This window comes from Roseovarius sp. A46, from assembly GCF_004126395.1.
Taxonomy (GTDB): Bacteria; Pseudomonadota; Alphaproteobacteria; order Rhodobacterales; family Rhodobacteraceae; genus Roseovarius; species Roseovarius nitratireducens.
Genome location: NZ_PVWS01000001.1, coordinates 56,565 through 112,352, shown reverse-complemented (window position 1 = coordinate 112,352; position 55,788 = coordinate 56,565). Strand labels below are relative to the sequence as shown.

The following is a 55,788-nucleotide window of genomic DNA, read 5'->3' as shown; positions in this document are numbered from 1 at the left end:
GGCGGCGGGTCGAGACGGGCGTGGCGATCCTCAGCCAATCCTCCAACATCGCGATCAACCTCACCATGCAGGCGCGCGGCCTGCCCATCGCCTATGTCGCCTGCCTCGGCAATGCCGCACAGGTGGGGCTGAGCGACCTCGCCCTCGCCATGCTCGACGACCCGCGCGTGACCGCGCTCGGCCTTTATATCGAGGGGGTGGGCGACGCCCCGGGTTTTGCCGCGATGGCCGAACGGGCACGCGCGGCAGGCAAGCCCATCATCGCTCTGAAATCCGGCAAGACCCCATCCGCGCAAGACGCTGCCGCGAGCCACACCGCCGCGCTCGCCGGCGAAGGCGCCGCTTCGGGCGCATTCCTGCGCCAATGCGGCGTGGCCGAGGTGGCAAGCCTCGACGCGCTGCTGGAAACGCTCAAGATCGTGCATGTTCACGGGGGGCTTTCCGGCACCCGGTTCTGCTCGGTGTCGAGCTCGGGCGGCGAGGCAGGGCTCGTGGCCGATCTCGCGCCGCGCCACGGCCTGCATTTCGAACCGCCCGCACCTGCGACGGCGACACGCCTTTCCGAGTCGCTCGGGCCGCTGGTGCGCGTGGCGAATCCGCTCGACTACCACACCTTCATCTGGGGCGACGTGGCCCGCACCACCGACGTCTTTGCCACCATGCTCGGCGACTACGACGCCGGGCTTTTCATCATCGACCCGCCGCGCCCCGACCGCTGCGACCCGGCGAGCTTTCAGCCCGCGCTCGACGCCATCGAGGCGGCGCAGGCGGCGACCGGCCTGCCCGCCTTCCCCGTGGCCTCGCTGCCCGAGAATTTCGACGAGCCGCGCGCCATCGCCATGCTGGGGCGCGGGGTGGTGCCGCTGATGGGGCTCGATACCGCGCTCGCGGCGCTTTCGGCGGCGTGCCTTCCATCCGTGCGCCCGGGCTGGCGGCCTTGGCCGGTGCGCTCGGGGGCGGAGCCGCGCCTGCTCGACGAGGCGGCGGCCAAGGCGCGACTCTCGGCGGCAGGAGTGGCGGCGCCACGCGGCATCACCGCGCCTTCACTCGCGGCACTCGATCCAGGCGGTGCAAGGCTCGCGCCGCCCTTCGCGCTCAAGGGCCTGGGCCTTGCCCACAAGACCGAGGTCGGGGCCGTACGGCTCGGCGTGACCGATCCGGCGCGCGAGGTCGATATGCCGGGCGTCACCGGCTACCTGCTCGAAGAGATGGTGACCGGCGGCGTGGCCGAGATGCTGGTGGGCCTGCGCCGCGACCCGGTCTATGGCGCGACGCTGACGCTGGGCTTGGGCGGCGTGGCGGCCGAGCTTCTGGCCGACACCGTGACGCTCGTCTGCCCGGTCACCGCCGGGGACATCGCCGCCGCGCTGCGTGGCCTGCGGCTCTGGCCACTGCTCGACGGCTGGCGCGGGGGGCCGCGCGCCGATACCGTCGCGGCGGGGGCCGTGGCACTGGCGCTTCAGGACATGATGGAGAGCGACCCAAACATCGCCGAAATCGAAGTCAACCCGCTGATCCTGTGCAGCAAAGGCGCGGTGGCGGCGGACGCATTCATCCGGGAGGAGACATGATGGACATGCTGACCGAAGGGCCGATCCGGACGCGGATCGAAGGGGCGGTGCTCGAGGTGACGCTCGACCGACCGAACGCCAACGCCATCGACCTGGCGACAAGCCGCATCATGGGCGAAGTGTTCCGCGCCTTCCGGGACGATGACGCCCTGCGCGTGGCGATCCTGCGCGCGGCGGGCGAGAAATTCTTCTGCCCCGGCTGGGATCTCAAGGCCGCCGCCGGGGGCGACGCGGTAGACGGCGATTACGGTGTCGGCGGGTTCGGCGGATTGCAGGAATTGCCGCACCTTAACAAGCCGGTGATCTGCGCGGTGAACGGCATCTGCTGCGGCGGCGGGCTGGAACTGGCGCTGTCCTGCGATTTGATCCTCGCCGCCGACACCGCGCGCTTTGCCCTGCCCGAAATCCGCTCTGGCACGGTAGCCGATGCCGCCTCGATCAAGCTGCCCAAGCGCATCCCCTACCACGTCGCGATGGACCTGCTGCTGACCGGGCGCTGGTTCGACGCCGAGGAAGCCCTGCACTGGGGCCTGCTGCGCGAGGTCTGCGCGCCCCACGACCTGCTGGAGCGGACATGGGAACTGGCGCGGCACCTCGAAAGCGGCCCGCCGCTCGTCTACGCCGCCATCAAGGAGATCGTGCGCGAGGCCGAGGCGATGCGCTTTCAGGATGCGCTAAACCGGGTAACGCGGCGCCAATTCGCCACCGTGGACAGGCTCTATGGAAGCGAGGACCTGCTCGAGGGTCAGAATGCCTTTGCCGAGAAGCGCGACCCGGTCTGGAAGGGGCGGTAAGGCTCAGCCCCCTTCGCCCTCCGACACGAGGCTCGACAAATCCGCCGCTGCCTCGCGCATCGACGGCAGATACTCCAGCGCCCGCGCGATATCAAAGCGTTGCGTGGGCGCGTGAAAGGCCAGAGTCGCCATCAGCCGGTCGTTGACGTCGAGGATCGGCACGGCGAGCGCGATCATGTCGCGCATGAATTCCTCGCGGTCGAGCGAATAGCCCTGCGCCCGGACTTGGCTGATCTCAGCCATCAGCGCATCTGGATCGGTCAAGGTGTTGGGCGTGCGCGCCTCCAGATCGGTCGCCGAGAGGTATTTCATCAGGTGCGGTCGCGCCAGCGACGACAGGTACATCTTGCCGCTCGCCGTGCAGTAGAATGGCACCCGCGTCCCGATGGGCAACTGGATGCGCAACGGCCATTGCGTTTCGACCCGTTCGAGATAGATCATTGCGTCGCGGTCCGGCAGGGCGATGTTGCAGGTCTCGCCAATCTCGCTGCTCACCCGCTTCAGGATCGCCTGCCGCGCCGTGCGGATGCGCAGCGATGACAGGATACCGCCTGCCAGCTTGCGCAGACGCGGGCCCGGCGAATAGGTCCGCCCGTCCATGTCGCGTTGCAGGAATCCCTCCTCCTCCAGCGTGGCAAACAGGCGGTGGATGGTGGGCTTGGGCAGGCCGATGGCGGCGTTGACCTCGGTGGGTGTGACCGGCACGCCCGCCCGGGCGATCTCTTCGATCACCAGGAGCAGGCGCAGGTTGGTCGGGATCGTTCCCGTGCTGTCCCCGTCCATGCAAACCCCACCGTTATCGGTTCGGCAAGAGCGCCGTCGAAAGCGGCGGCACCAGTGCGACGATGAACCAGACCGCCAGCAGTGCCACAAGATACGGCACCGTGTAACGCAAAAGCCGGAAATAGGGAACGCCAGTCACACCAGATGCGACATAGAGGTTGAGCCCGTAGGGCGGCGTGATGAAACCGATAGAGGCCCCCACGAGGAAGATCACCGCGAATTGCACCGGCTCCACGCCCACCTCATGCGCGATGGGCGCAAGGATCGGGGCGAGGATGATCGTCACCGGCAGGCTTTCCAGCACCATGCCGCAGACGAAAACGATTGCCATAGAGGTGAACAACACCGCGTAATAACCGCCCATCGACGTCACGAAACCGCCAATCACCTCCTGCGCGCCCAGCACTGACATGATCTGCTGCATCACCACCGACACGGCGATGAGCGGCGCGAGAATGCCGGTGATCTGCGCTGACCGCATGGTGATCGACGGCAGTTCCAGCGGGCTGAACCCCTCGACCACGAGCATCTCCGAGACGCGCTTCTCGTTTACGTCACGCCCCTTGGCACCACCCATGATCCGGTAGAGCGGCAGGCTGACAAAGCCCACGATCACGCAGAATCCCACTGTTACCCCCGCCGCCTCGGTGGGCGAGAACTTGCCAGTGTAGATACCCCAGAGCACCAGCCCGATGGCAAAGAACCCGAGCCACGCACCGATGGCTGTCTTGATCACCCGCATCGGGCTCAGCGGAATGAGAAACCCCCACTTGTTGCTCCAGCAGATCAGGAACGCGGCAAACATCATCGCGCCCACCATCAACGCGCCGGGCAGGATGCCGGCGACAAACAGCTCCGAGATGGGCAAGTTTAGCAGGAAGCCATAGACGATAAAGATGATCGAGGGCGGGATGATGATCCCCACCGTGCCGCCCGCCGCCGCTGTCGCCGCCGAGAACCGCTCGTCATAGCCGCCCTTGACCATCTCGGGATGCAGCATCGAACCGATCGTCGCCGTCGTGGCCGAGTTGGAGCCCGAAATCGCGGCAAAGAGTCCGCAGGCCCCCAAGCTCGCCATCGACAGCCCGCCGCGTATCCAGCCCAGGCAGGCATAGGCAAAATCACTGAGCCTGCGCGCGATCCCCGAGCGGTTGATCAGGTCTCCCGTCAGGATGAACAGCGGCATCGCCAGCAGGGCAAAACCGTCGGTGAACACATCCGCCAGCGCCCCGCCGATATTCTGCAACGGCATGCCAAGGACGAAGGACACGCCGATTACCCAGTAGCCGATCACCAGAAAGACCGGCACGCCCAGCATGAACAGTAGCGTCACCCCGATGGAGATGAGCGTGACAAGCGTCGATGGGTCGGTCATGTCAGTCGCCTCCGATCACGGCCTGGGTGATGAGCGTGTCACCCTGGCGGAAATTGGCGATGTCACTGAGCAGGTTCTCGATCACCCGCGCCACCAGCGTGGTGAACGCCAGCGGCACCGATAGCAGGAACCACCACTGCATCACGTTGTCCGTGCCCAGCATGATCTGGAAATTCGCGGCGGAATTGGCGGCCACCTTGGTCGAGGTGACAACCACGACCCAGGAAAACCCGATCCACAACAGCGCATCCAGCACCAGGCACGCCATCTGTCCGGCGCGCGGCATGGCCATGCGGAACTCGGCGAATGCCAGATGCGTGCGCAGCTTGACGTTAAAGCTGCACCCGAACCACGTCATGATGAGAAACAGGAAGGGCGGCAGCGTGGTGGACCACGGCGCCTGCTGTGATAGCACGAAGCGGCGGAACACTTCGACAAAGATGATCCCGCCGATGGCAAGGTAGGAGACAACCATCAGCGACTGTTCGAGGTTACGCTCGGTCCACGGCACAACGCGGTAAAGGACGAGAAACGCCAGCGCCAGCGCCAGCATCGCCATCAACCCCAGCGGCCAGACCGCCGGGGCGCGCATCGCTTCGCTCAACATCCATGAATCGCCCGAGGCGAGGGCACTCAGGATTTCTCCCATGCCCTGAAACCAGCCGGTCATGCCCACTCCTCCCCTTGGGTTGCCGTATGTCGTGGCCGCACGTATCGGCGGCTTGGGGTGCCGGGCCGCGCGTGCGGCCCGGCACGATGCTAGGCGATCACGCCGCGCGCCACCAGCGGCGCGGCTCGACATTCTCGGGCAGCGTATCCCTGGGGATCTCGCGCGCCACGTCATAAATCTCCTGGTAGGTGTCGATGCCACCCGCCCAGCCGTTGAGCCGCTCGCGCCACTGCGCCCACGGCTCGGGGTTGAACTCGGGCGAGCACATCTCCTCGGCCATCTTGATCTGATCGTCGGCGAGGAAGGCGGGCCGCACGCCGTGCTCGGCAAAGATCGTGCCGGGAAGCTGCGGGTCCGAGAAACCGACGGTCTTGACCAGCGCCGCCTCGTTCGCCGCCTGCACATGCACCTGCGCAAGGTAGGCCGATTCCATGATCGCCTCTTGCAGATGCGGCTCCATCGCGTCGAAGACGCGCGCCGACATCGACGTATGCTCGGTCCCGCAGAAGAACTTGAGATCGACCGACTGGCTCACCACCGGTGACATGTTGGCATAGGCCACCGCCGATGCCCATGTCTCGGCCCCGTCGATGAGGCCCTGCTTGAGCCCGTCAAGCGTCTCTTCCCAGGCCACCGGCACCGGGTTGAGGTTGAGAAGCTGCATGGCGATGCGGCCAAGCTGCGTACCGGTGACGCGGTTCTTGGTGCCGAACAGTTCTTCGAGCTTGGTCACCGTGGGCTTCTCGGCAAAGTTGTTGCCAAGCTGGATACCGCGCAACTCGCAATGCGAGAACAGGAATTTCAGCCCGTGCCGCTTTTCCAGCGGCTCGCGCAGGATGCGCTGCGATTCGGGACTGTAGAGGAAATGATACTGCGAGGCCCGGCTCGGAAACATGTAGGCATAATCGAGCACGTTGAGATACGGCGCGCCACCGGCCGAGTTCTGCGTAGAGGCGGCATACATGTCGATCACGCCGGTCTGCGTCTTCTCCACGCAGTTGAGCTGTCCGCAGATCTGGTTGTCACCGATGAACTCCACCCGGATCTCGCCCTCGGTCCGCTCCTCAAGGTCGCGGGCGAATTCCAGAACGCCGGCGCGCTCGATCAGCAGGTTGCGCGCGTTGAAGCCTGCGGCGCCCAGCTTCAGCGTGTGCTTTGGCTCCTTCGCGAAACGCTTGTCATAGGTGCTCTCTGCGGCCCGCGCGAGCGAGGGCAGGCTGACCGCCCCGGTCAGCGCGCCCGCGCCCATCACCACGGATGACAGGCCAAACTGGCCGGTCAGGCGAAACAGATCTCGGCGGGAAATCCCGCTGAGCGCTTTCGATACTTTCATGACGTCCTCCCTGATTTTGCAATAATGATACTTGCAGTCTCAATATTGATAGACATATGCTCGTTCTGGCAAGGAAAATCTTTTCCGCACATAATTTGTGCAAAGGTCGGTCGAAAATGTCGGAATTATCAGCGGATTACGTGATCGTCGGGGCAGGGTCTGCCGGGTGCGTGCTAGCGAATCGGCTTTCCGCCGACCCGAAGATCAAGGTCATCCTGATGGAGGCGGGCGGGCGCGACTGGAACCCGTGGATCCACATTCCGGTTGGCTATTTCAAGACCATGCACAACCCCTCGGTCGACTGGTGCTACCGGACCGAGCCCGACCCGGGGCTGAACGGGCGCGCCCTCGACTGGCCGCGCGGCAAGGTGCTTGGCGGCTCCTCCTCGCTCAACGGGTTGCTCTACGTGCGCGGCCAGCCGCAGGATTACGACCGCTGGGCGCAGATGGGAAATCCCGGATGGGGTTGGGACGACGTGCTGCCGCTGTTCAAGCGCTCAGAGCGGCAGGAACGCGGCGCCGACGATTATCACGGCGACCAGGGGTCGCTCTCGGTGTCCAACATGCGCCTGCAACGGCCCATCTGCGACGCATGGGTGGCCGCCGCCCAGGAGGCGGGCTATCCCTTCAATCCCGATTACAACGGCGCTCGCCAAGAGGGCGTGGGATACTTCCAGCTCACCGCGCGCAAAGGGCGGCGCTGCTCCGCCGCTGTGGCGTTCCTAAACCCTGTGCGCAAACGCGAGAACCTGACCATCCTGACCCGCGCGCAGGCCAGCCGCATCACCTTCGACGGCACCCGCGCCACCGGCGTGGTCTACCGCGACCGCGCAGGGGTGGAGCATGTGGTCAGGGCAGGACGGGAGGTGATCCTGTCGTCAGGTGCCATCGGCTCACCGCACCTGATGATGCTCTCGGGTCTGGGCGAGGCGGCGCACCTGCAAGAACACGGCATCGAGGTGCTGCGCAATATGCCCGGCGTCGGCCGCAACATGCAGGATCACCTGCAGGCGCGGCTGGTGTTCAAGTGCAACGAACCCACCCTCAACGACGAGGTGCGCAGCCTATGGAACCAGGCGCGGATCGCATTGAAATACGCGATGTTCCGCGCCGGGCCGATGGCCATGGCCGCCAGCCTTGCCACCGGCTTCATGCGCACCGGCGACCATGTGGAAACACCCGATATCCAGTTCCACGTGCAGCCCTGGTCCGCCGACAGCCCCGGCGAGGGGCCGCATCCCTTCTCCGCCTTCACCATGTCGGTCTGCCAGCTGCGGCCAGAGAGCCGGGGCGAGATCCGCCTCGCCTCTGCCGACCCGGCCACCTACCCGAAAATCCACCCCAACTACCTCTCGACCGAAACCGACTGCCGGACCATCGTCGAGGGCGTCAAGATCGCCCGCCGTATCGCCCGCCACGCGCCGCTCAACTCCAAGATATCCGAGGAGTTCCGCCCCGACGCCGCGCTCGATCTGGACGATTACGAGGGCACGCTCGATTGGGCGCGCAACTATTCCACCACGATTTACCACCCCACCGGCACCTGCAAGATGGGGTCGGGTGGCGACGCGGTGGTCGATGCCCGGCTGCGTGTGCACGGCATCACCGGGCTGCGCGTCGCCGATTGCTCGATCATGCCCGAGATCGTCTCGGGCAACACCAACGCCCCCGCCATCATGATCGGCGAAAAGGCCTCCGACATGATCCTTGAGGACCGCACCGGCTGAGCGGGTTCAGGCCGCAGTCTTGCGCAGAGCTGCCTCCCACTCAAGCCCGGGCCGGTAACGCGCGGCCACCCGGCCCTCCTCCAGTGCCAACAGGTGCAGCCAGCCGTTGTCAAACAGCGCCCGCACCTCCGCGTGCCGCGTCAGCACATCCGCGATCGCCTCGCGCGGGGCCTCTATCATCACCGACAGGCGCAGCGGCTCGTGTACCGCGCGCTCGCCGTCATGGACGGCCTGCCACGGCAGGCCGGGGCGCAGGATGCCGCCATTTCCCTGCACCACACCGATCCCGCCCACCACGTTGTGGATGCGCTTGTTGCCGCCGCCAAAGACCACCGGCGCCACGGTCGAGCCGTAATATTGCAGGCTGATCCAGCTTGCCACCACCACCGGCGCAGTGAGGATCAGCTCCAGCGTGCCAAAACCCGCATCCGCCCGCCAGTCATAGCTGTGGAGGAAGGCGCGCCCGCCCAGATCGGCCCCGGCGGTCACCCCGCGCGGCGCGGCGACAAAGGCGGCGCAGCCCGCCAGGCCCCATTCCGGGCGCAACTCGGCCCAGTCCAGCGCACGCCGCGCCACCGTGTCGGCCCGCGCGCCGGGTAGACGGCCCGCCCGCTCCGCCCGCGCCACGCCCCCCGCCGCATTGAGCCACGCCCGCGCCTGCGCAATGTCGGCTTCATGGTCCGGGACGGGGGCGTCCTCGTAGAGCGTGACCCTGTCGGTGGTGGTGTCGTGTAGCCCGGCCATGAACAACGTGTCACGTGGCAGGTCGATGCCGTGCTCGGGCAGGCCCGCCCGCGTCTCGGGATCGTTGAGCAACGCGGCCAGGAGCCGCGCCGAGACCTCGCCGGTCTGCCCCCCGCAGGCGCCGCAATGATAGGCGCTCTCGTGCGGGTTGTTGGTCACCTGTGCCCCGTGACCGAGGAGCAGCACCAGCCGCGCGTGCCCCGTGGTCAGGCTCATCGCGCGCAGCACCATTGCCGCCGTCCCGGCCTTCTGAGCGGCGCCCAGGCCGCCCTCGATCCGTGGGGCGGGGTCGGGTGCGGGGCGCTCCGCCCCCAAGCCCAGTGCATCGCGCACCAGCTTCCAGCCATAGGCCGGGCCTGCCGCCTCGACAAAGGCAAAGGACGACACCGCCGCCTGCCGGAACCGGCCCCAGGCCCGCACCGCGCGGGCTGCGATGCGCGCCGCCTGCTCGACCTCGTCGCCGTCGTGGCTGCACGAGGTCAGCGCCGGTTTGAGCAGCACCGGCAGATGCGCCTGCGCCATGTCGGTGCCCTGCGGTTTGTGCGCCACCGGCAGGCCGAAGAACCCGGCAAACCCGATGGTCTCGATCCCGCCGCTCTGCGCCTCGAGCGCGCGGCGGAACACCTCCGAGCGCACATCGATGCAGAACGCAGCCTGCAGCGCCGGGCGTGCATCCTGCACCGTGGCCCCGGTCAGGGCCGCCGACAGGTGGCGCTGATAGGCGCGCTCGGCGGCGTCCTGAAGGATCGCGTCAATCGCTTGATCGGGCGTCACGGTCACCGGTTCGGCATGGGTGGCCACCACGTCCTGCCAGTCGCCTTCGACCTGCGGCGCATGGTCGATGAGTGCCTCCTCCCAGATCATGCGGATCGCCAGCAAGTCGGTGATGGTGGTGTCGCTCTCGCCCGCCATCTCGGCCTGCCACAGCAACCAGCGCGCGTGCTGCGCCCAACCGCCCAGATCCATCAACAGCCGGTGAAAGGCCGTCCCGGCCGCCGCTTCCGTCAGGCCCAGCCGCTCGGCGGCGCGCAGGATCGCCCGCTCCGCCGTGTCCGGCGCGGCGGCGACATGCGCGCAAAAGCCGGTGAGGCCCGCGATCTCCGGTGTCAGGTCATGGGTCGCCCATTCGCGCCACGCGGCAAAGGCCCCGCGCCCCGGCGCGGGCGTCCACAGCGCCTGCCCCCGGTCGAAATGCCCCGCCGCCCACAGCCCGAAGCTGCGTGCGATCACGGCGGGCCAGTCGGTGCCGGTGGCCTGTGCCGCCAGCTCCGCCACCGTGGGCAGGGCCTGCGGCTCGGGGCTTTCCGTGGCAAGCTTCGCCTTCAACAACGCCAGATCGGCGGGTTTAAGCGGTGACGAATTTGCAAAGAGCGCGGCGGCGAGGTCGTCATCGGTGATCTCGCCCGCCTCCACTTTCGCGGCATACTCGGCGCGCGGGCGGGAGAGGCGCACCCCCGCCACCCGCGCCAGCCGTGCGGATGCGGTGGCAAGGTCTTCCTGCGCCTGCCCGAGGAACGGGTTGACCGCCACGGTCGCGTCCAGCGGGAATGCGGGCGGGATGGCCTTTGCCGCGGCCTCGGCGCTTGTCAGCAGGCCCGAGACCCGGTCGGCGGCGATCTGTGTATGCTTGAGGAACATCTGTCTCTACTCCTGCCCTGTCAGTTGGATTTCACGGTTTTCAGCCCGCCAATCAGGCGATCGAGAACGGCGTTGAGGTAAAGCCCGTTGGCCAGGTGCACCCGCAGCCCGGCGGTCGAGGGGTGGTGCGCCCAGAGCGGGAACAGCGCCTGTGCCACCGCCACCAGCCCGAACGAGCCCAGCGCCAGCACGATGAGGCCCCACTCCAGCGGCCCCGGCGGGGGCGGCACGGGCAGATGCGTGCCCCAGAGCACCCCCGACAGGACGTGAAAGCCGAAATAGGCCACCGCCGCCGCCAGCGAGGCGCGCGCCGTGTGCCATGTCAGCGCTCGCGGTGCGGCATCGGCCAGGCCTTGCGCCACCAGATAGGCCACCCCGAAGATCAGTATCGCCCCCAGCGCCAGCGCCTGCGCCGATTTCGGCCCCGCGATGAGGCCAAAGCCGGTGGCCACCACCGCGTAGAGCACCAGTGCCAGCGCGAAGGACCGTGCCACCGCCGACAGCCCCGGCACCGCCACCGGCCCCGGACGCCGCACCGACAGCACCGCCCGCACCGCCCCGCCCGAGGCGAGGAACGCGTGCGCCTTGTAGAGCGAGTGCGCCACGATATGCAGCATCGCCAGCGCCCACAGGCCAAGCCCGCATTGCAGCAGCATGAAGCCCATCTGCGCCACCGTGGACCACGCCAGCGCGGTCTTGACCGCCGATTGGGTCAGCATCACCGCCGCGCCGAAAATCGCGGTGAAGCCACCCAGCATCACCAGCGCGGCCATCGCGCCGGGGCTTGCCTGCACCACCTCGGCCAACCGGATGAGCAGCAGCCCGCCGCCGTTGATGATGCCCGCGTGCAAGAGCGCCGAGACCGGAGTTGGGGCCTCCATCACCTCGGTGAGCCAGCCGTGCAGCGGAAAGGCCGCGGTCTTGAGCGCCGCCGCAATCACCAGCAACGCCACCGCGAGCTTGGCGGCGAGCGGCAGGCCCGCGCCCGCCGCCTGCGCAATCTCCGCGATCCCGATGGTGCCAAAGGCTTGCCACAGGAGGGCTGCGGCGAGGATCAGCGCCGCATCGCCCGCGCCCCACACGAGGGTGAACTTGGCCGCCGCGCGCCGCGCCTCGGCGCGCTCGGGGTAGAACAGCAAAAGCTGCCGGATGGCCAGGCCAGTGGCCGTGAAACCGGCGGCCAGAACCGCGAGGTTCGCGGCCTGAACCTGCAAGTTCACCGCCGCCAACGCGGCCAGCAGCAGCCCGTGAAACGCCCCCTCGCGCGCCTCACCGTCGAGGTAGCTGCGCGTGTAGCGCACCACCACCCAGCCGACGAACGAGACCAGCACCACCATCGTCGCGCTCACCGCGTCGAGCCGCACAAGGCCCGCCAGCGTGACCGGACCGGCAATCACGAGTTGCGCCAGCCCCGCAACGCCAACGACCAACGCGGCCAGCGCGGCCCCCTCCGCCAGCCGCGGCAGGGCCCGCGGACGGCGACCGGGCCGGGCGATGGCAAGCGCCGAAACGGCCAGCAAAATAAGGGGTGTGAAGAGGCTCAGAGGGGGCAGGTCCATATCTTGCGTCTCCTGTTCCAGAGGTTTGCAGGAGGAGATACGGCTTGCGCGTCTTCTAGAAAATTACATATTATGGTCATTAATGTTAGATAAAATAGAACAATGGCCCAACTGAACCTTCATCATCTCCGCCTGTTCCGCGCCGTCGCCCGCGACGGCACGCTGACCGGCGCCGCGCGCGGCCTCAACCTGTCGCAATCCGCGCTGTCCACGCAGTTGCGCACGCTCGAGGCGGCGCTCGGGCACGACCTGTTCGAGCGCCGCGGGCGCGGCCTCGTCCTTACCGAGGCGGGCCGCATCGCGCTCGATCATGCCGAGGCGATCTTTCGCACCGCCGACGACCTGACCGCTACGCTGGCGCAGGCCCCCGGCTCGCGCCGGGTGCTGCGGGTGGGGGCACTGTCGACCCTGTCGCGCAATTTCCAGATCGGTTTTGTCGGTCCGCTGATCGGGCGAGCCGATGTCGAGGTGGTGCTGCGCTCGGGCGCGCAGGGCGACCTTTTGCGCGGTCTGGAGGCGCTGACGCTGGACATCGTGCTCACCAACCTCGTGCCCGCGCGGGACGCGGGCAGCCCCTATCTCGTACATGCGATCTCGGAACAGCCCGTCAGCCTCGTCGGCACGCCCCCCGGTGCGGACGCGGCGCAGGATGTGGCCGGGATGCTGGCAAGCGAGCCGTTGATCCTGCCCACGCCCGAATCGGCGCTGCGGGCGGCGTTTGACGCGCTGTTGGACCGGCTGGGCGTGGTGCCCCGCATCGCCGCCGAGGCAGACGACATGGCGATGCTGCGCCTGTTGGCGCGCAGCGGTACCAGCCTTGCCGTGATCCCGCCCATTGTGGTGCAGGACGAGCTGGCCTCGGGGATGCTGGTGGAGCGCGCACGGCTGGAAGGGATCACCGAGCGGTTTCTCGCAGTGACGCTGCGCCGCCGATTCCCCAATCCGCTGGTGGCCGAGGTGCTGGACACGGCGTCGGTGTGATACGGCCCTCTTGTCGATTATGGGTCGCCAGCGCCCGGCACCAAGGTGCCGAGCACCGGCGGGAACCCCTCACATCCCCTTGGCGATCTGGCGCAACTCGAATTTCTGTATCTTGCCGGTCGAGGTCTTGGGCAGTTCCTGAAAGATCACCGCCTTGGGCGTCTTGAACCCGGCCAGCCGCTCGCGGGAGAACGCGATGAGGTCAGCCTCGCCAACTTCGGCCCCGTCCTTCAGCTCGACAAAGGCGCAGGGCACCTCGCCCCACTTGTCGTCGGGTTTCGCCACCACGGCACACAGCAGCACTGCCGGGTGCCGCATCAGCACGCCCTCCACCTCGACGGAGCTGATATTCTCGCCGCCCGAGATGATGATGTCCTTGGCGCGGTCGGCGATCTTGAGATAGCCGTCGGGATGCTGGAACGCGATGTCGCCGGAATGAAAATACCCGCCCGCAAACGCCTTCTCGGTGGCCTCGGGGTTCTTCAGGTACCCTTTCATCACGCTGTTGCCGCGAATCATGATCTCGCCGAGGCTCTCGCCGTCCATCGGGATCTGCTCCATCGTCTCGGGGTCCATCGCCGTGATGTCCTCCATCATCGGCATGAGGATGCCGGTGCGCGCCTTGATGGCATAGCGCTCCTCGTCGGACAGACCGTCCCAGCCGTGCTGCCACAGGCACTCGGTGACATGGCCATAAGTCTCGGTCAGGCCATAGACCTGCGTCACGGTAAAGCCCAGCGGCTCTATCGCCGCCAGTGTCGCGGCGGGCGGCGGGGCACCGGCGGTGAACACGTCCACCACGTGGTCGAAGTCACGCCGCTCGTCGTCGCGGGCGTTGACGATCATGTTGAGCACGATGGGCGCGCCGCCGAAATGCGTCACCCCCTCGTCGGCGATGGCGTCATAGATGGCTCGGGCGTTGATGTCGCGGCAGCACACCACGGTGCCGCCCAGCATCGGCATCAGCCAGACATGGTTCCAGTTGTTGCAGTGAAACAGCGGCACGATGGTCAGGTACTTGGGATAGCGCGGCAATTGCCAGCTCACCACCGTGCCCATCGTCATCAGATAGGCGCCACGATGGTGACAGACCACGCCCTTTGGCCGCCCGGTGGTCCCCGAGGTATAGTTGAGCGCGAGGCTCTCCCACTCGTCCTCGGGCATGATCCAGGAAAACTCCGGGTCGCCGGTGGCGAGAAATTCCTCGTAGCTCATGTAATCGGAATGCGCGTGCACCCCCGCGCCGTCATCGGGCACCTCGATGATCGCGGGGGCGGGCCGTTCCATGATCTCGATCGCCGCACTGAGGGTCGGCAGGAACTGCGTGTCGCACAGCACCACCCGCGCCTCGCCGTGATCGAGGATATAGGCGATGGTGTCGGCTTCGAGCCGCGTGTTGATCGCGTTGAGCACCGCCCCCGCCGCTGGCACGCCGAAATGCGCCTCGCAATGGGCGGGGATGTTGGGCAGGATGCTGGCGACCACATCGCCCGGCTCGACCCCGATATTCACCAGCGCCGAGGCAAGCTGCGAGACGCGCGCGTGATACTCGGCATAGGTCTTGCGGTGACCGTGATAGACCACCGCCTCGCGGTCGGGAAAGACATGGGCGGCCCGCTTCAGGTGCGACAACGGTGTGAGCGGCACGAAATTCGCCGCCGTCCGCCCCAGCCCGGTCTCGTCCTTCATCCAGCCCATCGCACGCCTCCCTTACTTGCGTCACACGCCTTTAGGCGATTAGCAGGAAGCATCGCTCTGAGGTCAAGAGCGCGTTGGCCAAGCGGCCCCGGATTGTTCCCATTCAGCCTGAAAGCCCGGCCATGCCGCAGACGATCCGCCATTCCTCGGCCGTCACCGGCTGCACCGAGAGGCGCGAGTTGCGCACCAGAACCATCTCGGACAGGCGCGGATCGGCCTTGATCATATCGAGCGTCACCGGCTCTCGCGCACTCTCCAGCGCCTTGATGTCCACACACTCCCACCGCGGATCGTCGGTGGTGCTGTCGGGATGCGCCCCGGCGACCACCTCTACGGTGCCGACGACCGCCTTTTCCTTTTGTGAATGGTAGAAAAACCCGCGATCGCCCACCGCCATCTCGCGCATGAAATTGCGCGCCTGGTAATTGCGCACGCCGTCCCATTCCTCGCCCGCGTCGCCCTTGGCAAGCTGATCCTGCCATGACCAGGTGGACGGCTCGGACTTGAACAGCCAGTAGCGCATCAGATCACCTTCTTCCACGGGATCAGCTCGACGCCGGAAAACAGCTCGGCCTTGGCATAGGGGTCGTTGTTGGCCCAGTCCTGCGCCGCCTTCATGTCCTCGACATCGAGGATGACCAGCGAGCCCACCATTTCGCCCTCGTCATTCAGCAGCGGCCCGGCCTGAGACACCACGCCGGTCTCCTTGAGATAGGCGACATGGGCGTCACGGTTGTCTAGACGGGTTTGCAGGGCGCCGGGCTTGTCGCGGGCGATAAGGGCTATCAGCATCATTCTTCCTTCAGTGGCCTGGACAGCAGCATATCCACCGCCTGCGCCACGCGCAATTCACCTGCGACCAGCGCGGCCACCGCCGCCGTCACCGGCATGTCGAGGCCCAGCGCGCGCGCGCGGCCCAGCACCGCCCGCGCCGTCGCCGCCCCCTCCACGGTGATCGCCGGGTCAAAGGCATCGCCCCGCCCCAGGCTCTCGCCGTAGCGATAGTTGCGCGACTGAGCGCTCGTACAGGTTAGCGCCAGGTCGCCGAACCCCGACAGCCCTGCCAGCGTCTCAGGGCCCGCGCCCAAGGCATGGGCCAGCCGGTTCATCTCGGAGAAACCGCGCGTCATCAGCGCGGCGCGCGCACTCTCGCCCAGGCCCGCGCCCATCACCGCGCCGCAACCGATGGCGATCACGTTCTTGAGCGCACCGCCCAGTTCCGCGCCGATGGTGTCGGTGGTGCGGTAGAGGCGCAGGGTGGGCGTGGTGAGCGTGGCTTGCAGCGCCTCTCCGGCCGCCGCATCGGCACAGGCCAGCGTTAGCGCCGTGGGCAGACCAAGGGCGATGTCGCGCGCGAAACTGGGGCCGGTGAGGATCGCCGGGGTGGCCTGCGCGCAGGTCTGCGCGATGAGGCCGGTGGGGCCGAGGCCGGTGGCGAGGTCCATCCCCTTGCAGCAGGCGACGAGGGGTCGCGACCCGAGCGCGTCCTGATGATCGCGGAGAAAACCCCCCAGCGTCTGCATCGGCATCGCCAGCAGGCAGGGGGTATCGCCGCCGGGCACCTCGCCCGAGACCACGGTGATGGCCTCGGGCAGGGCGATATCGGGCAGGCGGCGATCGTTGCGGCCCGTTGCGCGCATCTCGGCGGCATGGGCCGCGTCGCGCGCCCAGAGCGTGACGGGGCCGTTTTGCGCCAGTGTCACCGCCAGGGCCGTGCCGAACGCCCCCGCGCCGCAAACCAGGATCATGCCTTAGCCCCCTTCTTGCCGCTGCCCAGCATCGCCGGACTTGCCGCGTCGAGCGGCCATCGCGGGCGCGCGGCGAGGCGCATGTCATCGCGATGGCCCAACCGGTAGAGCGCGCCGCCGGCATAGGCGATCATCGCCGCGTTGTCGGTGCATAACTCAAGCGGCGGCGCGAGGAAGCGCGCGCCCGCCTGCGCCGCCACGTCTTTCAGGGCCGCACGAACGGGGCCGTTGGCCGCAACGCCGCCCGCCACCGCGATGAGCGGCGCGGGCGGCGCCTCCTCCATGTAGAGCGCCAGCGCGCGCCGGGTCTTTTCCGCCAGCACGTCGCAGACCGCCGCCTGGAACCCGGCGCAAAGATCGGCCCTGTCCTGCCGCGTCAGCCCGCCCTTTTCCGCCACGACCGCATCGCGCGCGCGCAGCACCGCCGTCTTGAGCCCGGAAAAGGACAGATCGCACCCCGCCCGGTCCAGAAGCGGGCGCGGGAACCGGAACCGGCCCGCGTCGCCTACCGCGGAGGCGCGCTCCACCTCGGGGCCGCCGGGCTGCGGCAGGCCCAGAAGCCGCGCCACCTTGTCGAACGCCTCGCCCGGCGCGTCGTCGATGGTGCCGCCAAGGCGGCTGAAATCATCCGGCCCGCGCACGATGAGGAACTGGCAATGCCCGCCCGAGACCAGCAGCATGAGATAGGGAAAACCCGCTTTGTCGGTAAGCCGGGGTGTCAGCGCATGGCCGGCGAGGTGGTTGACCCCAACGAGCGGCAGGCCAGCGCCTGCGGCGATCCCCTTGGCGCACATCACCCCGGCGAGCACCCCGCCGATCAGGCCCGGCCCGGCGGTAACCGCCACCACGTCCACAGTGGCAAGCGTAAGGCCAGCGCGCGCCATAGCCTCGCGCACCGCAAGATCGAGCTTTTCGGCATGGGCGCGGGCCGCGATCTCTGGCACCACGCCGCCGAAATCCGCGTGCAGCGCCGTCTGCCCGTGCACCACGGAGGACAACACTTGCGCAGAGTCGCCGTCGAGCCGCACCAACGCGGCGGCGGTATCGTCGCAACTGCTCTCGATCCCGAGTATGGTCAGCGGCGTGCTCATCCCGGCCCTGCTGCATTGCCCCGCGCGTCTGCGGCAGGTAACACCTTATCAGGAGGCTAACAACTGCGGAGCGATCATGCCCCTGCGCCTGCTCATCACCCGGCCCGAACCCGCCGCGACCCGCTTCGCCAGGGAATTGCGGGCAGAGTTTCCGGGGGCAGAGGTGCTCGTCTCGCCACTCATGCACATCACTTATGACGGCACTCTTCCCACGCTTGCCCCCGGCGAGGTGCTCATCTTTACCTCGCGGCACGGGGTCGAGGGATTCTGCCGCCTGTCGCCCCGGCGCGACCTGCCCGCCTGCGTCGTGGGCGAGGCCACGGCAGAGGAGGCGAGGCAGCGAGGCTTTTCCGTGATCGCGGTGGCCGAGGATGCCGAGGCCCTGCTCGACCTTCTCGCCGACGAAGGGGTGGCGGGGCCGTTCCTGCACGCACGCGGCGCGCATGTAGCTGCCGATATCGTCGGCGCACTGCGAGAGGCGGGACGCGCCGCGCGTGAGGCGGTGGTCTACGACCAACAGGCGCTACCGCTGAGCGACGCCGCCCGCACCATGCTGGAAGGCGACGCTCCCGTGATCCTTCCCCTGATGTCCCCGCGCAGCGCCGTGCTCTTCTTTGACGTGGCGGGCACCCCGCGCGCACCGCTCTTCGTCGCGGCGATCAGCCGCAACGTGGCCGCACGCATCCCCGACGGCGTTGCACATCGCGTGGCAGTGGCCCGCACGCCGGATGCCCGTGCACTGGGCATCGTGCTGAACGATCTGGCGAAACACGCCAAGCGGGTTGAGAGCCACAAGGGGGCACAGTAAGGTCAGGTTGACAGTCGAGCGTGACAAGATTCGAGAAGGTGGCGTGCCGTGGCAAGAAAGAAGAAGTCCGAGACGGACAAACCCGACGCGCCCGAAGGCGCAGCCGAGGATGTGACCGCCCCCTCCGCCGCGGCGCAAGACACGCCCGAGACCACCGAAACGCAAGCGCCTGACACTGCATCGGATGCCGCCCTCTCCAAGGCGGGCGAGGACACGGTCAAGGATACCTCGGCCCCTGACGCGCCTGAGCAGGACTCCCCCGAAGCTGAAGAGGCACAGGAAACGGAAAGCGAGGCGGCCGAGGGCGGAGCCACACCTGACGCAGAGCCCGCAGACGACGCCGCGACGCCGGAGGGCGAGGCCTCCACGTCCCCATCGGACGAAACGGGTGAAACCCCGCAAGGCGAGGACGGAGAACACCCGGCAGAAGAGACCGGCCCACCGTCCCCTGAGCATAATGAAGAGCCCACACCCGTGGTGCGTACCGAGCAGGTCACGGTGCGGCAGGGCGGGTTTTGGTCGATGTTGATCGGCGGGGTCGCGGCAGCGGGGATCGGCGTGGCGGCGGCCCCTTATATCTACCCTCACCTGCCGGTCGGGCAGGAGGCCGCACCCGCACCCACGCCCGCCGATGAGGGGATCGAGACGCGGCTCGACGAGCAGGCGCAGCGGATTTCCGATCTCGGGGCACGGATCGACGGGTTGCCGGAGCCGGCAGATCCCTCCGACGAACTGTCCGGGCTGAGCGAGACCGTGACATCCTTGGCCGAACGGGTCGCGAACCTGGAGGTTCAGCTCTCGAACCTCGAGATTCCGCAGGTGCCCGAGGCTCTGGATACCACCGCCACCGACGCGGCGCTCGACGAACTGCGCGACAGCCTCGCCGCGCAAAGCGCCGAGATCGAGGACTTGCGGGCGACGCTAGAGGCCGAGGAGCAGGCGGCCCGCGACAGTGCCCGCGCGACACTGCAGCGTGCGGCGCTCACTCGGGTGATGACTGCGCTTGACACCGGCGACGCCTTCGACACCGCGCTCACCGATCTGCGCGACACGGGGGCCACGGTGCCCGATGCACTCGCGGAGGTGGCCGAAACCGGCGTGCCGACCCGGGCGCAGCTTGTCGAGAGCTTCCCCGAGGCTGCGCGCGCGGCGCTGGCGGCGGCGCGCGCCTCGGATACCGGCGACGGCGCGTCGGTCGGCGATTTCCTGCGCGCGCAGCTCGGTATCCGGTCGCTCAAGCCGCGCGAGGGCGATGGGCCGGACGCCATCCTGTCGCGCGCCGAAGCCGCGCTGGCAGAGGGGCGGACCGGCGATGCGCTGGCCGAGATCGAGACCTTGCCGAAGGACGCGCGCGCCGCCATGTCCGGCTGGGCTGCCAATGCCACCACGCGACGCGACGCACTGGCCGCCGCCGAGGCGCTGTCGGCGGAACTGAATTGAGTTTGAAAGGGCGGGTCTGATGCTTTGGTCCATCGTGAAGGTTGCAGTGTTCATCGCCCTTGTCGGGGCCATCACCTTCGGGGCGTCCTACCTGCTCGAACTCGAAGGCGGCGTGCGCATCGTCATGGCGGGGATCGAGGTCAACCTCACGCCCATCAAGGCGGTGATCGCGCTGGGCATCCTGGTGCTTGCGATCTGGCTGCTGATGAAGCTGGCAGGGATGCTGGTGGCGGTGCTGCGCTTCATCAACGGCGACGAGACAGCCCTGTCGCGCTATTTCGATCGCAACCGTCAGGAAAAGGGCTATCGCGCATTGGGCGAGGGCGTGCTGGCGCTTGCCTCGGGCGAGGGTGACAAGGCCGTCCTGCAGGCAGCCAAGGCAGAGAAATTTCTGCACAAACCCGCGCTCACCGATCTCATCACCGCTCAGGGCGCGGAGATGGCGGGCGACAAGGCAAAGGCCGAAGCGGCGTTCAAACGCCTGCTCACCAACGAGAAAACCCGCTTCGTTGGGGTGCGCGGCATCCTGCGGCAAAAGCTGGAGGCAGGTGAGACCGACGCCGCGCTCAAGCTGGCCAAGACCGCGTTCGCGCTCAAGCCCCGGCAGGTCGAAATACAGGACACGCTGTTGCAGCTTCAGGCCGACAAGAGCGACTGGAAGGGCGCGCGCGCCACGCTGGGTGCCAAGCTCAAATACGGCGCACTGCCGCGCGACGTGCACAAGCGGCGCGATGCCGTTCTGGCGCTGTCGGAGGCACGCGACGTGCTGGACGAAGGCAAGACAATCGAGGCGCGCGAGGCGGCGATAGAGGCCAACCGGATGTCACCCGACCTCGTCCCGGCTGCCGTACTGGCCGCGCGCGGCTATGTCGAGGCGGGCAAGAAGCGCGCCGCCGTGCGCGTCATCAACAAGGCCTGGCTGATGCGGCCGCATCCCGACCTCGCCGCCGCCTTCGCGTCGATCGAGCCGGACGAGACGCCGCAGGCGCGGCTCAAGCGCTTCGCCAAGCTGCTCAAGGTGCATCCTGACGACCGCGAGACGCGGCTTCTGGAGGCGGAACTGTGCCTCGCGGCAGAGGATTTCCCGGCGGCGCGGCGCGCGCTCGGCGACCTCGCGGAGGTGGAGCCGGACGCCCGCGTGCTGACGATCATGGCGGCGATCGAGCGCGGCGAGGGTGCGTCGGATGCCGTGGTCAAGGGCTGGCTGGCGCGGGCGCTGGGCGCGCCGCGCGGCCCGCAATGGTGCTGCGACAACTGCCAGCACATCCATGCTGAGTGGCAGCCCGTCTGCGAGAACTGTCATTCATTCGATACGCTGAGCTGGCGTGCGCCGCCCGATACGGCGGTGAGCACGCCCACCGGGCTTGAGATGCTGCCGCTGCTGATCGGTCCGGTCGAAGAGCCGGCGGAAGAGGACACCGCCACCGAGGACACCGCCGAAGAGGACGAGACGGTGCCCGATGCCGAGATCGTCGAGGACGCCCCCGGGACGGATGAAGCGGAACCGGCCGGGGAGCGGCGGTGACGGCTTCGCGATGCGCCTGACACTCCGGGCTCTGGTCGTTCTGACGGCACTGGGCGTCATTCTTGGCGTATTTCTGATCTCGCTGGGCTTCTTCCGCTCGGAAGAACAGGCCAAGGCGGAGGGCCGCCTGTCGCTCTATCGCAGCATGGTGATATCGGAGATCGAGCGGTTTTCGCACCTGACCTATGTGTTGGCGCGGGACCGGCACGTGATGGACACCGCCGCCGGGCGCGCAACGGATGTGCTTGACCGCAGGCTTGCGGCCTTTGCCGCGGAATCGGGGCTCGACGCGATCTATCTCATGCGCCCCGACGGCGTGACCATCGCCGCCTCTAATGCCGGGACACCGGAAAGCTTTGTGGGGCAGGATTACGGATTCCGGCCCTATTTCCAGACCGCGCTCGCCGGTGGACAGGGACGGTTCTACGGGATCGGGGCGACGACCGGCCTGCCGGGTTATTTCATTGCAGATCCGGTACGCGGACCCGGCGGAGAGACTCTGGGCGTGATCGCGATCAAGCTCGACCTCACCGATCTGGAGGAGACGTGGCGCGCGGCGGGAGAGCAGGTATTGCTCGCCAACCGCGACGGCGTGGTTCTGTTGTCCTCCGATCCCGGCTGGCGGTATCGCGCGCTCGGCACGCTGGATAAGGAACAGCGCGCACGGATTGCGCGGGACCGGCAATTTCCGGGGCAGGCGCTCGCACCGCTCGACTGGCGGCCCGCAGACAATGGGCGCGCCGTGATCGGAGGGGCGGAGCGGCTGCACCTCTCCGGCATGTTGACCCCGCATGGATGGGTTCTGCACTACTTTGCCGATGACAGCGCCGCTGTCACGCGAAGCTGGCTTCTGGCCGGAATCGTGACGACACTGGCCGGAGGTGGGCTGCTTGCCTCGCAGGTGCGGCGCACGCGGCGGATCGGGGCGGCACTGCGCCGGTCCGAGGCGGAGGAGGCACAGCTTCGCGAGGCCAACGAACGGCTGGCAGTCGAGATTGAGGAACGCCGGGCAGCCGAACGGCGACTGGCACGGACGCAAGACGAGCTTGAGCGCGCAAGCCGTCTGGCAGCGCTGGGACAGTTGGCCGCCTCTGTCACGCATGAGCTTGGGCAGCCGATTGCGGCAATGCGCAATCACCTAACGGCGGCGGAGATCGGCGGGCAGAGCGAGGGGCGGCTCGCGCCGCGGATCGCCGCTATCGTTGACCGGATGGAAGGGATTACCCGGCAGCTCAAGTTCTTTGCCCGCAATGACCGCGAGGAATTCGGCCCGGTCGACCTGTTCGCCGCGGTGCAAGCGGCGCTGGCGCTGGTGGAACCCAATATCTCACGGGTCGCGGCCACGGTATCGGTAAGCGCCCCTGATAAACCGGTGACTGTGCGCGGCAATCAACTTCGGATCGAACAGGTGCTGACCAACGTGCTGCGTAACGCTATCGACGCGGTCGAAGATCGCGACGTGCGAAGGATCGAGGTGCGGGTCGCGCTGTGCGACGGCGCGGGACGGGTCGAGGTGCGCGATACCGGCCACGGGCTGGGACAGGCGCGGCTCGAGGACTTGCAGGAGCCGTTTGTCACGACCCGCGAAAGCGGGCGCGGCATGGGGCTCGGGCTTGCCATCTCGGCCAATATTGTTCGCGCGCATGAGGGGCGGATCAGCGCCCGCGACGCCGAAGGCGGCGGCGCGGTGTTCTGCATCGACATCCCGCAGGAACGCGACGACGCCGGAGCGAGCGCGGCGTGAGCGGCCCGGCGATCCCCCGCATCCTCGTTGTCGAGGATGACCGCGCAATGCGCCTGTCGCTGGTCGACCTGCTCGATGCGTCGGGCTGGCAGGTGGAGGCACTGCCGCGTGCCGAGCGTCTGATCGAGCGGCTGGCGGAGTTTCAACCGGATGTGATCCTGTCGGATGTGCGGATGCCGGGCATGTCGGGGCTCGAGCTTCTGGACAGTCTAGACCGCGATCTCGCACCGCCGCTGGTGCTGATTTCGGCGCATGGCGATATCGCGATGGCCGTCGATGCGATGCAGCGCGGCGCCTATAGTTTCGTCGAAAAGCCCTATGAGCCGCGCCGCTTGCTCAACATCCTGCGCCATGCCGCCGATCAGCACGCGATGCGCCGCACCAATGCGCGGCTCAAGACGCGGCTGATGCAACTATCGGGGCTGGACCGGGTGCTGCTCGGGCAGACGCCCGAGACCGTTGCCCTGCGCGAGGATGTTCTGGACCTGTCGCAAAGCGGCGCGGCGGTGATGTTGCAGGGCGAGACCGGCACCGGCAAGGAACTGGTGGCGCGGGCGCTGCATGACCTGGGCACGCAGGCCGAAGGGCCGTTCGTGGCGCTCAACTGCGCCGCGCTCGCGATCGAGGGCTTCGAGGCCGAGATGTTCGGCACCGGGGGCGGAGCCAAGGGGCGGTTGCAGGGTGCGGATGGCGGCACGCTGTTCCTGGATGAAATCTGCACCTGCCCGATGCCGGTGCAGGCCAAGCTGTTGCGGGTTATCGAGGACAAGCAGGTTCTGCCGCTGGGGGCGGAGACGCCGGTGCCGCTGTCGTTCCGGGTGATCTCGGCAACCAACGAGGACGCCGAAGAGGCGGAGCGCGAAGGGCGGCTGCGTGCCGATCTGCTCTATCGGCTCAATACCACGGTGATCACCCTGCCCACGCTGCGGCAGCGGCGGGATGACGTGATGCTTCTGGCGGCGCGGTTCCTTGACGAGTTTGCCCGCGTCTACGAGACCCGCGTGCCCGACCTGACGCCCGAGGACAGTGCCGCGCTGCTGGCCCATGACTGGCCGGGCAATGTGCGCGAACTGCGCAATGTCTGCGAGCGCCGGGTGCTCATGGCGCGGCGCGGCGGAGGTTCGGTTGCGCAGGCACTGCGGCGCGATTCGGTGAGCGACGATGTGCCTGACACGCTGCGCGCCGCCGTCGCGGCGTTCGAGCGCGAGTTGATCGCCAAGGCGATCACCGCACACGAGGGTCGTATGGACGCGGTGGCGGAAACGCTCGGCATCGGGCGACGCACCCTCAACGAGAAGATCGTCAAGCTGGGACTGGACAAGGAGGCGCTGCTGTAGTCACCTTGCGGATATCCGCAGGGCGGCTGCCGGGGCATGCGCGGTTTTCTTCATAGCCATCGGGACGGGCATGTCCCAAGGTAGCGGCCATCATGACGCATGAAATCTGGGAGGAAAACCATGCAGAAATATCTTAGCTATACCGCCGTGGCCGCAATCAGCCTTGCCTTTGCCGGTGAAGCGATGGCAACCGAGTGGAACGTTTCGCTCTGGGGCAAGCGCCGTGCATTCACCGAGCATGTCGAGAAGCTGGCCGAGCTTGTAAGCGACAAGACCAACGGCGATTTCACCCTCAACATCAGCTATGGCGGCCTCAGCAACAACCGCGAGAACCTCGACGGTATCTCCATCGGGGCGTTCGAGATGGCGCAGTTCTGTGCCGGGTATCACCGCGACAAGAACCCGTCTATCACCGTGCTGGAGCTGCCTTTCCTGGGCGTCGAGACGCTGGAGCAGGAGCGCAAGCTGTCGATGGCGCTCTATGATCACCCGGCAGTCGAGGCCGATCTCGCGCGCTGGAACGCGACGCTGCTGATGCCTTCGCCGATGCCGCAATATAACCTCGTGGGCATGGGCGACGCCCCCCGCAGCCTTGATGATTTCGAGGGGCTGAGCGTGCGCGCCACCGGCGGGATCGGTGCGGCGATGGAGGCCGTAGGCGCGGTGCCCACCTCGATGACCGCAACCGAGGTGCGGCAGGCGATGGACAGTGGCGTGGTCAAGGCCGTGGCCTTTGCCCCGCACGCGCACATGGCCTTCGGCACCATCGAGAACGGCGACTGGTGGACCGCGAACCTCAACCCCGGCACGGTTAATTGCCCGGTCGTGGCCAATACCGATGCGCTCGAAGGTTTGTCTGACGAGCATCGCGAGGCGCTGTTGGGCTCGATCGACGAAGCGCTCGACCACTATGTCGACAACTACACGAACAACACGATGGAAGCCTGGGGCCCGGCGCTCGAAGAGCGCGGGATCGAGGTCATCAGCTTCGACGAGGCGTCACTCAAGGCGTTCGAAGAGGCCGTGGCCGGCCCCGCCGCGGCTGCGTGGATCGAGGACATGGGAAACCGCGGCCTGCCCGCGCAGGATCTCTATGACTTCGCCACCGACAAGCTGGCCGAGCTGAAGGGTGGCTCCTGAGCCTGACCTCTCTGGCCCGCTGCGCAAGAACCGCAGCGGGCCGATTCATGCAGGGATAGCGGGGGAGACGAGCGATGGCGGGTGTGGCCTCTGTGCTGTCGGACGACAGCACGCTAAGCAGGCTTGATCTTGGACTCTACCGGGTCGAGCGGCAACTCGCTCTGCTGAGCGGGATCGCGGTGTTCTCGCTCATGGTGCTGGCGGTGGTGTCCGTGGGGGGGCGCAATTTCTTCAATCAACCTCTGCCCGGCTACGTGGACTGGATCGAACAGATCATGCCGCTCATCGCCTTTATGGGCGTGGCCTACACGCAGCGCGACGGCGGCCATATCCGCATGGATATCTTCGTCGGTCTGTTTCAGGGCCGTGCGCTATGGCTGATCGAGTTGATCACGACGCTGGCGGTCCTGCTGCTGATGCTGCTGCTGGTCTGGGGAAGCTGGGCGCATTTCGAGCGCAGTTTCGACTGGAACGCGCCATTGTGGAGCCGCGACAGCACGATCGACATCGCCCTGCCGATCTGGCCCGCCAAGATTCTCGCGCCGATTGCCTTTGGCGTTCTGTCGCTGCGGCTGGCACTTCAGGTCTGGGGGTTCGCGCGCGCGCTCGTCACCGGAGCGGAGCGCCCGGTCGCCGTACCGCTGATCGAGGACGTGGCGACACAGGCCGCGCGCGAGGCCGCGCATGTCAGCGGCCATGACGAATAAGGAACCCGCCTGATGGAGCCCATCGAGATCGGACTTGCCGTGACCGGCCTGATGCTGGTCGTCGTCATCCTCGGCATGCGCGTAGCATTTGCCGCCGCGCTGGCCGGGATGCTGGGGCTAATCTGGATATTCTGGTCCAAGAAGGGCTATGCTGGCGACGAATTCATCTGGGCGCTGACAGTCGCGGTCAAGACCGCGGGTCAGGTGCCGCATTCCAAGGTGTCCAGCCAGGCGCTGAGCCTTATCCCGACCTTCATCCTGATCGGATACCTTGCCTATTACGCGGGGCTGACCAAGGCGCTCTTCGAGGCAGCGAAGCGCTGGATCGCCTGGGTGCCGGGGGGCCTCGCGGTCTCGACCGTGTTCGCCACCGCGGGGTTTGCCGCCGTGTCCGGCGCGAGCGTGGCGACGGCGGCGGTGTTTGCCCGGATCGCCATTCCCGAGATGCTCAAGATCGGCTATGACAAGCGCTTTGCCGCTGGCGTCGTGGCGGCCGGCGGAACCCTGGCGAGCCTCATACCGCCATCAGCGCTCCTGGTGATCTACGCGATCATCGTCGAGCAGGACGTGGGCAAGCTCTTGCTCGCGGGCTTCATTCCCGGCGTTTTTTCGGCCTTTGTCTATGCGTTCCTCATCATCGGGCTGGCGCTGACGATCAAGGGGTTCGGCCCCCCGGTGAGCGGCTTCTCCTGGCGCGAGCGCTTTGCCTCGCTGCCACCTGCCCTGCCCATCGTCTTCGTCGTCGTGACGATCATCTTCTTCGTCTACAACCCGTTCGGCGGCGATGCCTGGGGCACGCCCACCGAGGGCGGTGCGATCGGGGCCTTTGTCGTGTTCCTCATGGCGGTTTATCGCGGGATGCGCTGGGCGGAGTTGAAGGATGCGCTGCTGGAGACAGCCAAGCTCTCGGTGATGATCTTCACCATCATCTGGGGGGTGCTGATCTATGTGCGCTTTCTCGGCTTCGCCGATCTGCCGTCGGCCTTCGCCGACTGGATCACCTCTCTCGCCCTGTCGCCGATGCTGATCCTGATCTGCATCCTGCTCGCCTATGCGGTGCTGGGCATGTTCATGGATGCAATCGGCATGCTGCTGCTGACGTTGCCGGTGGTCTACCCGGCGGTGATGGCGCTCAACGGCGGGGCGATGGTTTCTGCCGCGGACAGCACCTTCGGCATGTCGGGGCCGATGTGCGCGATCTGGTTCGGGATCCTGGTGGTGAAGATGGCCGAATTCTGTCTCATCACGCCGCCCATCGGCCTCAACTGTTTCGTGGTGGCCGGCGTGCGGCCCGACCTGAGCGTGCAGGACGTGTTTCGCGGCGTCACGCCGTTCTTTGTCGCCGACGCTGTCACTATCGCGCTTCTGGTCGCGTTCCCGGCGATCGTGCTGTGGCTGCCAGGGCTGGCCTGAACCGGTAAAACTTGACGAATTAACAGCCCGTTAAACGGTCATGTGCTACGCCTTGTTCCGGGTGTGAAACAGGTGGTGAGTTATGGACGCGCGCAGCAATGCGGCGCCGGTCATCATCAAACGGAAGAAGGTCGTGAGTGGCGGCGGGCATCATGGGGGTGCCTGGAAGGTGGCATATGCCGACTTCGTCACCGCGATGATGGCGTTCTTCCTGCTGATGTGGCTTCTTGGCGCGACAACCGAAAAACAACGCAAGGGCATCGCCGATTACTTCAGCCCGACCGTGCCGATAAATCGGGTATCCGGCGGCGGCAGCGGCGCGTTCGGTGGCGATACCGTCTTCTCTGAACAGAGCCTGGCCCAGAGCGGAACCGGCGCGGAGAACCTGCATAGTACCGAAAGCCACCAGGCCCGCGGCGATACCGGCGTGATAAGCGACGGGGCGAGTGTCAGGTTAACCGAAGCGGACGCCGCCGCATTCTCCGAAATCGACGACCGGCTCCGGGGCCGCAGCGGCGAGAGCCTCGCCTCCGATGACGTGCTCCGCCACATCGTGACCCGGGTCACCGACGAGGGGCTCATCATCGAGATATTCGACGTGGGCGACGCGACGCTTTTCGTGTCTGATCAAAGTGAGCCGACCGACACCTTGCGCGAGATCGCGCGAGTCATCGCAACGGTCGCCACTCCGATTGTCAACGACATCGCCATCGCCGGACATACCCGGGCGCGGCCTGTCACCCTCGTCGACAACCCGGTCTGGGACCTGTCGGCGGCACGCGCTAACCGGACGCGGATTCTGCTTGAGGATTCGGGGATCGCGCGCGCACGCATGCGTCGGCTCACCGGCCATGCCGACCGCTCTCCGGCAACGGCGGATCCCATGTCGCCGCGCAACAACCGCCTGGAGGTGACTTTCCTGCGATCTCTCTAAGAACACTTGATTTTAGCGATTAGCGCCATGTTAAGGCAACGCGCCTATGACTGTGTCGAGACGATGCTCGATCCAGTTGAAAGGCGTACCCATGACAATTTCCTCTTCCCTGAATGCCGGCGTCGCGGGGCTCAGTGCCAACGCATCCCGCCTGACGGCGATCTCCGACAATATCGCCAATGCCTCGACCTTCGGCTATCGCCGCGTCGAGACGAGTTTTGACTCGCTTGTCGTCAGTGGCAACGGCGGGAATTACGCGGCGGGCGGCGTGCGCGCGACAACGGAACGGCTCATCGACCAGGGCGGCTCGCTCGTCACAACCGACAACCCCACCGATCTCGCGGTGCGCGGGCGCGGCTTCATACCCGTTGCGTCAAGCAGCGAAGTCGCGGTCTCGAACGGCACGCCGCAGATGCTCCTTACGACGACCGGATCGTTTCGCACCGATGCCGAGGGACGGCTCGTCACGGCGTCTGGCCTGACGCTCCTTGGTTGGCCCGCCGGTCCCGATGGCTCGATTCCCTCTTTCCCGCGGGACACCAGCGAAGGTCTGGTTCCGGTCCAGATCAATGCCAACCAACTGACCAGCGAACCGACAACGGCAATCACCCTCGGTGTCAATCTTCCAGCGACCGAAACCAACGCGGAGGCCGATGGCGCCCCGCAGCAACTGTCGATCGAGTATTTCGACAATCTTGGCCGGTCGGAAACTATCCAAGCGTCCTTCACACCGCAGATTCCGGCAAACGGCACGTCCAATATCTGGACCATGACTCTCAGAGATTCGGCGAGCGGCAATGCCGTCATTGGCGAGTACGAGCTCGAATTCGCCGATTCGCGAGCCGCGGGCGGCACCCTGCTCGACGTGACCACTATCAGCGGCGGGGCTTACGATCCGGCCACGGGCAGCCTGATCGCAACTGTCGACGGGGGGCCGATCGAGATCAGCATCGGTCGCCCGGGCACGACCGAAGGACTCACACAGCTCTCCGACAGCTTCGCTCCGCTCTCCATTTCCAAGGACGGCTCACCCGTCGGGAACATGGTGTCCATCGAGGTCGATGGCAACGGGTTTGTCCACGCCACGTTCGACACCGGTGTGACACGAGCGATCTTCCAGGTTCCGCTCGTCGACCTGCCCAATCCGAATGGGATGGTGGCCCTCGATCGTCAGACCTACCGGCCCTCCCTCGACAGCGGCAGCTTCTTTCTCTGGGATGCCGGCGATGGACCCACCGGCGATCTCATTTCCTTCTCCCGGCAGGGATCGGCCACCGATGTCGCGCGCGAACTCACTGACATGATCCAGACGCAGCGCTCCTATTCTTCCAATGCGCGGGTGATCCAGACCGTCGACGAGATGCTGCAGGAAACGACCAACATCATCCGCTGATTGCCGACCCTCGCGTAAAGGTCCAGACCGATGTCCATATCCGCCGCCTTCAACAGTGCCCTGAGCGGGCTAAACGCAAGCTCGCGGTTGACCGACGTGATCTCGGGCAATCTCGCGAATGCGCTCACGCCCGGTTATGCCCCGCGCGAGCTTGGCCTGCAGGCGCAAGGCACACGCGGCGGTGTGGAAGTGACTGGCGTGACACGCCACGTCGATCCGGTGCTTCTCGGAGATCGACGACTTGCCGACAGCGCGCTGGCCGATGCACAAACGCGCGCCGGCTTTGCCGCCTCCATCGAGCGTGCGCTGGGTCTGCCGGGCGAGGGCGGCAGCATTGTGGACCGGCTCGCCGCATTCGAGGCGGCCATCGTCTCGGCCTCGTCCAGGCCCGAGGACGATACGCGGCTGGGCGCGGTGCAGAACGAGGCGACGGCGCTCGGCGCGGCGCTGAACGGCGCGGCACGGCAGGTCGAGACCCTGCGCAGCCGGGCCGATGCCGATATCTCCGATACCGTTGAACGGCTCAATACCGGCCTTGCGCGGGTGGCCGAGATCAACACGCAAATCGTCGTCGAGCGATCCTCGGGCCACGACACGGCATCGCTCGAGGATCGACGGCAGCAGGCGATCGACTCGATCTCCGAGCTGGTGCCCATCCGGCAACTTGAGCGGTCTCGAGGAGAGATCGCCCTGGTTTCTACCGGCGGTGCGCTGCTGCTCGACGGGCGCCCGGCGCAAATCGGCTTCGAGGCGACACCGCTGGTGGCGGCGCACATGACGGTGCAGAACGGGCTCCTCTCCGGGCTCGAGATCGGCGGGTACCCGGTGCCAACCGGCACGGGCGGCCCGCTCGCAGGCGGACGGCTTGCGGCGCTCATCGACAACCGCGACGCGCTCGGGCTCGACGCGCAACGCGGGCTCGATACGCTCGCCCGCGACCTCGTCGAGCGGGTCGAGAGCCTCACTCCGCCACCATCACCAGGGGTCTTCACCGATGCCGGAGCCCGCTTCGACCCCGCGACCGAGGCGGGGCTCGCCGGGCGGATCACGGTCAACCCCGCGGTCGATCCCGAGCGTGGCGGCGCGCTCTTCCGGCTACGCGTCGGACCGGATGCCGCGAGCCCCGGGACCCCGGCGGACGCCCCGTATCTCGCAGCGCTCGGCAATGTGCTGTCGGCGCGCCAGGCACCGGCACCGGGCGAGGTGCAGCGTGATCTCTCCGGTCATGCCGCCCAGCTCTCGAGCCGGGTCGCGCAGGCACGGCTGACGGCCGAGAATACGGCAAGCTTTGCCGCCGGGCAGGCCGGAGAACTGCGCGAGCTGGAACTGCGCGGCGGCGTGGATAGCGATGCAGAGTTGCAGCGGCTGTTGCTCGTGGAGCAGGCCTTCTCGGCCAATGCCCGCATGATCCAGACGCTCGACGACATGATGCAAACCCTTCTGAGGATATGACATGGCCCTGCAATCAATCGGTGATCTCGCCCAAGGCTTCGTTTTGCGACAGCAGGGCGCACATCTTGCCCGCGAGACGGCCCGCCTGACCCACGAGGTGTCGACGGGCCGCACCACGGACACCGCGAAGCACGTGTCCGGCAATCTTGTTCCTCTGGCGGATGTCGAGCGGGCGCTCACCCTAGCGGATGCGCATCGGGACGTGGCGCGAATCGCTTCGGTGGATGCGGAAATCATGCAGACGGCGCTCGGCCGCGTAGCGGAGAGCGGCGAGGCGCTTGCCCAAGCGGCACTCACAGCCGATTCGGTCAGCGGAGCGATACAATCTACCGTCCTCGCACAGGGCGCGCGCGCCGCCCTGTCGACGATGATCGGGGCGCTCAACACCACCTCGGCGGGCCGCGCCCTGTTCGGCGGCGACCTGGCTGATCGCTCCCCACTCGCCGATACCGACACGCTTTTGCAGGAACTGCGCACGGTGCTGACCGCAGCCCCAGACGCAACCACATTGCGGAGCGAGCTTGATGCCTTCTTCGATGCACCGGGCGGCGGGTTCTCCACGGTGGTCTATCGGGGTGGACAGGCACCGGCGGCGGCTTTTGCGCTCGGTGCGGGAGAGACCGTCGCGCTGCGCATCCACGCAGACGATGCCGCACTGCGAGGCCAGATCAAGCAGGCGGCGATGCTATCACTTCTCGACGACCCGGCTCTCGCGCTCGGCCGCGAAGACCGCGCCGCCCTTGTCCGCGACATGGGGACGGGGCTTCTCTCCGGGCAGGACGGGGTAACGCGGCTGCGCGCGCAGCTCGGCTTTGCCGAGGAGCGGATCGCGCAGGCCCGGAGCCGGATCGACGCCGAGATCACAAGCCTTGGGATAGCGCGCAACGATCTCGTCTCGGTAGATATCTTCGATAGCGCGACGGCGCTCGAACAGGTGCAGTCTCAACTGGAGACACTCTATACCATCACAGCGCGCACCGCGCGCCTCAATCTCGCGAGTTTCCTGTCATGACGCCGCCGTTGCGCACGATCCTGGCCTTGTTGCTGATGTGCCTCACGACAGTCCATGCCGCCGGCGCCGGTACGGTCCGGATCAAGGACCTTGTGGAGTTCGACGGGGTGCGCGGCAACGATCTGCTTGGCTACGGGCTAGTCGTCGGGCTCAACGGAAGCGGCGACGTCCTGCGCAACTCGCCCTTCACCGAGGAGCTCATGTCCAACATTCTCGAGCGGCTCGGGATCAATGTCACAGGCGAGCAGTTCCGCCCCAAGAATGTCGCCGCCGTGCTCGTCACCGCGGCGCTGCCACCGTTTGCCCGCGCAGGTAGCCAGATCGACGTTACGGTTTCGGCCATCGGCGATGCCAAGAGCCTGCTGGGCGGCACGCTGGTAATGACGCCGCTCAACGCCGCGGACGGCCAGATCTATGCCGTGGCACAGGGCACGATCATCGCCGGAGGAGCGTCTGCCGAGGGCGAGGCGGGTAGCGTTGTGCAGGGCGTGCCGACATCGGGAACCATCCCTTCCGGGGCTCGGGTCGAGCGCGAGGTCGATTTCGATTTCGCAGGGTTGGAAAGCCTGCGGCTCGCGCTGCGCGAACCGGATTTCACCACCGCGGCCCGAATCGAGCGCGCGATCAACGGAGTCGTGGGCCGGCCCGTGGCGCTGATGCTCGATTCTGGCACCGTGCGGCTCGATATCACGGAGATGCGCGCGCGCTCGCCCGCACATGCGCTCGGCCGGGTAGAGAATCTGATGGTCGAGCCGCAGCGCAAGGCACGGGTCGTGGTCGACCAGAGATCGGGCACCATCGTGATGGGACAGGATGTGCGCATCTCGCGCGTCGCGGTCTCGCAGGGCAACCTGACCCTGCGCATCCAGGAGACCCCGCTCGCCATCCAGCCCAACCCGTTCGCACGGGGCGAGACGGTGGTTGTGCCGCGCACCGAGGCCGAGATCGACGAAGAACCGGGCATCGGCCTGGCGGAGGTGCCCGAGGGCACCTCGCTCGCCGAGGTGATCGCCGGGCTGAACGCGCTCGGCGTCGCGCCGCGCGACATGATCGACATTCTCAAAAGCATAAAGGCCGCTGGCGCCCTGCACGCCGAGTTCATCGTTCGCTGAGCGCGCTCAGACCACCACGTCGATCTCGGTCTGCGCGCCGACATCGAAGACCCGGCGATAACGGGCAATCTCATCCGGCGGTCCCATCGCCTTGCGGGGATTGTCCGATAGCTTCACGGTCGGGTGCCCCTCGGCAGAAACGGCCTTGCAGACAAGCGAGAAGGGCGCGAGTGCATCGTCACGGGTGAGACCCCGAAAATCGTTGGTAAGCAGCGTGCCCCAGCCGAAGGACGTGCGCACTCGGCCCGCGAAACGCTGGTGAAGTTCGGAAATGCGTTCCACGTCCAGCCCGTCGGAGAAGATGATCATCTTGTCGCGGGGGTCTTCGCCATGCGCTTTCCACCACTCGATCGCGGCCTCTGCCGCCTCGTCGGGCTGACCGGAATCGATACGGATACCCGTCCAGCCTGCGAGCCAATCAGGCGCGTGCCGCAGGAATCCCTCGGTGCCGAACGTGTCGGGCAGGATGATGCGAAGGTTGCCATCGTGCTCCTCGTGCCAATCGGCGAGCACCTTGTAGGGTGCGCGGGCAAGCTCGGCGTCGGTCTGTGCAAGTGCGGCATAAACCATCGGCAATTCGTGCGCGTTGGTGCCAATCGCCTCAAGATCGCGATTCTTGGCGATCAGGCAGTTCGAGGTGCCGACGAAGCCGTCGCCAAGCCCCTCGCGCATGGCCTGCACGCACCAGTCCTGCCAGAGAAAGGAATGCCGCCGCCGCGTGCCAAAATCGGCGATGCGAAGGCCCTCGAGAGGGCGCAGGAGTTCGACCTTTTCCCACAGCTTGGTCATGGCGCGGGCATAGAGCACCTGAAGCTCGAATTTCTTCATCTTGCCGAGCACGGCGCGCGCCCGAAGCTCCATCAGCACGGCAAGCGCGGGGATTTCCCACAGCATGACCTCGGGCCACGTGCCCTCGAAGGTGAGCTCGTACTGACCGTCGCGCCGCTCGAGGTGATAGGGCGGCAGACGCAACCCCTCGAACCAGTCCATGAACTCGGGTGTGAACATCTGGCGTTTACCATAGAAGGTATTGCCGCGCATCCACGTGCTCTCGCCGCGCGAGAGCGACAAGGTGCGGATATGATCCAGTTGTTCGCGCAATTCGCCCTCGTCCACGAGATCGGCAAGCCGGACCGAGGTGGTGCGGTTGATAAGCGAGAAGGTCACGTTCGTGTCGGGCCTGTTCCGGCGCACCGTCTGGCACATCAGCAGCTTGTAGAAATCGGTATCGATGAGCGAGCGGACGATGGGATCCATCTTCCAGCGGTGGTTGTAGACACGGGTGGCGATATCGACCATCGGGCGGCCTCCGGGCTGGGCAACGCGACGCTTAAATCAAAGCGGTGCCGTGGGTGCAAGACTGAGCGTGTCGGCCAGCCTCTGCCAGTCGTCCTCCCAGCCGCTGCCCTCGATGCCGGGCAGGCGGATCATCCATATCTCCATGTCCAGCGCCGGAACGTCGCGACCGAGATGGACGAGCCGTCCCGCTGACAGGTCGTCGCGTGCCATGGATTCGGGCAACCACGCCACCCCGATCCCCCGCCGTGCGTACTCGTGTGCGGCCAGCGTGAGCGCCGTCTCGGCGCAGCGGCGCAACCGCCGGTCCGGCCCTATCCGCGGCAAGAGCGCCCGGTCCATCACCTGCCCGAGAAAGACATCGCCGGGATAGCCGATATAGCGAAAGTCAGATCCGAGAGGCAGGTCGGGTGCGGCTACCGGGATGAGCCGCTCGGGGCCGAGCGACACGCGCTCGAACGCGCCGCCGAGGGCGAGCGGCGCAATCTGGGGCACATCGTATACCACAGCGAGATCGGCCTCGGCGGCGAGGAGCCGCAGCAGGCAATCCTCGCGGTTCTCCGAGCGCACGCGCACGGGCCGCGCCTGTCCCTCGGTCAGCGCGGCAACGATGGCCGGGGAATGGGTGGTGGTGATCGCGTGCTGGCAAGCCAGCGTCAGACCCCGCGCGCCGCCGCTCTGTGCCAACCCGTCGCGCAACTGGCGCAGTTGCGCCGCGAGGCTACGCATCGCAGGCAGGTGGGGCACGATCTCGGGCAGGAGCGTCAGCGGTTTGTGGCGGCGCTCAAAGAGCGGCACGCCGAGCGCAGCCTCTATTACACGCAGCCGTCGGGTGAGCGCCGGCTGGCTGACATGGCGCAACTCGGCGGCGCGCGCCAGCGATCCAGCATCGGCCACGGCGAGGATATCATCAAGCCACTCCAGACGCATATTGCATATCTCGCATAATCCTTGGCAGGATTGGCATTGGACGGGCAAAATGTCACGCCATAATATCCCTCAAACGCATATTACCTGGAGGCCGCCATGCATCTCGCCCGCTTTCCCCGCCACTTTCTCGCGCACCTGCCCACGCCGCTCGAACGGCTCGACCGGCTGAGCGCCGAGCTGGGCGGCCCGGAAATCTGGATCAAGCGCGACGATTGCACCGGCCTCAGCACCGGGGGCAACAAGACCCGCAAGCTCGAGTTCCTGATGGCCGAGGCCGAGGCGCAAGGCGCCGACATGGTGATGACCCAGGGTGCCACGCAATCCAACCACGCGCGGCAGACCGCCGCCTTCGCCGCCAAGATGGGGATGGATTGTCACATCCTGCTGGAGGATCGGACCGGCTCGAACAACGCCAACTACAATAACAACGGCAATGTCCTGCTCGATCATCTGCACGGTGCCACGACCGAAAAGCGCTCTGGCGGCGGCGACATGAATGCCGAGATGGAGAAGGTGGCCGAGCGTTTCCGCGCCGAAGGGCGGAAGGTTTATACTATCCCCGGCGGCGGGTCGAACCCCACCGGCGCGCTCGGCTATGTCAACTGCGCGTTCGAGATGCTGGGGCAGTTCAATGACCGGGGCCTCAAGGTCGATCACATCGTTCACGCCACCGGCAGCGCCGGTACGCAGGCGGGGCTGGTTACGGGACTGAAGGCAATGAACGCGCAAATCCCGCTCCTTGGCATCGGGGTGCGCGCGCCCAAGCCCAAGCAGGAGGAGAACGTCTATAACCTCGCGTGTGCGACGGCGGAAAAGCTGGGCTGTCCGGGCGTGGTCAATCGCGAGGACGTGGTCGCCAATACCGATTACGTGGGCGAAGGCTATGGCATCCCCACCGAAAGCGGTATCGAGGCGATCCGCATGTTCGCGGAACTCGAAGCGATCCTGCTCGACCCGGTCTATTCCGCCAAGGGCGCGGCAGGCTTCATCGACCTGATCCGCAAAGGCCATTTCAAGAAGGGCGAGCGCGTGGTGTTCCTGCATACCGGGGGCGCGGTCGCGCTCTTCGGATACGACAACGCCTTCGACTTCTCGGGGCGCTGGACAAGCTGAACCCGCCCACCACCGACGCAAGAGGAAAGCCCCGCCTCGAAGCGGGGTTTTCCATGCCCGCCATATCCGCTAAAGCGCGGAGTGACCCGGCATTGCAGGCGGAAAGATCCATGAAATTCACACTGTCCTGGCTAAAAGATCACCTCGACACCACGGCGACCGTGGACGAGATCGTCGAGACGCTGACCGATCTCGGCCTCGAGGTGGAAAGCGTGAGCGACCCGGCGGCACGGCTGCACGATTTCACCATCGGCAAGGTGATCAGCGCCGAAAAGCATCCCGATGCAGACAAGCTACGGGTCTGCCAGGTGGCGACCGCTGCGGGCGAGACGCAAATCATCTGCGGTGCGCCCAACGCGCGCGAGGGCATTACCGTGGTCATCGCCAGTCCCGGCGTCTACGTGCCGGGCATCGACACCACCATCGGCGTGGGCAAGATCCGCGGCATCGAGAGCCACGGCATGATGTGCTCGGAGCGTGAGATGGAGCTCTCGGACGAGCATGAAGGCATTATCGAACTGCCCTCGGGCGAAGTAGGTGAGCGCTTTACCGACTGGCTGGCGGAAAACGCCCCGGCCAAGGTGGACCCGGTGATCGAGATCGCCATCACGCCGAACCGGCCCGACGCGCTCGGCGTGCGGGGGATCGCGCGCGATCTGGCGGCGCGGGGTCTTGGCACGCTGCGGCCCGCCGCGACGGCGGATATCGAGGGGCAGTTCACCTGCCCCGTCGGCATTACCATCGATGAGGACACGGCCGAGGGCGGCTGTCACGTCTTTGCCGGGCGTCTAATCCGTGGGGTGCAGAACGGCCCCTCGCCCGCCTGGCTTCAGGACCGTCTGCGCGCCATCGGGCTGCGGCCCATCTCGGCGCTGGTCGATATCACCAATTTCTTTACCTATGACCGCAACCGCCCGCTCCACGTCTTTGACGCGGACAAGATGGCGGGCAATCTGCGGGTGCATCGCACCAAGGGTGGCGAAACGCTGACCGGCCTCGACGAGAAGGAGTATACCTTTGGCCCTGGCCAGGTGGTGATCTCTGACGACACCGGCATCGAGAGCATCGGCGGTATCATGGGCGGGCTGGCGACCGGTTGCACGGGCGAGACGGTCAATGTGTTTCTCGAGGCAGCGGTTTGGGACCATATCCAGATCGCGATGACCGGCCGCGCGCTGCGGATCAATTCCGACGCGCGCTATCGCAACGAGCGCGGCATCGACCCGGCCTTCAACATGGAGGGACTGGACCTCGCAACCCAGATGATCCTTGATCTGTGCGGTGGCACCCCTTCCAACAGGGTGGTGGCTGGAAAAGTACCAGACACGGCCCGCGCCTACCGGCTCGATCCCGCGCGGGTGCGCTCGCTCGTCGGCATGGAGATCCCCGAAAGTGATCAGCGCCAAACCTTGACGGCGCTCGGCTTTCGGCTCGAGGGCAGCATGGCGCATGTGCCGAGCTGGCGGCCCGACATCATGGGCGAGGCGGACCTCGTCGAGGAGGTGGCACGGATCGCGTCGCTCACGCGGCTGGAGGGGCGACCAATGGCCCGGGTGCAGCCGGGAGTGCCCAAGCCGATCCTCAGCCCGATGCAGAAGCGTACACAGATCGCGCGGCGCAGCGCGGCAGCGCTCGGCTACAACGAATGCGTTACCTACAGCTTCATCGACCGCGAGGCGGCGGCGCTCTTCGGCGGGGGCGGTGACGCCAGCCGGCTCGCCAACCCGATCAGTTCCGAGATGAGCCATTTGCGCCCGGCGTTGCTGCCCGGCCTGTTGCAGGCGGCGGCGCGCAACCAGGCGCGCGGGATCATGGACATGGCACTGTTCGAGGTGGGACACGTCTTTCATGGTGGCGAGCCGGACGAACAGAGCCTGCTGGTGAGCGGTATCCTCGTGGGCCAGACCAGTCCCAAGAACGTACATGGCGGCGCGCGCGCCGCCGATCTCTACGACGCCAAGGCCGATGCCGAAGCGATCCTCGCGGGCATGGGCGCACCGGCCAAGGTGCAGATCCTGCGCGGGCCGGGCGACTGGTGGCACCCGGGGCGGCACGGCATGATCTGCCTCGGGCCTAAAAAGGTGCTGGGCGTGTTTGGCGAGTTGCACCCGCGCGTTCTGCACGCGCTCGACGTGAAGGGGCCAGTCGTCGCCTACACGCTCTACCCGCAAGAAATCCCGCTGCCGCGCAACACATCAGCCTCACGCGGTGCGCTTGGGATCAGCGATCTTCAGGCCGTCGAACGCGACTTCGCCTTCGTGGTGGATGCCGGGATCGAGGCGGCGACGCTGGTCAATGCCGCAACAGGGGCAGACAAGGCGCTCATTGAGCGTGTGCGTGTCTTTGACGAGTTCATCGGCGGCAGCCTGGGCGAAGGCAAGAAATCGCTCGCCGTGACGGTGCGGATGCAGCCGCGTGAGAAGACGCTTACCGAGGCCGAGATCGAGGCGGTTTCGGCCCGGATCGTCGAGAAGGTGCAGAAAGCCACGGGCGGCGTGCTACGCGGCTGACAAGGGGAGGAACGGATGCTGAGAATCTATCTTTCGGGCGAGATCCACACCGACTGGCGCGACCGGATCATCGCCGGGGCCAAGGAGCTCGATGTCGAGTTTTCGGGCCCGGTGACAGATCATGCGGCGAGCGACGATTGCGGGGTCGCGATCCTAGGGGACGAGGCGGACAAGTACTGGCACGATCACAAGGGCGCGATGGTCAACGCCATCCGCACGCGCAAGGGGATCGCGGACGCCGATATCGTGGTGGTCCGCTTCGGCGACAAGTACAAACAGTGGAACGCCGCCTTTGACGCGGGCTATGCCGCGGCGCTTGGCAAGTCGCTGATCATCCTGCAACCGCCCGAACATGACCACGCGCTCAAGGAGGTGGACGCCGCCGCGCTCGCCGTGGCGCGGGAGCCAGAGCAGGTCGTCGATATCCTGAGATACGTTCTGGACGGCACGCTGCGCGGTTAGCTGCGCACCACGTAGACCGAGCATTCGGCATGAGTCACGACATGGCTTGCCGTGGTGCCGAGCAGGTAGTCCTGCACCTTGGGGTTGGCCGATTCCATCACGATCAGATCGACCTTGCGCTCGTCGGCGAGCTTGACGATCTGGCGGTGCACCGCGCCCTTGCGCACGATCAATTCCACATCGACGCCATCAGCCGGGTGGGCGGCCACGAATTTCTTGAGCTCCTCACCCCAGTAAACGTCTGAATTATAGATGTTCATGTTGCGCTCGATCTCGGGCGCGACGGTGGCCACGATGAGCTTGGCCCCGCGCCGCTGCGCCATTTCCACCGCCTCGCTATAGGCGTTGTACTCAACCTTCACGTGGCGCAGGTTGACGGGACATAGGATAAGGTGAGTCTGGCGGGGCATGGGGCCTCCGGAATTTGCGCTATGGCGGGACGCTATCAGATTCATCGGTGTCCCGCGCCCCTGTTGCGACCCATCACGGGCAGTGGCGACCTGCAGCGGCGGATCAGCGGCAGTTTCCACTTTCCTTCCCCGGAATTTCGCGCGACGAAACCTCATGCCGATTCTCGCATTTCTTCGCGATAACGCGCCGTGGCTCACGGCGGGGGTTCTGCTCACCTTTCTGTCGAGCTTTGGTCAAACCTATTTCATCTCGGTTTTTGCCGGAGAAATCCGAGGCGTGTTCGATCTCAGCCACGGGCAATGGGGGGGTATCTATAGCCTCGGCACCACCGCATCGGCATTGGCGATGGTATGGGCCGGGGGGCTGACGGACCTGTTTCGCGTGCGCGTTCTTGCGCCCATAGTGCTCATCGCGATGATGCTGGCCTGTCTCGCGATGGCACTCAACCCGGTGTGGTGGCTCTTGCCCGTGGTCGTCTTTGCGCTGCGTTTCACCGGGCAAGGGATGATGAGCCACCTCGCCGTGGTGGCGATGGCGCGCTGGTTCGTGGCCAGCCGGGGCAAGGCCCTGTCGGTGGCGACACTGGGCAACGCGCTCGGCGAGGCGATCCTGCCGCTGACATTCGCGTCGCTGCTCATCGCGCATGACTGGCGCAGCCTTTGGATCGTGGCGTCAGCGATCGCGATCCTCGGCGTCCCGTTCCTGCTGCTATTGCTGCGGCGCGAACGCACACCACAAAGCTGGGCGCAGAGCAGCCAATCGCTCGGGATGGACGGGCGGCACTGGACGCGGGGCGAGGCGCTGGGGCATTTCCTGTTCTGGTTCATGGTCCCGGCGCTGCTCGGGCCCTCGGCCTTCAACACGGCGTTCTTCTTTCACCAGGTGCATATCGCCGAGGTCAAGCAGGTCACGCATGTGGAACTGGTCGCGATGTTTCCGCTGTATACCGCGATCAGCATCGGCGCGATGGTGACCGCGGGCCTCATGCTCGACCGGCTGGGCACGCCGCGCGTGCTGCCCTTCATCCAGATCCCGATGGTCGCCGCGTTCCTGCTGTTCTCGGTCTCCGAGGGACCGCTCCTGCTGCTTGCAGGTTTCGTCATGCTGGCGCTTACTACCGGCGCCAACAGCGTGGTGCCCAACGCGTTCTGGGCGGAATTCTATGGCAGCGCGCATATGGGTCGGATCAAGGCGATGGCCGCCGCGATCATGGTTCTCGGCTCGGCGATCGGCCCGGGTATCACCGGGCTGGCGATCGACCTCGGTATCGGGATCGAAGCGCAGTTCGTCATTATCGCCGGCTATTTCGCCTTTACCACGGTGATGATGATGATCGGCGTGGCCCGCGCGCGACCGGCGCTAGCGCCGACGCCGTAGATAGACGTAATAGGCCCCACCTCCACCGTGGCGGATATGCGCCTCGGTCACCTGCAACACCAGCGGCCCAAGCGGCGGAAGGCGCAGCCATTGCGGCACGTTGTGGCGCAGCACGCCGTGACGCACCGGGATCGGTCCGCCACCGTCGCGATCCTTGCCCTTGCCGGTGACGACGAGCACCAGCCGCTTGCCCGCGCCATGCGCGCGCAGCATGAAACCGACGAGTGCGCCATGCGCCTGATCGAGGGTCATGCCGTGCAGGTCGAGCTTGGCCTCAGGGCTGAGCTTGCCCCGCTTGAGCCGTTGGAAAGACTTGCGATCCATCGCCACGGGCGCCGAGGCAATCCTCTCGGCGATACCCGGCAGAACATCGTGACGCGAGTCGTCGCCCTGCGCCGCCGCGCCCAAGCGGAACCGAGGGAGGGAGAGGCTCTCCTCGGGGGGCGGGTTAGCCGTCTTCGGCGCGCTGGCGGGCGTCATTGTCGTCTGCTTGCGCCTTCGGCCGAGCGGCTCGGTACGGCGTGCGACCTCTTGCCAGAGCGCCATCTCGTCGGGACGCAATTGACGCTTGCGGGTCATTGGAACGGGTCCGTGAGCATGGCATAGGCCCGCTGGATCGGCATGAGCACCAGCATCCGCCCGCCATCGCGCAGTTTTCCGGCCCGTCGGCCCGCCGCGTCGCCGGTACCGAAGAAGATGTCCGCGCGTTGCGGTCCGTTGATGGCCGAGCCTGTATCCTGCGCGATCATCAGGCGGTGCATTGGGTCGCGCCCATCCTTTTCGATCCAGACCGGCGCGCCCAGGGGCACATGGCCCGGATCGATCGCGATCGTGCGCCCCGGTGTCACCGAGCGATTCATCGCACCCAAGGGGCCGCGCTCGGGCGGCACTTCGTCGATCCGGCGAAAGAACACGTAGGAGGGGTTGTGAAAAAGCAGCTCCTTGCCGGCGACGGAATTGCGCCGCACCCAGTTCTTGATGACCTGCGCCGAGACCTGGTGGGCCTTGTAGATGCCCCGCTGCACAAGCTCGACCCCGATGGAGCGGTAAGGATGGCCGTTCGACCCCGCATATCCCACCCGGATCACGCGTCCGTCGGGCAGGCGAATGCGTCCCGATCCCTGGATCTGGAGAAAAAACAGCTCCACCGGGTCGTCCACCCAGGCGATCTCAAGGCCCCGCCCTGCCATCACGTTGCTGGAGAGAATCTCGCGGCGCGAGAGCCAGACGCTCGCGTCCCGTGCCTCTGGTGGCATCCGGTAGACGGGATGGCGATAGCGCCCGTCAGGACGAAGGGAGCCGGAGAGCTCGGGCTCGAAATAGCCGGTGAACAATGCCGGCCTGCCATCGCTGATGAGGACGGGACGGAAGAACAACTCGAAGAAGGTGCGCGGTTCTGGTCCCGTCTGCGCCAGCGCGCAGAGCGCCTGCCAATCCGCCCCCGTCATGTCGGGGCATGTCTCGAGGAACACCGACAGCGCGGCGGCGTGATCGTCATTGGGCCATCGCGGCAGGTCGGAAAAATCGGCGACCTCGTGGCGGATATCCGCCGCCGTGGCCGGACCGGCCGACGACAGCGCCAGCATGAGAAGTATCGCGCGAAGCGCCCCGGTCATTCGCCCGTTGCGACGAGCCGCCAGTTTGGATCACCCGCACCCATGATGCGCTCGTAGGTCCAACTGTCCTTCTGCCGCTTGCTACGCCCCGGCTCGCCCTCGACGATCTCGCCGTTGGCGTTGCGCACCACGGTGATGAGCTCACCGACATAGTGCACGTCGATTTCGGCGCGGCGGGCGTCGGCGTCAAAGCGGGCATCGGCGATGGATATATGTCGGGTGCCGATGAATTCCGCCTCAACCGTCAGCCCTTGTTGCTGGCGCGCGTCCACGACCTCGGCAAAGGCTTCGTAGACATCGGGCGACAGGAAGGGCGTTACCTCGTCGAGCGTGCCTCGCTCGAAGGCCATGAGAATCATCTCGTAGGCACCGCGGGCGCCTTGAAGAAAATCGGTCACGCCGAAGTCAGGTTCGATGCGCTTCATCTCGGCCAGCGCGGCGGCGGCGTCGGAATCTTCGGGGACGTTGTCGGTGATGTCACGGTCAGGGCCACCTTCGATGACCTCGAACCCATGCCTCTCGGCGGCCCTTTCGACGGGTTTGGTGCGCGGGGTGCCCTCAAAGCCGTCCCGCGTGCCGAGAACGCTCTTCAGCCGAAGGATGAGAAAAATGGCGATGCCAGCGAGCACCAGCAATTGCAGGATCGGCGAATTCATGAGCACCTCTTGTCGTGCGGGGCATGGCAGGCTGTCTCTTGCGTCCTTATGTAGGTGACGCAAGGGGCCAAGTCCACCACAAGGCTCTTGAAAGGAAGGGGTGTGCCAATGTGGCTTCTGATTGCGTTCATCATCGTGCCGCTGATCGAGATCGCACTGTTCATCGAAGTTGGCGGGGCAATCGGTCTGTGGCCGACGCTGGCGGTCGTGGTGCTGACCGCCGTGATCGGCACCGCGCTCTTGCGCCGGCAAGGGTTGGCCGAGATGAATCGGTTGCGCGCCGCGCTTGACGGACATGGTGATCCGTCGGCGCCGCTGGTGCATGGCGCGATGATACTGTTTGCCGGGGCGCTGCTGCTGACGCCGGGGTTCTTTACCGATGCGGTCGGCTTTGCATTGCTGCTGCCCCCGGTTCGCAACTTCGTCTTTGCCCAGATACGCGAGCGGATCGTGGTTCACGGCACGCGCGGTGGCGATGGCGGTAACCCGGCCCGGCCCGACATCATCGAAGGCGACTACGAGACCATCGACCCGGCCGAGCGCGGCACCTCTGGCTGGACAAGGCATTGAGGCCGATACAACCGCCTGCTAAGCACTGCCGCAGCCAATTTTCACCAGGAGACACCGATGGCCGATCAGGATAACGGCGCCGACCAACAGACAACCGACGGTGCAACGGCACCGCAGATGCGGATGCAGATTCTCACGCAGTTCGTGCGCGATCTCTCGTTCGAGAACGTACTTGCTCAGCGGGGCACCGGCGGCGAGGTCCAGCCCGATGTGCAGGTATCCGTCAATCTCGATGCCAAGAAGCGATCCACGGAGCATCAGTTCGAGGTGGCGTGCAAGCTTAACGTCACCTCGCGGAACAAGGAAAGCCAGGAGGTGCTGTTCGTCATGGAGATGGAGTATGTGGGCGTGTTCCACATCGAGGGCGTGCCCGACGACCAAATCCATCCCTACCTGCTGATCGAGTGTCCGCGCCAGATCTTCCCGTTCATGCGCCGCATCGTGAGCGACGTGACCCGCGACGGCGGATTCCCGCCGCTCAACCTCGAAAGCATAGATTTCGTACAGCTTTACCGGCAGGAAATCGCGCGCAGGCAGGCTGCGCAATCCCAGACCTCCGACGCCTGAGCCGCGACGCCGGGCCCCGGCGTCGCGGGGCCCGGCATTCAGCCCTCAAGCTTGGCGCGCAACTCACGCAGTACCGGCAGGCTCGAACGCACGCGATCCTCACCGAGATCGGCAATCAGGTCCGACACCATCGGGGTAATGGCCGATAGGGCGGCGTCACGCGCCATGCGCCCGGGGCGGCTGATCGAGACCATCTTGCGACGCGCATCCTCCCAGTCGGGGCGGATATGGACGTACCCCGCCCACTCTAGCTTGGACAACGTGTTGGTCATGGCGCCGCGCGTGACGTGAAAGCTCTTGGCCAGTTGCGCCGGGCTGCGCTCTTCGCCGGTTCTGGCCAGGTGGTTGAGCACCGCAAAATGCGAGATTTCCATTCCCTTGGGCAGAACACGGCTGAGCCGCGAGCGAATCAGTTGATCGTTCGTCAGGATCTCGCTGAAAAGCGCGACCGCGAGGGAATTGCTCTGCGTCTCTTCCATTCAGGGGCCATCGAAATCCCGGTCATGGCGCAGCGACGGCACGCGCCTGCGAGCTTGTGCCACCTCCGAGAGGTCGAGATCAACCGTGATGATCCCCGCCTCGGTGCCACCATCGGCGATCACCTCGCCCCACGGACCGATCACAAGACTGTGCCCATGAGTGCGCCGCGCCTGCCCCCGGCTGGCCGTGTGGGTGCCGGTCTGCGCGGGCGCGAGCACGAAACACCCGGTCTCGATGGCACGCGCACGCAGCAGACTTTGCCAATGGGCGGCGCCGGTTACATGGGAAAACGCCGCCGGGACGGTCAGGATCTCGGCCCCCGCCTGCGCCAGCCGGCGATAGAGGTGGGGAAACCGCACGTCGTAACAGATGCTCAGCCCCATCTTGCCCCAGGGCGTGTCAGACAGCACCGCGCGGGTGCCGGGGCGAAAGCCGTCGGATTCGCGATACGTCTCCTCGGGGCTCACATCCACGTCGAACATGTGAATCTTGTCATAGCGCGCGCGGATCGCGCCATCGTCCCCGATGAGGAAAGACCGGTTGGCAAAGCGCCCGTCGGGATCATGGGTCTTGAGCGCGAGAGAGCCGATGAGCAGCCAAACCCCGAGCCGTTCCGCCTCTGCGCGCAGCGCGGCCAGCGTGGGGTCGTCCGATTCGTGGTTCAGAACCGCCCGTTGATGGGTGCGGCTGGTCGAGACGCAATTCGTCACCTCCGGCGTCAGAATGATCTCGGCCCCGTCCGCCGCCGCGTCCCCCATCCACGCACGCACCACGGCGAGGTTCTCAACGGGATCATCGCTCGACGTGAGTTGTAGAAGCGCGGCGCGCATGACTCACCCCTGCAAAAGCGTGTCGAGCTTGCCCGCACGATCGAGCGCATAAAGCTCATCGCAGCCGCCGACATGGGTCTCGCCAATAAAGATTTGCGGCACAGTGTGGCGACCGCTCGCGCGACCCATCATCTCGGCCTTGCGCTTGGGTTGTGCAAGCACGTTGATTTCTGAGAAGGCGGCTCCCTTCTGTTTCAGGAGCCGCTTGGCAGCATGGCAGAAGCCACAAAGCGGTGAGGTGTATATCTCGATCTGGGGCATGTGTCGTCCTGTCCTGTTCTGACAGGAACTTAGGCATCCCTGACAGCGCGCGCCAGTGCGAGAATGCACACATCCTCCGCCCCGGCCGCGAAACACGCCTGTGCCGCCGCCGAGAAGGTTGCGCCCGATGTCATCACGTCATCCACCAGGAGCACGCGCGCGCCGCGCACCGCATCGGCATGGCGCGAGTTGGGGCGGATCGCACCGTCGAGCGTCGCGTGGCGTGCGGCCCGGTCGAGCCCCTTGAGGCTCCGCGTTCGCCGCTGCCGGAACAAGAGATCGGGCACATTTGTCAGCCCGGTTTCCCGCGCAAGCGCATGCGACAGCAGCGCCGACTGGTTGAATCGCCGCGTGAGCAACCGTGTCCAATGCAGCGGCACCGGCGCGATCAACATGCCGGGCAAGAGCATCGGCTGCGCGCTCCGCGCGAGCCACTTGCCAGCGGGATGGGCCACGTCGTGCCGGTCGCCATGCTTGAGCGCCAGCGTCAGACGCCGCCCATTCGCGTCATAGCGCAGCGCCGCCCGCCCGCGCGTCCAGGGCCGCGCGCTGACAAGGCAATCGTCGCAGTGCTCCGTATCCGCGCCCGCATCGCCGGGCAGCGGCGCCCCGCACAGGTCGCATGCCAGCCCGGTGATGAACGGCGTGTCACGCCAGCACGCCCCGCACAGGCCGAACGCATCATCCACCGCCACGCCGCACAGCGTGCAGCGCGGCGGATAGACGAGACGAACTGCCATTTGTAAAGCCGGGTGCGCCATTCTATTTTCCCCCCATGAGCCAAGCCAAGCTGACCGACCGCCCCGCCCTCTTGCGCCAGCGCGCCCGTGCGCTGCGTGCACCCGTGACATTCCTGCACGAACTTGCCGCCGAGGAGATCGAGGATCGGCTGCGGATGGTTAACAGATCCTTTACGGCTCCGGCCCTCATCACCGGTTTTCCAGATTTCTGGCGGGCGCGGCATACGGATGCGACCGTGGTCGCGGATGACGAGACGCTGACGCTGCGGCCCGGGGCGCATGATCTGGTGATCCATGCGTTGTGCCTGCACTGGGCGGACGACCCGGTGGGACAACTTGTGCAGGCGCGCCGCGCGCTTTGCCCGGACGGGCTCATGCTCGCAGTGCTGTTCGGCGGGGGCAGCCTGCAGGAATTGCGCGCCGCGCTTGCGCAGGCCGAGGCGGACGTGACCGGGGGTCTGTCGCCGCGCGTCCTGCCGATGGGGGATATCCGCGATCTCGGCGCGCTGTTGCAGCGCGCCGGGTTTGCGCTGCCGGTGGCCGACAGGCTGCCGCTCGACCTGCGCTATGCGGACGCGCTCGCGCTCATGCGCGAGCTGCGCGCCATGGGCGAGACCAACGCGATGGACGCGCGCCCGCGTGGTGCGCTGCGGCGCGACGTACTGGCACGGGCTTGCGACATCTACGCGCGGGACTTCGCCCATCCCGAGGGCGGGGTCCGCGTCAGCGCCGAGATGGTCTTTCTGACCGGCTGGGCCCCGGACCCGAGCCAGCCGCAGCCGCTACGTCCCGGATCGGCCGCCGCACGGCTGGCGGATGCGCTGGAAACACGGGAAAATCCCCTCGAAGATTGACCTCGCTTGCGTAACCGTTATGTCAACGGTGATCCGTGCAAAGGAACCTCTGCGCCATGCTTGATGCCAGCCGCGACGCGACGCGACCCAGCCACGCCCCCACCGACCACCCCAAGGTGCCACGCGCCAGGACCGGCATTCTGTTGGCCAATCTCGGCACGCCGGATCACTACAGCTATTGGCCAATGCGCCGTTATCTCAACGAGTTTCTTTCGGATCGCCGTGTGATCGACTACGCGCCGTGGAAATGGCAGCCGCTGTTGCAGCTTGTCATCCTCAGCAAGCGACCGTTCACCTCGGGCGCCGCCTACAAGTCGATCTGGAACGAGGAAAAGGGCGAGAGCCCACTGATGACCATCACGCGCGATCAGACCGAGAAGCTCGCACATGCAATGAAGGCGCGGTATGGCGACGACGTGATGGTCGATTTCTGCATGCGCTATGGCAGCCCATCCACGAAATCCAAGGTGCGCGCGCTGACCGAGGCGGGTTGCACCCGCATCCTGTTCTTCCCGCTCTATCCGCATTACGCGGGCGCCACCTCGGCCACGGCCAACGATCAATTCTTCCGCGCGCTGATGCAGGAGACATGGCAGCCGGTGGCGCGGGTGGTCGAGCCCTATTTCGAGCATCCGCTCTATATCGAGGCGCTCGCGCAGTCTGTGGAGCGCGCTTATGACAAGGCGGAGACGCGGCCGGAGATTCTGGTCGTGTCCTATCACGGGATGCCCAAGCGATACCTGATGCAGGGAGACCCGTATCACTGCCAGTGCCAGAAGACGACGCGGCTCTTGCGCGAGCGTCTCGGCTGGGAGCAGACGGAGATCACAACCACGTTCCAGTCGGTCTTTGGCCCGGAGGAATGGCTCAAACCCTACACGGTGAACGAGGTTGCCCGCCTCGCGCGCGAAGAGGGCAAGAAGCGCATCGCGGTGATGGCTCCTGCCTTTTCCGCCGATTGCATCGAGACGCTGGAAGAGATCAACGAGGAAATCCGCGAAAGCTTCGAGGAGGCGGGCGGAAAGGAATTCACCTACATTCCATGTCTCAACGATGACGAGGCGCATATCACGGCCCTGTCGGCCATCGTGGAAAAGAATCTCGCCGGTTGGCTCGATTGAACGTCACTGGCGGAATGCGGACATGAAAAAAGGCAGCACCGAAGCGCTGCCTTTTCTCTTGTTACGAAAAACCGGATCAGTCGGCGGCAACAACCGCGGCAACAATCGCCAGCAGCAGCAGCGGCACCCAGACGGCAGCGGCCGACGAGCTGGCGTTGGTTTCTTCGACGATGACCGGGGCCTCAACCATAGGCTCTTCCAGGTTTCCAGCGAAACCGGTGGATGCAGCGGCGGAAAAGGCGGCAGCGAGAACGAGTTTTTTCATCATAATCCTCCAAATGCGGGCTTGGTCATCACAGAAACGACCAAGCGCCCAAGACTTACCTCGTAACTTTTTCTAATCAGCAAATCGTGAAGAATGCAAACTCAACTTGCCACTTGATGCGCATTTGCCGCCGCGATTTTGTCAAATAAGCAACACCTGCGTGCCGACCTTGGTGAGCGCAAACAGCTCCTGGATGTGCTCGTTATAAAGCCCGATGCACCCGTTCGATGATCGCCGCCCGATCTTGCGCGTGTCATGCGTGCCGTGGATGCGGTAGTAGGTCCAGCCCAGATAGAGCGCGTGGGTGCCCAGCGGGTTGTCGGGCCCCGGTGGCACGTAGGCGGGCCAGTCGGGGTTACGCTTGAGCATCGACGGCGTGGGTCGCCAACTCGGCCCTACGACCTTGCGTACAACTCGTGTGCGGCCGCGGCGCGTTAGCTCATCGGTCAGCGGAACGGAGGACGGGTAGAGCTTGTAAGTCTCGCCGTCCTCGTCCCAGTAATGCACCGCCCGCGAATCGGTGTCGCAAAGGATCGCGCCATTCCGGAGGTTAGAGAAATAAGGCTTCCAGTCGAGCATGCGGAACGCCGAGATGTTGCGCCGTACCGACTCTGTGACCTCGCTCTCAATTTCGACCGTACCATCACCATCGACATTCTGGGCCAGCGCGGGCGCGCCGATCATTGCCGCGCTGCCGGCGAGAAATGCGCGCCGCTTCATCTTTTTCGGGATGTATGACGACATCGTTTTCACTCCACCTGCCTTGCCACCTTGGCGCATAATATATGGCTTTCAGGACGCAGTCGCAAATCAAACAAGCGCGAAAATGCTACATCAGGCTCATGCCGGTTTGAAAATGCGTGCAGGTCGGGCTAAAGCAGGTTTTCGTAACAGGCTCGGGTGGCACAGCAACATGATACGCGTATTCGTTCTTCTTATGGTCTCCGTTCTGGCCCTGTCGGCCTGCGCCGCACCGCCGTCGCCACCTCAGATGGGGCCCGACGGCAAGCCGCTGCCGCGGGTCTACCGGATATCGCCGGGCGATACCCGCGAGATCCGGTTTCGGATGCTGGATGCGGTCAATTCCCTGCGCGAGGCCGCCGGTGTCAGCCCGCTCGTTCTCGATGACAAGCTGACCGCCGCCGCCGCGACCCATTCCCGCGACATGTCGGTGCAGGAGCGCCCGTGGCATTTCGGCTCCGATGGCTCTTCACCGCTCGACCGGGTAAAGCGCGTCGGCTACCAGGGAGAATTCATCGGCGAGACGATCTCGGAGACCTACGAGAGCGAGCTCCAAACACTCGCCGCCTGGATGGAGGACGATGTCACGCGCCGCGTCATACTTTCGCCTGAGGCACGCCGAATGGGCTTTGCCTGGCACCAGGATCGGGGCGGCAAGCTGTGGTGGACGCTGACGCTCGGTGCCTGATCATCCATATAGGGTGATCGGCGTGCCGTTGCGGACCATGGCGTAGATATCCTCCATCTCGCGATTCTTGACCGAGATGCAGCCTGCGGTCCAATCCGACTTGAGAAATGCGAACGTCTTCGCCTCGCCGTGGATGAAGATGTCGCCCCCCGGGGACTTGCCGAGCAGACGGGCATAGGCGATGTCCGCCTCGTTGGGATAGGAGATGCCGAGCGAGAGGTGATAGGCGCTGTTGGGGTTGCGCCGGTCGATGAGATAATCGCCCTCCGGCGTCTTGCCGTCGCCCTCGAACTGCTTGTGACCGTCGGGCGCAAAGCCCAGGTCGATCTTGTAGCGTTTCAGCGTACTGCCTTGATGCAAAAGGAACATTTCGCGCGCGCCCTTGTCGACGATTACGCGGGTGACCTCGGGTCCGCGATAGGTGCGAAACTTCGATGGCCCGGCGCATCCTGCAAGCGCGGCGGCACCGGCGAGAAGGGTGAAACGTCTGGTGATATTCATGGGTTTGCCCACACTGCCGACCTCTGGATTTTTTTTCTGAATATACCGGATTCGTCAAAAATTGCCTAGCTGTATCGTGTCGGTATCGTGTCGGTATCGCGTCAGTGCAGATGAAAGCCCGCGACCAACTCGACATGCACCGACCAGCGGAACTGATCGACAACGCGCACCGGCCCCATTCGATACCCCGCCGCCAACAGCGTCCCGGCATCGCGGGCAAACGTCATCGGGTTGCAGGAGACATGGGCAATGAGCGGCACGCCCGAACGCGCCAGTTCGGCGATCTGCGCCTCGGCCCCGGCGCGCGGCGGGTCGATCACCACGGCGTCAAACTGAGCCAAATCCTGCGCATCGAGCGGGCGGCGAAAGAGGTCGCGCACCTCGTGGGTGACGGGCCGCAGCCCCTGCGCGTGGCGCGCGGCGTGATCGAGCGCGGCGATCATCCCGGGCGCGCCTTCGACCGCGTGCACCGCCGCGCGCCGCGCCAGCGGAAAGGTGAAGGTGCCGCACCCGGCAAACAGATCGGCCACCCGCCGCGCGCCGTCGAGAAGCGCCATGACCTCGGCCACGAGGGCCGATTCGCCCTCGGCTGTCGCCTGGAGGAACGCGCCGGGCGGGGGCACAACCGGCACCCCGGCAAAATCGTGCACCGGCGCGCGGCGGGTGAGCACGGTTTCGTCCTCCCAGGCCAGCCGCGCCAGATCATGCCGCTCGGCCAGCGCGGCGAGCGACAGGCGCAACGGTCCGTCGAGCGGCTTGCCGCCCGCGACCGCCAGATCGAGACCGGCGCGCGACAGCGTCGCCGTGACCGCGATTTCGGCCTTGCGGCTCGTCCCGGTGAGCGCAAGATCGCGGGCAGCGGCAAGCGCGGGCATGAGATCGGGGTGCAGCAGGTGGCAGTCGGGCACCTCGACCACCTGATCGCTGGCCCGCGCGTGAAAGCCCGCCAGCGCGCTGGATTTCGTGCGCCGCGCCGCCAGAACCGCGCGGCGGCGCGAAGCGGGAGGCGAGGTCAGAACGGGAGCGATCTTGGCATCGATCCCAGGACCGCGCAGGGCGGCGCGCACCTGCTCTGCCTTCCACTCCGCGACAAAGTCGTCAGAGGCGTGCTGAAGCTGGCAGCCGCCGCATTGCGCGAAATGGCGGCAAGGGGCGCGGACGCGATCGGACGAGGGCGTTAGGATGCGAATATCGGTGAGGCGCTGGCCATCGGGCGTGCCGCTCACCTCCTCGCCCGGCAGGGTGCGCGGCGCGAAGAGCGGTCCGTCGGCCACGCCATCGCCCCGCGCGCCGAGCCGCAGGATGCGGTGCGTGCTCACAGCAGATCCTCGCGGCGCAGGGTAAAACCCGAGGCGATCCAGCGAGCCTCAATCTCGGACAGGCGGCGACCGAGGTCGGCGCCGGAGTGCTCTGGCATCAGGTCGGCGGCGCGGACCGGGCACACCGCCGCCGCGCCGCGCCTGATGTCGTCGAGTGCGTCCGGTGCAAGCGGGGTGCCAAGGAGCGCCGCGCGCAAGAGCACGATATCGCCCCCCTCCCCGGGCCCGAAGCGATAGCCGATCTCGGCGGTGGACATGCCGCTCTCGATTCCGTCGCGCAGGCGCGCCAGCCGCCGGCCTTCGGCGCGCGAGAGGCGCAGCCGTTCTGACGCATCCTCGCCGCCCAGCGCGGCAAGGCGGCGGATGGGATCGGGGGCGGTATCCGTCTCTGATTCCAGGTGGACGAGCGGGGCAAGTGCCGCCGCGTCGGCCCCCGGCAGGATCGCCCCGAGCACGCCCGCGGCCTGCATCGCCGCGACCGAGGGCGCGGGATCGGGCGCGGCCAGAAGCTTGCGCATCTCGGCCCCGACCCGCTCTCGCGAGAGGGCGGCAAGGCTGTCGCGAGCGGCGGCGCAGGCAGCGAGCCCGTCAGGATCGAGGCCACCTTGCGGATCGCCGTAGCAGGCGTGAAAGCGGAAGAATCGCAGGATGCGCAAGGTATCCTCGCGAATGCGCTGTGCCGGGTCGTCGATGAACCGCACGCGGCGCGCGCGCAGGTCGGGCAGCCCGCCAAGCGGGTCGAGCACATGGCCATCGCACTCGGCATAGAGCGCGTTCATGGTGAAATCGCGGCGGCGTGCGTCGGCCTCGATGCTTTGGCCAAAGGCGACCTGCGCGTGTCGTCCATACGTCTCTATATCGGCACGAAAGGTGGTGACCTCATGCGGCAGCCCGCCCGAGACCACGGTGATCGTACCGTGGTCGATTCCGGTCGGAACCGGCTTGAGCCCCGCCTCGTGCGCCAGCGTCATCACCGTTTCGGGATGCGCGTCGGTGGCGATGTCGATATCGCCCACCGGCACACCGAGAAGCGCGTTGCGCACGCAGCCACCGACGAACAGCGCCCTGTGGCCGCCAGCGGACAGCGCGTCAAACACCGCGCGTGTCTCTGGGCGCACGATCCAGTCATCCTCGATCCTCATGGCCGTCCCGCCATGTCGGCCATCACCCGCAGGATGCGGGCGGTCGCGCCCCAGATGTAATACGGTCCGTAAGGCACCGTGTAATAGCGCCGCCACGTCCCTTTCCAGCGGCGCTGCTCGACGCGAAAACGCGCAGGGTCGAGAACATGCGCAAGCGGGACAGCGAAGACCTCGGCCACCTCGCCCGGCTCGGCCACGGGGCTGAAAGGGGTGGAGACACGGGCAAGCACCGGCATGACATCGAAACCGGTGACGGTCTCGTGGCGAGGCAGGTCGGCGAGAATCTCGACGGCGTCCGGGGCGAGGCCGATTTCCTCGCGCGCCTCGCGCAGGGCGGTGGCGTGCAGGTCAGCATCGCCCAAATCCTGCTTGCCGCCGGGAAAAGCGATCTGGCCCGGATGATGCCGCAGCGCCGAAGAGCGCGTGGTCAGGATCACACGCGGTGCATCGCCGCCCGTCTCGACAGCGACGAGCACGGCCGCGGGCCGCAGCTTTCGCCCCTCGGGTAGCGTGATCCCGCGGTTGAGGTCGTAATCCGACGACCCCGCTCGCGGCGCGCCCGCCGCGTTCAGAATGCGGGTGAGGGGATCACTCGGTGTCACCCGGGGCCTCCGGGGCATCAAAGCCGAGGGTTTCAGGAGCGAGCCGGTAATGCGCCCCGCAGAACTGGCAATCGGCGGTGACGATGCCCTCTGCGGTGGTCATGCTGGCGATGTCGCGAGCCGAGTATATCGACAGGCTGTTGCGCACCCGCTCCTCGGAGCAGGTGCAACCGAAACGCACGGGCTGCGTCTCGAACACGCGGGGGCCTTCTTCGTGGAAGAGCCGCACCAGGAGGTCGGCCGGCGAGACGGACGGACCGATCAGTTCCAGCGTCTCGACCGTATCGAGCAGGTGATTGGCGCGGCCCCAGTTCTCGGCATCGTCGCCGTGCACGATGTCGCGCGCGGCGAGCAGCCCGCTCTTGCCCGAACCGCCGTCCTTGGCGAAGGGCGAGGCCTTGGGCATGTGTTGCAGCATCACGCCGCCCGCGCGCCAATGCTCGGCACCGCCTTGCTCGGTGGACCTGCCGAAGCTGAGTGCGAACCGCGTCGGCAATTGCTCTGACTGTGCGAAATAGGCCTCGGCGCAGTTGCGTAGCGCCTTGCCGGTAATCGGGGTGATGCCCTGGTAGGGTGTCGTGCCCTGCCCCTGATCGAGGAGCACGGCGAAATAACCCTCGTCCAGTTGCGCGAAGGCGTCGCCGTCGCCGATCCTGTCCGGGTCGAAGCTGGCATAGGCACGCATGCGGGCCGGTTCGCCCTCGCGGGTGGGGGCGAAATAATCGCTGGCGATGCGGCGGACCCCGCCCTTGCTCTGAAGCTGGAGCGAGAGCTTCCAGCGCAGCTTTATCGTCTGGCCAATGAGCGCCGTCAGGAGCGCCATCTCGGCGATCAGGGCCTCGACGGGGGGCGGGTAGTCGTGCTGTTTCAGGATCGCGTCGAGAACGCCGTCGAGCCGCGCGACCCGGCCCCGGATATCCGCGTGATCTAGCTGGAACGGCAGGACCGTGTCGTCCCACGCTAACCTCTGTCCAAGCGTCATGGGCTTTCCTTCGCTGCGCGGTTTG

General features: G+C 66.4%; 54 protein-coding genes (1 of these 54 cut by a window edge). 26 read left to right on the top strand and 28 right to left on the bottom strand.

What is annotated here, in order from left to right:
• Together C6W92_RS00535 and C6W92_RS00530 are read left to right on the top strand one after the other, a co-directional pair.
• Positions 1-1,571 carry the 3' portion of an acetate--CoA ligase family protein gene (locus C6W92_RS00535; RefSeq protein WP_129431135.1) on the top strand. Its footprint begins 424 nt before the window's first position, so 1,571 of the gene's 1,995 nt are visible here — the last part of the coding sequence; its start codon lies beyond the left edge, outside the window; it ends in the stop codon at positions 1,569-1,571.
• Positions 1,568-2,365, top strand: coding sequence for a carnitinyl-CoA dehydratase (locus tag C6W92_RS00530; RefSeq protein ID WP_129431134.1), 798 nt, complete (start codon positions 1,568-1,570; stop codon positions 2,363-2,365). Before C6W92_RS00535 ends, C6W92_RS00530 begins: the two co-directional genes overlap by 4 nt.
• A 3-nt stretch (positions 2,366-2,368) precedes the next feature.
• Here C6W92_RS00530 and C6W92_RS00525 read toward each other — a convergent pair whose 3' ends face one another.
• The 4 genes from C6W92_RS00525 to C6W92_RS00510 form a co-directional block, all read right to left on the bottom strand.
• Positions 2,369-3,148, bottom strand: coding sequence for an IclR family transcriptional regulator (locus C6W92_RS00525; RefSeq protein ID WP_129431133.1), 780 nt, complete (start codon positions 3,146-3,148; stop codon positions 2,369-2,371).
• A 13-nt stretch (positions 3,149-3,161) separates the two neighbouring features.
• Complete coding sequence (locus C6W92_RS00520) at positions 3,162-4,523, bottom strand: TRAP transporter large permease (protein WP_129431132.1); 1,362 nt, start codon at positions 4,521-4,523, stop codon at positions 3,162-3,164.
• A 1-nt stretch (position 4,524) separates the two neighbouring features.
• Positions 4,525-5,193: a TRAP transporter small permease subunit gene (locus C6W92_RS00515; protein ID WP_129431131.1), complete on the bottom strand. Its 669-nt coding sequence runs from the start codon at positions 5,191-5,193 to the stop codon at positions 4,525-4,527.
• A gap of 97 nt (positions 5,194-5,290) precedes the next feature.
• Complete coding sequence (locus C6W92_RS00510) at positions 5,291-6,526, bottom strand: TRAP transporter substrate-binding protein (protein WP_129431130.1); 1,236 nt, start codon at positions 6,524-6,526, stop codon at positions 5,291-5,293.
• Positions 6,527-6,642: 116 nt separating this feature from the next.
• Here C6W92_RS00510 and C6W92_RS00505 point away from each other — a divergent pair, with 116 nt between their 5' ends.
• The gene (locus tag C6W92_RS00505; RefSeq protein ID WP_129431129.1) at positions 6,643-8,253 is read left to right on the top strand and encodes a choline dehydrogenase; all 1,611 of its coding nucleotides are present in this window, start codon (positions 6,643-6,645) and stop codon (positions 8,251-8,253) included.
• Positions 8,254-8,259: 6 nt separating this feature from the next.
• On the opposite strand, the gene C6W92_RS00500 is transcribed toward C6W92_RS00505, so the two are convergent.
• Both C6W92_RS00500 and C6W92_RS00495 read right to left on the bottom strand, forming a co-directional pair.
• Positions 8,260-10,635 carry a DUF2309 domain-containing protein gene (locus C6W92_RS00500; protein ID WP_129431128.1) on the bottom strand — a complete coding sequence of 792 codons (2,376 nt, stop codon included), beginning with the start codon at positions 10,633-10,635 and terminating at the stop codon, positions 8,260-8,262.
• A gap of 20 nt (positions 10,636-10,655) precedes the next feature.
• Positions 10,656-12,194, bottom strand: coding sequence for a proton-conducting transporter membrane subunit (locus C6W92_RS00495; protein WP_129431127.1), 1,539 nt, complete (start codon positions 12,192-12,194; stop codon positions 10,656-10,658).
• Between the two features lie 102 nt (positions 12,195-12,296).
• On the opposite strand from C6W92_RS00495, the gene C6W92_RS00490 reads away from it, so the two are divergent.
• Entirely contained in the window at positions 12,297-13,175 is an 879-nt protein-coding gene (locus C6W92_RS00490) for a LysR family transcriptional regulator (protein WP_129431126.1), read from the top strand.
• 69 nt (positions 13,176-13,244) lie between these two features.
• Here C6W92_RS00490 and C6W92_RS00485 read toward each other — a convergent pair whose 3' ends face one another.
• From C6W92_RS00485 to tsaD, 5 genes are all read right to left on the bottom strand, one after another.
• Positions 13,245-14,873 (bottom strand): AMP-binding protein, encoded by a 1,629-nt coding sequence (locus C6W92_RS00485; RefSeq protein ID WP_129431125.1) that lies wholly within the window; start codon positions 14,871-14,873, stop codon positions 13,245-13,247.
• A 103-nt stretch (positions 14,874-14,976) separates the two neighbouring features.
• On the bottom strand, positions 14,977-15,396 hold the full coding sequence (locus C6W92_RS00480; RefSeq protein ID WP_129431124.1) for an EVE domain-containing protein: 420 nt from the start codon (positions 15,394-15,396) through the stop codon (positions 14,977-14,979).
• Positions 15,396-15,665, bottom strand: a complete 270-nt coding sequence (locus C6W92_RS00475; RefSeq protein ID WP_129431123.1) for a YciI family protein — start codon at positions 15,663-15,665, stop codon at positions 15,396-15,398. The genes C6W92_RS00480 and C6W92_RS00475 overlap by 1 nt, the downstream gene beginning before the upstream one ends.
• Positions 15,665-16,621 carry an NAD(P)H-dependent glycerol-3-phosphate dehydrogenase gene (locus tag C6W92_RS00470; protein WP_129431122.1) on the bottom strand — a complete coding sequence of 319 codons (957 nt, stop codon included), beginning with the start codon at positions 16,619-16,621 and terminating at the stop codon, positions 15,665-15,667. Before C6W92_RS00470 ends, C6W92_RS00475 begins: the two co-directional genes overlap by 1 nt.
• Positions 16,618-17,712 (bottom strand): tRNA (adenosine(37)-N6)-threonylcarbamoyltransferase complex transferase subunit TsaD, encoded by a 1,095-nt coding sequence (gene tsaD, locus C6W92_RS00465; protein WP_129431121.1) that lies wholly within the window; start codon positions 17,710-17,712, stop codon positions 16,618-16,620. The genes C6W92_RS00470 and tsaD overlap by 4 nt, the downstream gene beginning before the upstream one ends.
• Before the next feature lie 76 nt (positions 17,713-17,788).
• Here tsaD and C6W92_RS00460 point away from each other — a divergent pair, with 76 nt between their 5' ends.
• The 13 genes from C6W92_RS00460 to C6W92_RS00400 all read left to right on the top strand — a co-directional run bounded on the left by C6W92_RS00460 (position 17,789) and on the right by C6W92_RS00400 (position 33,729).
• Complete coding sequence (locus C6W92_RS00460) at positions 17,789-18,520, top strand: uroporphyrinogen-III synthase (protein ID WP_129431120.1); 732 nt, start codon at positions 17,789-17,791, stop codon at positions 18,518-18,520.
• A gap of 48 nt (positions 18,521-18,568) precedes the next feature.
• Positions 18,569-19,960 (top strand): hypothetical protein, encoded by a 1,392-nt coding sequence (locus tag C6W92_RS00455; RefSeq protein WP_129431119.1) that lies wholly within the window; start codon positions 18,569-18,571, stop codon positions 19,958-19,960.
• 19 nt (positions 19,961-19,979) lie between these two features.
• Positions 19,980-21,485 carry a heme biosynthesis HemY N-terminal domain-containing protein gene (locus C6W92_RS00450; protein WP_129431118.1) on the top strand — a complete coding sequence of 502 codons (1,506 nt, stop codon included), beginning with the start codon at positions 19,980-19,982 and terminating at the stop codon, positions 21,483-21,485.
• Positions 21,486-21,495: 10 nt separating this feature from the next.
• Positions 21,496-23,229 carry an ATP-binding protein gene (locus C6W92_RS00445; RefSeq protein ID WP_129431117.1) on the top strand — a complete coding sequence of 578 codons (1,734 nt, stop codon included), beginning with the start codon at positions 21,496-21,498 and terminating at the stop codon, positions 23,227-23,229.
• Positions 23,226-24,566, top strand: a complete 1,341-nt coding sequence (locus C6W92_RS00440) for a sigma-54 dependent transcriptional regulator (protein ID WP_277815872.1) — start codon at positions 23,226-23,228, stop codon at positions 24,564-24,566. The genes C6W92_RS00445 and C6W92_RS00440 overlap by 4 nt, the downstream gene beginning before the upstream one ends.
• A gap of 120 nt (positions 24,567-24,686) precedes the next feature.
• Positions 24,687-25,706, top strand: coding sequence for a C4-dicarboxylate TRAP transporter substrate-binding protein (locus C6W92_RS00435; protein WP_129431116.1), 1,020 nt, complete (start codon positions 24,687-24,689; stop codon positions 25,704-25,706).
• 74 nt (positions 25,707-25,780) lie between these two features.
• Entirely contained in the window at positions 25,781-26,413 is a 633-nt protein-coding gene (locus C6W92_RS00430) for a TRAP transporter small permease (protein ID WP_129431115.1), read from the top strand.
• A gap of 12 nt (positions 26,414-26,425) precedes the next feature.
• Positions 26,426-27,826, top strand: coding sequence for a TRAP transporter large permease (locus tag C6W92_RS00425; protein ID WP_129431114.1), 1,401 nt, complete (start codon positions 26,426-26,428; stop codon positions 27,824-27,826).
• A gap of 82 nt (positions 27,827-27,908) precedes the next feature.
• A complete protein-coding gene (locus tag C6W92_RS00420; RefSeq protein WP_129431113.1) occupies positions 27,909-28,760 on the top strand; it encodes a flagellar motor protein MotB in 852 nt (283 codons plus the stop codon).
• 91 nt (positions 28,761-28,851) lie between these two features.
• Entirely contained in the window at positions 28,852-30,153 is a 1,302-nt protein-coding gene (locus tag C6W92_RS00415) for a flagellar hook-basal body complex protein (RefSeq protein ID WP_129431112.1), read from the top strand.
• Positions 30,154-30,183: 30 nt separating this feature from the next.
• On the top strand, positions 30,184-31,605 hold the full coding sequence (gene flgK / locus C6W92_RS00410; RefSeq protein WP_129431111.1) for a flagellar hook-associated protein FlgK: 1,422 nt from the start codon (positions 30,184-30,186) through the stop codon (positions 31,603-31,605).
• A gap of 1 nt (position 31,606) precedes the next feature.
• Positions 31,607-32,617, top strand: a complete 1,011-nt coding sequence (locus C6W92_RS00405) for a flagellin (RefSeq protein WP_129431110.1) — start codon at positions 31,607-31,609, stop codon at positions 32,615-32,617.
• Entirely contained in the window at positions 32,614-33,729 is a 1,116-nt protein-coding gene (locus C6W92_RS00400) for a flagellar basal body P-ring protein FlgI (protein WP_129431109.1), read from the top strand. The genes C6W92_RS00405 and C6W92_RS00400 overlap by 4 nt, the downstream gene beginning before the upstream one ends.
• A gap of 6 nt (positions 33,730-33,735) precedes the next feature.
• Here C6W92_RS00400 and pncB read toward each other — a convergent pair whose 3' ends face one another.
• Together pncB and C6W92_RS00390 are read right to left on the bottom strand one after the other, a co-directional pair.
• Positions 33,736-35,028, bottom strand: a complete 1,293-nt coding sequence (pncB, locus tag C6W92_RS00395) for a nicotinate phosphoribosyltransferase (RefSeq protein WP_129431108.1) — start codon at positions 35,026-35,028, stop codon at positions 33,736-33,738.
• Between the two features lie 36 nt (positions 35,029-35,064).
• On the bottom strand, positions 35,065-35,955 hold the full coding sequence (locus tag C6W92_RS00390) for a LysR family transcriptional regulator (protein WP_129431107.1): 891 nt from the start codon (positions 35,953-35,955) through the stop codon (positions 35,065-35,067).
• A gap of 96 nt (positions 35,956-36,051) precedes the next feature.
• Here C6W92_RS00390 and C6W92_RS00385 point away from each other — a divergent pair, with 96 nt between their 5' ends.
• From C6W92_RS00385 to C6W92_RS00375, 3 genes are all read left to right on the top strand, one after another.
• Positions 36,052-37,068, top strand: a complete 1,017-nt coding sequence (locus C6W92_RS00385) for a D-cysteine desulfhydrase (protein WP_129431106.1) — start codon at positions 36,052-36,054, stop codon at positions 37,066-37,068.
• Positions 37,069-37,178: 110 nt separating this feature from the next.
• Entirely contained in the window at positions 37,179-39,578 is a 2,400-nt protein-coding gene (gene pheT / locus C6W92_RS00380) for a phenylalanine--tRNA ligase subunit beta (protein WP_129431105.1), read from the top strand.
• 15 nt (positions 39,579-39,593) lie between these two features.
• A complete protein-coding gene (locus C6W92_RS00375; RefSeq protein ID WP_129431104.1) occupies positions 39,594-40,040 on the top strand; it encodes a YtoQ family protein in 447 nt (148 codons plus the stop codon).
• Here C6W92_RS00375 and C6W92_RS00370 read toward each other — a convergent pair.
• On the bottom strand, positions 40,037-40,450 hold the full coding sequence (locus C6W92_RS00370) for a universal stress protein (protein ID WP_129431103.1): 414 nt from the start codon (positions 40,448-40,450) through the stop codon (positions 40,037-40,039). The genes C6W92_RS00375 and C6W92_RS00370 overlap by 4 nt on opposite strands.
• Positions 40,451-40,604: 154 nt before the next feature.
• On the opposite strand from C6W92_RS00370, the gene C6W92_RS00365 reads away from it, so the two are divergent.
• On the top strand, positions 40,605-41,828 hold the full coding sequence (locus C6W92_RS00365; protein WP_129431102.1) for an MFS transporter: 1,224 nt from the start codon (positions 40,605-40,607) through the stop codon (positions 41,826-41,828).
• Here C6W92_RS00365 and C6W92_RS00360 read toward each other — a convergent pair.
• The 3 genes from C6W92_RS00360 to C6W92_RS00350 are packed head-to-tail and all read right to left on the bottom strand — an operon-like array spanning position 41,811 to position 44,100.
• On the bottom strand, positions 41,811-42,407 hold the full coding sequence (locus C6W92_RS00360) for a Smr/MutS family protein (RefSeq protein ID WP_129431101.1): 597 nt from the start codon (positions 42,405-42,407) through the stop codon (positions 41,811-41,813). The genes C6W92_RS00365 and C6W92_RS00360 overlap by 18 nt on opposite strands.
• Complete coding sequence (locus tag C6W92_RS00355; RefSeq protein ID WP_129431100.1) at positions 42,404-43,444, bottom strand: murein transglycosylase A; 1,041 nt, start codon at positions 43,442-43,444, stop codon at positions 42,404-42,406. The genes C6W92_RS00360 and C6W92_RS00355 overlap by 4 nt, the downstream gene beginning before the upstream one ends.
• Positions 43,441-44,100 (bottom strand): Tim44/TimA family putative adaptor protein, encoded by a 660-nt coding sequence (locus C6W92_RS00350; protein ID WP_129431099.1) that lies wholly within the window; start codon positions 44,098-44,100, stop codon positions 43,441-43,443. The genes C6W92_RS00355 and C6W92_RS00350 overlap by 4 nt, the downstream gene beginning before the upstream one ends.
• Positions 44,101-44,208: 108 nt before the next feature.
• On the opposite strand from C6W92_RS00350, the gene C6W92_RS00345 reads away from it, so the two are divergent.
• Together C6W92_RS00345 and secB are read left to right on the top strand one after the other, a co-directional pair.
• Positions 44,209-44,670 (top strand): FxsA family protein, encoded by a 462-nt coding sequence (locus tag C6W92_RS00345; protein ID WP_129431098.1) that lies wholly within the window; start codon positions 44,209-44,211, stop codon positions 44,668-44,670.
• Between the two features lie 57 nt (positions 44,671-44,727).
• Positions 44,728-45,237 (top strand): protein-export chaperone SecB, encoded by a 510-nt coding sequence (gene secB, locus C6W92_RS00340; RefSeq protein ID WP_129431097.1) that lies wholly within the window; start codon positions 44,728-44,730, stop codon positions 45,235-45,237.
• Positions 45,238-45,275: 38 nt separating this feature from the next.
• Here the strand turns inward: secB and C6W92_RS00335 are convergent, their stop codons facing one another.
• From C6W92_RS00335 to C6W92_RS00320, 4 genes are read right to left on the bottom strand one after another with little or no spacing between them, the layout of a single operon-like run.
• Positions 45,276-45,716 carry a MarR family transcriptional regulator gene (locus C6W92_RS00335; protein ID WP_104019977.1) on the bottom strand — a complete coding sequence of 147 codons (441 nt, stop codon included), beginning with the start codon at positions 45,714-45,716 and terminating at the stop codon, positions 45,276-45,278.
• Positions 45,717-46,547, bottom strand: a complete 831-nt coding sequence (locus tag C6W92_RS00330; protein WP_129431096.1) for a carbon-nitrogen hydrolase family protein — start codon at positions 46,545-46,547, stop codon at positions 45,717-45,719. It lies immediately after the preceding gene.
• A 3-nt stretch (positions 46,548-46,550) separates the two neighbouring features.
• Positions 46,551-46,808, bottom strand: a complete 258-nt coding sequence (gene grxC / locus C6W92_RS00325) for a glutaredoxin 3 (protein WP_104019975.1) — start codon at positions 46,806-46,808, stop codon at positions 46,551-46,553.
• 29 nt (positions 46,809-46,837) lie between these two features.
• Positions 46,838-47,548, bottom strand: coding sequence for a double zinc ribbon domain-containing protein (locus C6W92_RS00320; RefSeq protein ID WP_241691031.1), 711 nt, complete (start codon positions 47,546-47,548; stop codon positions 46,838-46,840).
• A 35-nt stretch (positions 47,549-47,583) separates the two neighbouring features.
• On the opposite strand from C6W92_RS00320, the gene C6W92_RS00315 reads away from it, so the two are divergent.
• Together C6W92_RS00315 and hemH are read left to right on the top strand one after the other, a co-directional pair.
• The gene (locus C6W92_RS00315; RefSeq protein WP_129431094.1) at positions 47,584-48,402 is read left to right on the top strand and encodes a methyltransferase domain-containing protein; all 819 of its coding nucleotides are present in this window, start codon (positions 47,584-47,586) and stop codon (positions 48,400-48,402) included.
• A gap of 56 nt (positions 48,403-48,458) precedes the next feature.
• A complete protein-coding gene (hemH, locus tag C6W92_RS00310) occupies positions 48,459-49,523 on the top strand; it encodes a ferrochelatase (RefSeq protein ID WP_129431093.1) in 1,065 nt (354 codons plus the stop codon).
• A 76-nt stretch (positions 49,524-49,599) separates the two neighbouring features.
• Here hemH and C6W92_RS00305 read toward each other — a convergent pair whose 3' ends face one another.
• Both C6W92_RS00305 and C6W92_RS00300 read right to left on the bottom strand, forming a co-directional pair.
• On the bottom strand, positions 49,600-49,788 hold the full coding sequence (locus C6W92_RS00305; RefSeq protein ID WP_129431092.1) for a hypothetical protein: 189 nt from the start codon (positions 49,786-49,788) through the stop codon (positions 49,600-49,602).
• Between the two features lie 141 nt (positions 49,789-49,929).
• Positions 49,930-50,532: a L,D-transpeptidase gene (locus C6W92_RS00300; RefSeq protein ID WP_129431091.1), complete on the bottom strand. Its 603-nt coding sequence runs from the start codon at positions 50,530-50,532 to the stop codon at positions 49,930-49,932.
• A 169-nt stretch (positions 50,533-50,701) separates the two neighbouring features.
• Between C6W92_RS00300 and C6W92_RS00295 the strand changes: the two genes are divergently transcribed.
• Positions 50,702-51,217 carry a CAP domain-containing protein gene (locus C6W92_RS00295; protein ID WP_129431090.1) on the top strand — a complete coding sequence of 172 codons (516 nt, stop codon included), beginning with the start codon at positions 50,702-50,704 and terminating at the stop codon, positions 51,215-51,217.
• Here C6W92_RS00295 and C6W92_RS00290 read toward each other — a convergent pair whose 3' ends face one another.
• The 5 genes from C6W92_RS00290 to C6W92_RS00270 form a co-directional block, all read right to left on the bottom strand.
• Positions 51,218-51,718 (bottom strand): L,D-transpeptidase family protein, encoded by a 501-nt coding sequence (locus C6W92_RS00290; RefSeq protein ID WP_129431089.1) that lies wholly within the window; start codon positions 51,716-51,718, stop codon positions 51,218-51,220.
• A 101-nt stretch (positions 51,719-51,819) separates the two neighbouring features.
• On the bottom strand, positions 51,820-53,037 hold the full coding sequence (locus tag C6W92_RS00285; RefSeq protein WP_129431088.1) for a class I SAM-dependent RNA methyltransferase: 1,218 nt from the start codon (positions 53,035-53,037) through the stop codon (positions 51,820-51,822).
• Complete coding sequence (locus C6W92_RS00280; protein WP_129431087.1) at positions 53,034-54,179, bottom strand: CCA tRNA nucleotidyltransferase; 1,146 nt, start codon at positions 54,177-54,179, stop codon at positions 53,034-53,036. Before C6W92_RS00280 ends, C6W92_RS00285 begins: the two co-directional genes overlap by 4 nt.
• On the bottom strand, positions 54,176-54,781 hold the full coding sequence (locus tag C6W92_RS00275; RefSeq protein ID WP_241691030.1) for a CoA pyrophosphatase: 606 nt from the start codon (positions 54,779-54,781) through the stop codon (positions 54,176-54,178). The genes C6W92_RS00280 and C6W92_RS00275 overlap by 4 nt, the downstream gene beginning before the upstream one ends.
• Positions 54,768-55,763: an Hsp33 family molecular chaperone HslO gene (locus C6W92_RS00270; RefSeq protein ID WP_129431085.1), complete on the bottom strand. Its 996-nt coding sequence runs from the start codon at positions 55,761-55,763 to the stop codon at positions 54,768-54,770. The genes C6W92_RS00275 and C6W92_RS00270 overlap by 14 nt, the downstream gene beginning before the upstream one ends.
• Between the last annotated feature and the right edge of the window lie 25 nt (positions 55,764-55,788).

Excerpts from the sequence above, each read along its gene's own strand:
- C6W92_RS00530 (WP_129431134.1), top strand. The coding sequence starts at position 1,568 with ATGATGGACATGCTGACCGAAGGGCCGATCCGGACGCGGATCGAAGGG.
- C6W92_RS00525 (WP_129431133.1), bottom strand. The coding sequence starts at position 3,148 with ATGGACGGGGACAGCACGGGAACGATCCCGACCAACCTGCGCCTGCTC.
- C6W92_RS00520 (WP_129431132.1), bottom strand. The coding sequence starts at position 4,523 with ATGACCGACCCATCGACGCTTGTCACGCTCATCTCCATCGGGGTGACG.
- C6W92_RS00515 (WP_129431131.1), bottom strand. The coding sequence starts at position 5,193 with ATGACCGGCTGGTTTCAGGGCATGGGAGAAATCCTGAGTGCCCTCGCC.
- C6W92_RS00510 (WP_129431130.1), bottom strand. The coding sequence starts at position 6,526 with ATGAAAGTATCGAAAGCGCTCAGCGGGATTTCCCGCCGAGATCTGTTT.
- C6W92_RS00505 (WP_129431129.1), top strand. The coding sequence starts at position 6,643 with ATGTCGGAATTATCAGCGGATTACGTGATCGTCGGGGCAGGGTCTGCC.
- C6W92_RS00500 (WP_129431128.1), bottom strand. The coding sequence starts at position 10,635 with ATGTTCCTCAAGCATACACAGATCGCCGCCGACCGGGTCTCGGGCCTG.
- C6W92_RS00495 (WP_129431127.1), bottom strand. The coding sequence starts at position 12,194 with ATGGACCTGCCCCCTCTGAGCCTCTTCACACCCCTTATTTTGCTGGCC.
- C6W92_RS00490 (WP_129431126.1), top strand. The coding sequence starts at position 12,297 with ATGGCCCAACTGAACCTTCATCATCTCCGCCTGTTCCGCGCCGTCGCC.
- C6W92_RS00485 (WP_129431125.1), bottom strand. The coding sequence starts at position 14,873 with ATGGGCTGGATGAAGGACGAGACCGGGCTGGGGCGGACGGCGGCGAAT.
- C6W92_RS00480 (WP_129431124.1), bottom strand. The coding sequence starts at position 15,396 with ATGCGCTACTGGCTGTTCAAGTCCGAGCCGTCCACCTGGTCATGGCAG.
- C6W92_RS00475 (WP_129431123.1), bottom strand. The coding sequence starts at position 15,665 with ATGCTGATAGCCCTTATCGCCCGCGACAAGCCCGGCGCCCTGCAAACC.
- C6W92_RS00470 (WP_129431122.1), bottom strand. The coding sequence starts at position 16,621 with ATGATCCTGGTTTGCGGCGCGGGGGCGTTCGGCACGGCCCTGGCGGTG.
- tsaD (WP_129431121.1), bottom strand. The coding sequence starts at position 17,712 with ATGAGCACGCCGCTGACCATACTCGGGATCGAGAGCAGTTGCGACGAT.
- C6W92_RS00460 (WP_129431120.1), top strand. The coding sequence starts at position 17,789 with ATGCCCCTGCGCCTGCTCATCACCCGGCCCGAACCCGCCGCGACCCGC.
- C6W92_RS00450 (WP_129431118.1), top strand. The coding sequence starts at position 19,980 with ATGCTTTGGTCCATCGTGAAGGTTGCAGTGTTCATCGCCCTTGTCGGG.
- C6W92_RS00445 (WP_129431117.1), top strand. The coding sequence starts at position 21,496 with ATGCGCCTGACACTCCGGGCTCTGGTCGTTCTGACGGCACTGGGCGTC.
- C6W92_RS00435 (WP_129431116.1), top strand. The coding sequence starts at position 24,687 with ATGCAGAAATATCTTAGCTATACCGCCGTGGCCGCAATCAGCCTTGCC.
- C6W92_RS00430 (WP_129431115.1), top strand. The coding sequence starts at position 25,781 with ATGGCGGGTGTGGCCTCTGTGCTGTCGGACGACAGCACGCTAAGCAGG.
- C6W92_RS00425 (WP_129431114.1), top strand. The coding sequence starts at position 26,426 with ATGGAGCCCATCGAGATCGGACTTGCCGTGACCGGCCTGATGCTGGTC.
- C6W92_RS00420 (WP_129431113.1), top strand. The coding sequence starts at position 27,909 with ATGGACGCGCGCAGCAATGCGGCGCCGGTCATCATCAAACGGAAGAAG.
- C6W92_RS00415 (WP_129431112.1), top strand. The coding sequence starts at position 28,852 with ATGACAATTTCCTCTTCCCTGAATGCCGGCGTCGCGGGGCTCAGTGCC.
- flgK (WP_129431111.1), top strand. The coding sequence starts at position 30,184 with ATGTCCATATCCGCCGCCTTCAACAGTGCCCTGAGCGGGCTAAACGCA.
- C6W92_RS00405 (WP_129431110.1), top strand. The coding sequence starts at position 31,607 with ATGGCCCTGCAATCAATCGGTGATCTCGCCCAAGGCTTCGTTTTGCGA.
- C6W92_RS00400 (WP_129431109.1), top strand. The coding sequence starts at position 32,614 with ATGACGCCGCCGTTGCGCACGATCCTGGCCTTGTTGCTGATGTGCCTC.
- pncB (WP_129431108.1), bottom strand. The coding sequence starts at position 35,028 with ATGGTCGATATCGCCACCCGTGTCTACAACCACCGCTGGAAGATGGAT.
- C6W92_RS00390 (WP_129431107.1), bottom strand. The coding sequence starts at position 35,955 with ATGCGTCTGGAGTGGCTTGATGATATCCTCGCCGTGGCCGATGCTGGA.
- C6W92_RS00385 (WP_129431106.1), top strand. The coding sequence starts at position 36,052 with ATGCATCTCGCCCGCTTTCCCCGCCACTTTCTCGCGCACCTGCCCACG.
- pheT (WP_129431105.1), top strand. The coding sequence starts at position 37,179 with ATGAAATTCACACTGTCCTGGCTAAAAGATCACCTCGACACCACGGCG.
- C6W92_RS00375 (WP_129431104.1), top strand. The coding sequence starts at position 39,594 with ATGCTGAGAATCTATCTTTCGGGCGAGATCCACACCGACTGGCGCGAC.
- C6W92_RS00370 (WP_129431103.1), bottom strand. The coding sequence starts at position 40,450 with ATGCCCCGCCAGACTCACCTTATCCTATGTCCCGTCAACCTGCGCCAC.
- C6W92_RS00365 (WP_129431102.1), top strand. The coding sequence starts at position 40,605 with ATGCCGATTCTCGCATTTCTTCGCGATAACGCGCCGTGGCTCACGGCG.
- C6W92_RS00360 (WP_129431101.1), bottom strand. The coding sequence starts at position 42,407 with ATGACCCGCAAGCGTCAATTGCGTCCCGACGAGATGGCGCTCTGGCAA.
- C6W92_RS00355 (WP_129431100.1), bottom strand. The coding sequence starts at position 43,444 with ATGACCGGGGCGCTTCGCGCGATACTTCTCATGCTGGCGCTGTCGTCG.
- C6W92_RS00350 (WP_129431099.1), bottom strand. The coding sequence starts at position 44,100 with ATGAATTCGCCGATCCTGCAATTGCTGGTGCTCGCTGGCATCGCCATT.
- C6W92_RS00345 (WP_129431098.1), top strand. The coding sequence starts at position 44,209 with ATGTGGCTTCTGATTGCGTTCATCATCGTGCCGCTGATCGAGATCGCA.
- secB (WP_129431097.1), top strand. The coding sequence starts at position 44,728 with ATGGCCGATCAGGATAACGGCGCCGACCAACAGACAACCGACGGTGCA.
- C6W92_RS00335 (WP_104019977.1), bottom strand. The coding sequence starts at position 45,716 with ATGGAAGAGACGCAGAGCAATTCCCTCGCGGTCGCGCTTTTCAGCGAG.
- C6W92_RS00330 (WP_129431096.1), bottom strand. The coding sequence starts at position 46,547 with ATGCGCGCCGCGCTTCTACAACTCACGTCGAGCGATGATCCCGTTGAG.
- grxC (WP_104019975.1), bottom strand. The coding sequence starts at position 46,808 with ATGCCCCAGATCGAGATATACACCTCACCGCTTTGTGGCTTCTGCCAT.
- C6W92_RS00320 (WP_241691031.1), bottom strand. The coding sequence starts at position 47,548 with ATGGCAGTTCGTCTCGTCTATCCGCCGCGCTGCACGCTGTGCGGCGTG.
- C6W92_RS00315 (WP_129431094.1), top strand. The coding sequence starts at position 47,584 with ATGAGCCAAGCCAAGCTGACCGACCGCCCCGCCCTCTTGCGCCAGCGC.
- hemH (WP_129431093.1), top strand. The coding sequence starts at position 48,459 with ATGCTTGATGCCAGCCGCGACGCGACGCGACCCAGCCACGCCCCCACC.
- C6W92_RS00305 (WP_129431092.1), bottom strand. The coding sequence starts at position 49,788 with ATGAAAAAACTCGTTCTCGCTGCCGCCTTTTCCGCCGCTGCATCCACC.
- C6W92_RS00300 (WP_129431091.1), bottom strand. The coding sequence starts at position 50,532 with ATGTCGTCATACATCCCGAAAAAGATGAAGCGGCGCGCATTTCTCGCC.
- C6W92_RS00295 (WP_129431090.1), top strand. The coding sequence starts at position 50,702 with ATGATACGCGTATTCGTTCTTCTTATGGTCTCCGTTCTGGCCCTGTCG.
- C6W92_RS00290 (WP_129431089.1), bottom strand. The coding sequence starts at position 51,718 with ATGAATATCACCAGACGTTTCACCCTTCTCGCCGGTGCCGCCGCGCTT.
- C6W92_RS00280 (WP_129431087.1), bottom strand. The coding sequence starts at position 54,179 with ATGAGGATCGAGGATGACTGGATCGTGCGCCCAGAGACACGCGCGGTG.
- C6W92_RS00270 (WP_129431085.1), bottom strand. The coding sequence starts at position 55,763 with ATGACGCTTGGACAGAGGTTAGCGTGGGACGACACGGTCCTGCCGTTC.